At 72.0% G+C, this 55,895-nt stretch carries 55 protein-coding genes (2 of these 55 only partly in view); 35 read left to right on the forward strand and 20 right to left on the reverse strand.

Features of this window, described 5'->3' with window-relative positions; genetic code table 11:
- Positions 1–379: the start of an RNA polymerase sigma factor gene (locus tag AC5L30_RS01395; RefSeq protein ID WP_494864667.1), read on the reverse strand. The gene continues 545 nt to the left of window position 1, outside the view; the window shows 379 of its 924 coding nt (coding positions 1–379); it begins with the start codon at positions 377–379; its stop codon lies beyond the left edge, outside the window.
- 95 nt (positions 380–474) lie between these two features.
- The gene (locus AC5L30_RS01400; protein WP_494864669.1) at positions 475–597 is read right to left on the reverse strand and encodes a WCX domain-containing protein; all 123 of its coding nucleotides are present in this window, start codon (positions 595–597) and stop codon (positions 475–477) included.
- A 32-nt stretch (positions 598–629) separates the two neighbouring features.
- Here AC5L30_RS01400 and AC5L30_RS01405 point away from each other — a divergent pair, with 32 nt between their 5' ends.
- From AC5L30_RS01405 to AC5L30_RS01415, 3 genes are read left to right on the forward strand one after another with little or no spacing between them, the layout of a single operon-like run.
- Complete coding sequence (locus AC5L30_RS01405; RefSeq protein WP_494864671.1) at positions 630–776, forward strand: hypothetical protein; 147 nt, start codon at positions 630–632, stop codon at positions 774–776.
- Positions 773–1,930 (forward strand): winged helix DNA-binding domain-containing protein, encoded by a 1,158-nt coding sequence (locus tag AC5L30_RS01410; RefSeq protein ID WP_494864673.1) that lies wholly within the window; start codon positions 773–775, stop codon positions 1,928–1,930. Before AC5L30_RS01405 ends, AC5L30_RS01410 begins: the two co-directional genes overlap by 4 nt.
- A gap of 36 nt (positions 1,931–1,966) precedes the next feature.
- The gene (locus tag AC5L30_RS01415; RefSeq protein WP_494864675.1) at positions 1,967–2,731 is read left to right on the forward strand and encodes a YqjF family protein; all 765 of its coding nucleotides are present in this window, start codon (positions 1,967–1,969) and stop codon (positions 2,729–2,731) included.
- Here the strand turns inward: AC5L30_RS01415 and AC5L30_RS01420 are convergent.
- A complete protein-coding gene (locus tag AC5L30_RS01420) occupies positions 2,725–3,702 on the reverse strand; it encodes an aldo/keto reductase (RefSeq protein ID WP_494864677.1) in 978 nt (325 codons plus the stop codon). The genes AC5L30_RS01415 and AC5L30_RS01420 overlap by 7 nt on opposite strands.
- Before the next feature lie 165 nt (positions 3,703–3,867).
- Between AC5L30_RS01420 and AC5L30_RS01425 the strand changes: the two genes are divergently transcribed.
- The 11 genes from AC5L30_RS01425 (at position 3,868) to AC5L30_RS01475 (ending at position 16,649) form a co-directional block, all read left to right on the forward strand.
- On the forward strand, positions 3,868–4,227 hold the full coding sequence (locus AC5L30_RS01425; protein ID WP_494864679.1) for a hypothetical protein: 360 nt from the start codon (positions 3,868–3,870) through the stop codon (positions 4,225–4,227).
- A gap of 31 nt (positions 4,228–4,258) precedes the next feature.
- Entirely contained in the window at positions 4,259–4,819 is a 561-nt protein-coding gene (locus AC5L30_RS01430) for a carboxymuconolactone decarboxylase family protein (protein WP_494864681.1), read from the forward strand.
- A 4-nt stretch (positions 4,820–4,823) separates the two neighbouring features.
- Positions 4,824–5,390: a TetR/AcrR family transcriptional regulator gene (locus tag AC5L30_RS01435; RefSeq protein ID WP_494864682.1), complete on the forward strand. Its 567-nt coding sequence runs from the start codon at positions 4,824–4,826 to the stop codon at positions 5,388–5,390.
- 135 nt (positions 5,391–5,525) lie between these two features.
- Positions 5,526–6,128, forward strand: a complete 603-nt coding sequence (locus AC5L30_RS01440; protein ID WP_494864683.1) for a dihydrofolate reductase family protein — start codon at positions 5,526–5,528, stop codon at positions 6,126–6,128.
- A 172-nt stretch (positions 6,129–6,300) separates the two neighbouring features.
- A complete protein-coding gene (locus tag AC5L30_RS01445) occupies positions 6,301–7,167 on the forward strand; it encodes a hypothetical protein (protein ID WP_494864685.1) in 867 nt (288 codons plus the stop codon).
- 108 nt (positions 7,168–7,275) lie between these two features.
- A complete protein-coding gene (locus AC5L30_RS01450) occupies positions 7,276–8,613 on the forward strand; it encodes a cellulase family glycosylhydrolase (RefSeq protein ID WP_494864687.1) in 1,338 nt (445 codons plus the stop codon).
- Between the two features lie 431 nt (positions 8,614–9,044).
- A complete protein-coding gene (locus AC5L30_RS01455) occupies positions 9,045–11,714 on the forward strand; it encodes a glutamate--cysteine ligase (protein ID WP_494864689.1) in 2,670 nt (889 codons plus the stop codon).
- Between the two features lie 99 nt (positions 11,715–11,813).
- Positions 11,814–13,592, forward strand: a complete 1,779-nt coding sequence (locus AC5L30_RS01460) for an N-acetylglutaminylglutamine amidotransferase (protein ID WP_494864691.1) — start codon at positions 11,814–11,816, stop codon at positions 13,590–13,592.
- Positions 13,593–15,437 (forward strand): S9 family peptidase, encoded by a 1,845-nt coding sequence (locus tag AC5L30_RS01465; RefSeq protein WP_494864693.1) that lies wholly within the window; start codon positions 13,593–13,595, stop codon positions 15,435–15,437. It begins immediately after the preceding gene.
- A gap of 17 nt (positions 15,438–15,454) precedes the next feature.
- Entirely contained in the window at positions 15,455–16,033 is a 579-nt protein-coding gene (locus AC5L30_RS01470; protein ID WP_494864694.1) for a hypothetical protein, read from the forward strand.
- A gap of 61 nt (positions 16,034–16,094) precedes the next feature.
- The gene (locus AC5L30_RS01475; protein ID WP_494864696.1) at positions 16,095–16,649 is read left to right on the forward strand and encodes a dihydrofolate reductase family protein; all 555 of its coding nucleotides are present in this window, start codon (positions 16,095–16,097) and stop codon (positions 16,647–16,649) included.
- Positions 16,650–16,656: 7 nt separating this feature from the next.
- On the opposite strand, the gene AC5L30_RS01480 is transcribed toward AC5L30_RS01475, so the two are convergent.
- On the reverse strand, positions 16,657–19,698 hold the full coding sequence (locus tag AC5L30_RS01480) for an AfsR/SARP family transcriptional regulator (protein WP_494864697.1): 3,042 nt from the start codon (positions 19,696–19,698) through the stop codon (positions 16,657–16,659).
- A 302-nt stretch (positions 19,699–20,000) separates the two neighbouring features.
- Between AC5L30_RS01480 and AC5L30_RS01485 the strand changes: the two genes are divergently transcribed.
- The 3 genes from AC5L30_RS01485 to AC5L30_RS01495 all read left to right on the forward strand — a co-directional run bounded on the left by AC5L30_RS01485 (position 20,001) and on the right by AC5L30_RS01495 (position 23,607).
- A complete protein-coding gene (locus AC5L30_RS01485) occupies positions 20,001–21,875 on the forward strand; it encodes a pectate lyase-like domain-containing protein (protein ID WP_494864699.1) in 1,875 nt (624 codons plus the stop codon).
- Between the two features lie 365 nt (positions 21,876–22,240).
- Positions 22,241–22,387: a hypothetical protein gene (locus tag AC5L30_RS01490; protein WP_494864701.1), complete on the forward strand. Its 147-nt coding sequence runs from the start codon at positions 22,241–22,243 to the stop codon at positions 22,385–22,387.
- Positions 22,387–23,607, forward strand: coding sequence for a YeiH family protein (locus AC5L30_RS01495; RefSeq protein ID WP_494864702.1), 1,221 nt, complete (start codon positions 22,387–22,389; stop codon positions 23,605–23,607). Before AC5L30_RS01490 ends, AC5L30_RS01495 begins: the two co-directional genes overlap by 1 nt.
- Positions 23,608–23,675: 68 nt before the next feature.
- Here AC5L30_RS01495 and AC5L30_RS01500 read toward each other — a convergent pair whose 3' ends face one another.
- Genes AC5L30_RS01500 through AC5L30_RS01510 form a run of 3 tightly spaced genes read right to left on the reverse strand, consistent with a single transcriptional unit; the run spans position 23,676 to position 26,603 of the window.
- Positions 23,676–24,140, reverse strand: coding sequence for a hypothetical protein (locus AC5L30_RS01500; RefSeq protein ID WP_494864704.1), 465 nt, complete (start codon positions 24,138–24,140; stop codon positions 23,676–23,678).
- Positions 24,137–25,300, reverse strand: coding sequence for a glycosyltransferase (locus tag AC5L30_RS01505; RefSeq protein WP_494864706.1), 1,164 nt, complete (start codon positions 25,298–25,300; stop codon positions 24,137–24,139). Before AC5L30_RS01505 ends, AC5L30_RS01500 begins: the two co-directional genes overlap by 4 nt.
- Positions 25,293–26,603, reverse strand: coding sequence for a glycosyltransferase family 2 protein (locus AC5L30_RS01510; RefSeq protein WP_494864708.1), 1,311 nt, complete (start codon positions 26,601–26,603; stop codon positions 25,293–25,295). The genes AC5L30_RS01505 and AC5L30_RS01510 overlap by 8 nt, the downstream gene beginning before the upstream one ends.
- 294 nt (positions 26,604–26,897) lie before the next feature.
- Between AC5L30_RS01510 and AC5L30_RS01515 the strand changes: the two genes are divergently transcribed.
- The 3 genes from AC5L30_RS01515 to AC5L30_RS01525 all read left to right on the forward strand — a co-directional run bounded on the left by AC5L30_RS01515 (position 26,898) and on the right by AC5L30_RS01525 (position 31,666).
- Positions 26,898–27,950, forward strand: coding sequence for a GDP-mannose 4,6-dehydratase (locus AC5L30_RS01515; RefSeq protein ID WP_494864710.1), 1,053 nt, complete (start codon positions 26,898–26,900; stop codon positions 27,948–27,950).
- 124 nt (positions 27,951–28,074) lie between these two features.
- Positions 28,075–30,462 (forward strand): glycoside hydrolase family 99 protein, encoded by a 2,388-nt coding sequence (locus AC5L30_RS01520; RefSeq protein ID WP_494864712.1) that lies wholly within the window; start codon positions 28,075–28,077, stop codon positions 30,460–30,462.
- Between the two features lie 415 nt (positions 30,463–30,877).
- Positions 30,878–31,666, forward strand: coding sequence for an LPXTG cell wall anchor domain-containing protein (locus AC5L30_RS01525; protein ID WP_494864714.1), 789 nt, complete (start codon positions 30,878–30,880; stop codon positions 31,664–31,666).
- Positions 31,667–31,751: 85 nt separating this feature from the next.
- On the opposite strand, the gene AC5L30_RS01530 is transcribed toward AC5L30_RS01525, so the two are convergent.
- The 3 genes from AC5L30_RS01530 to AC5L30_RS01540 are packed head-to-tail and all read right to left on the reverse strand — an operon-like array spanning position 31,752 to position 33,328.
- Positions 31,752–32,666, reverse strand: a complete 915-nt coding sequence (locus AC5L30_RS01530) for a metallophosphoesterase family protein (protein WP_494864716.1) — start codon at positions 32,664–32,666, stop codon at positions 31,752–31,754.
- A 60-nt stretch (positions 32,667–32,726) separates the two neighbouring features.
- Positions 32,727–33,014 (reverse strand): hypothetical protein, encoded by a 288-nt coding sequence (locus AC5L30_RS01535; RefSeq protein ID WP_494864718.1) that lies wholly within the window; start codon positions 33,012–33,014, stop codon positions 32,727–32,729.
- The gene (locus AC5L30_RS01540) at positions 33,008–33,328 is read right to left on the reverse strand and encodes a hypothetical protein (RefSeq protein WP_494864720.1); all 321 of its coding nucleotides are present in this window, start codon (positions 33,326–33,328) and stop codon (positions 33,008–33,010) included. Before AC5L30_RS01540 ends, AC5L30_RS01535 begins: the two co-directional genes overlap by 7 nt.
- Before the next feature lie 168 nt (positions 33,329–33,496).
- Between AC5L30_RS01540 and AC5L30_RS01545 the strand changes: the two genes are divergently transcribed.
- Complete coding sequence (locus AC5L30_RS01545; RefSeq protein WP_494864722.1) at positions 33,497–34,348, forward strand: alpha/beta fold hydrolase; 852 nt, start codon at positions 33,497–33,499, stop codon at positions 34,346–34,348.
- A 91-nt stretch (positions 34,349–34,439) separates the two neighbouring features.
- Here AC5L30_RS01545 and AC5L30_RS01550 read toward each other — a convergent pair whose 3' ends face one another.
- From AC5L30_RS01550 to AC5L30_RS01575, 6 genes are read right to left on the reverse strand one after another with little or no spacing between them, the layout of a single operon-like run.
- Entirely contained in the window at positions 34,440–35,456 is a 1,017-nt protein-coding gene (locus AC5L30_RS01550; RefSeq protein ID WP_494864724.1) for a methyltransferase, read from the reverse strand.
- Positions 35,457–35,499: 43 nt separating this feature from the next.
- On the reverse strand, positions 35,500–36,129 hold the full coding sequence (locus AC5L30_RS01555; protein ID WP_494864726.1) for a hypothetical protein: 630 nt from the start codon (positions 36,127–36,129) through the stop codon (positions 35,500–35,502).
- Positions 36,126–37,532 carry a selenium-binding family protein gene (locus AC5L30_RS01560; RefSeq protein WP_494864728.1) on the reverse strand — a complete coding sequence of 469 codons (1,407 nt, stop codon included), beginning with the start codon at positions 37,530–37,532 and terminating at the stop codon, positions 36,126–36,128. Before AC5L30_RS01560 ends, AC5L30_RS01555 begins: the two co-directional genes overlap by 4 nt.
- A 14-nt stretch (positions 37,533–37,546) precedes the next feature.
- Positions 37,547–38,278, reverse strand: coding sequence for an ABC transporter ATP-binding protein (locus tag AC5L30_RS01565; protein ID WP_494864730.1), 732 nt, complete (start codon positions 38,276–38,278; stop codon positions 37,547–37,549).
- The gene (locus AC5L30_RS01570) at positions 38,251–39,084 is read right to left on the reverse strand and encodes an ABC transporter permease (protein ID WP_494864732.1); all 834 of its coding nucleotides are present in this window, start codon (positions 39,082–39,084) and stop codon (positions 38,251–38,253) included. Before AC5L30_RS01570 ends, AC5L30_RS01565 begins: the two co-directional genes overlap by 28 nt.
- Positions 39,081–40,058: an aliphatic sulfonate ABC transporter substrate-binding protein gene (locus tag AC5L30_RS01575; RefSeq protein ID WP_494864734.1), complete on the reverse strand. Its 978-nt coding sequence runs from the start codon at positions 40,056–40,058 to the stop codon at positions 39,081–39,083. Before AC5L30_RS01575 ends, AC5L30_RS01570 begins: the two co-directional genes overlap by 4 nt.
- A gap of 177 nt (positions 40,059–40,235) precedes the next feature.
- Between AC5L30_RS01575 and AC5L30_RS01580 the strand changes: the two genes are divergently transcribed.
- Positions 40,236–41,411, forward strand: coding sequence for an LLM class flavin-dependent oxidoreductase (locus AC5L30_RS01580; protein WP_494864736.1), 1,176 nt, complete (start codon positions 40,236–40,238; stop codon positions 41,409–41,411).
- A gap of 32 nt (positions 41,412–41,443) precedes the next feature.
- On the opposite strand, the gene AC5L30_RS01585 is transcribed toward AC5L30_RS01580, so the two are convergent.
- Positions 41,444–41,848: a hypothetical protein gene (locus AC5L30_RS01585; protein ID WP_494864738.1), complete on the reverse strand. Its 405-nt coding sequence runs from the start codon at positions 41,846–41,848 to the stop codon at positions 41,444–41,446.
- Positions 41,849–42,166: 318 nt separating this feature from the next.
- Between AC5L30_RS01585 and AC5L30_RS01590 the strand changes: the two genes are divergently transcribed.
- From AC5L30_RS01590 to AC5L30_RS01620, 7 genes are read left to right on the forward strand one after another with little or no spacing between them, the layout of a single operon-like run.
- Positions 42,167–42,469: an urease subunit gamma gene (locus AC5L30_RS01590; protein WP_091398934.1), complete on the forward strand. Its 303-nt coding sequence runs from the start codon at positions 42,167–42,169 to the stop codon at positions 42,467–42,469.
- Complete coding sequence (locus AC5L30_RS01595; protein WP_494864740.1) at positions 42,466–42,813, forward strand: urease subunit beta; 348 nt, start codon at positions 42,466–42,468, stop codon at positions 42,811–42,813. Before AC5L30_RS01590 ends, AC5L30_RS01595 begins: the two co-directional genes overlap by 4 nt.
- Positions 42,810–44,513, forward strand: coding sequence for an urease subunit alpha (locus AC5L30_RS01600; RefSeq protein WP_494864742.1), 1,704 nt, complete (start codon positions 42,810–42,812; stop codon positions 44,511–44,513). Before AC5L30_RS01595 ends, AC5L30_RS01600 begins: the two co-directional genes overlap by 4 nt.
- Positions 44,513–45,280 carry an urease accessory protein UreF gene (locus AC5L30_RS01605; RefSeq protein ID WP_494864743.1) on the forward strand — a complete coding sequence of 256 codons (768 nt, stop codon included), beginning with the start codon at positions 44,513–44,515 and terminating at the stop codon, positions 45,278–45,280. The genes AC5L30_RS01600 and AC5L30_RS01605 overlap by 1 nt, the downstream gene beginning before the upstream one ends.
- A gap of 19 nt (positions 45,281–45,299) precedes the next feature.
- The gene (ureG, locus tag AC5L30_RS01610) at positions 45,300–46,055 is read left to right on the forward strand and encodes an urease accessory protein UreG (protein WP_494864745.1); all 756 of its coding nucleotides are present in this window, start codon (positions 45,300–45,302) and stop codon (positions 46,053–46,055) included.
- A complete protein-coding gene (locus tag AC5L30_RS01615; protein WP_494864746.1) occupies positions 46,055–46,771 on the forward strand; it encodes an urease accessory protein UreD in 717 nt (238 codons plus the stop codon). Before ureG ends, AC5L30_RS01615 begins: the two co-directional genes overlap by 1 nt.
- An 8-nt stretch (positions 46,772–46,779) precedes the next feature.
- Positions 46,780–46,980: a hypothetical protein gene (locus tag AC5L30_RS01620; RefSeq protein ID WP_494864747.1), complete on the forward strand. Its 201-nt coding sequence runs from the start codon at positions 46,780–46,782 to the stop codon at positions 46,978–46,980.
- Between the two features lie 218 nt (positions 46,981–47,198).
- Here the strand turns inward: AC5L30_RS01620 and AC5L30_RS01625 are convergent, their stop codons facing one another.
- The gene (locus AC5L30_RS01625; protein WP_494864748.1) at positions 47,199–47,777 is read right to left on the reverse strand and encodes a MarR family winged helix-turn-helix transcriptional regulator; all 579 of its coding nucleotides are present in this window, start codon (positions 47,775–47,777) and stop codon (positions 47,199–47,201) included.
- Between the two features lie 96 nt (positions 47,778–47,873).
- Between AC5L30_RS01625 and AC5L30_RS01630 the strand changes: the two genes are divergently transcribed.
- From AC5L30_RS01630 to urtE, 6 genes are all read left to right on the forward strand, one after another.
- The gene (locus AC5L30_RS01630; RefSeq protein ID WP_494864750.1) at positions 47,874–48,956 is read left to right on the forward strand and encodes a substrate-binding domain-containing protein; all 1,083 of its coding nucleotides are present in this window, start codon (positions 47,874–47,876) and stop codon (positions 48,954–48,956) included.
- 422 nt (positions 48,957–49,378) lie between these two features.
- Positions 49,379–50,623: an urea ABC transporter substrate-binding protein gene (urtA, locus tag AC5L30_RS01635; protein WP_494864751.1), complete on the forward strand. Its 1,245-nt coding sequence runs from the start codon at positions 49,379–49,381 to the stop codon at positions 50,621–50,623.
- A 73-nt stretch (positions 50,624–50,696) separates the two neighbouring features.
- Positions 50,697–51,584, forward strand: coding sequence for an urea ABC transporter permease subunit UrtB (gene urtB / locus AC5L30_RS01640; RefSeq protein ID WP_494864752.1), 888 nt, complete (start codon positions 50,697–50,699; stop codon positions 51,582–51,584).
- On the forward strand, positions 51,581–52,768 hold the full coding sequence (gene urtC, locus AC5L30_RS01645; protein WP_494864754.1) for an urea ABC transporter permease subunit UrtC: 1,188 nt from the start codon (positions 51,581–51,583) through the stop codon (positions 52,766–52,768). The genes urtB and urtC overlap by 4 nt, the downstream gene beginning before the upstream one ends.
- Positions 52,765–53,541 (forward strand): urea ABC transporter ATP-binding protein UrtD, encoded by a 777-nt coding sequence (urtD, locus tag AC5L30_RS01650; protein WP_494864756.1) that lies wholly within the window; start codon positions 52,765–52,767, stop codon positions 53,539–53,541. Before urtC ends, urtD begins: the two co-directional genes overlap by 4 nt.
- A complete protein-coding gene (gene urtE / locus AC5L30_RS01655) occupies positions 53,541–54,233 on the forward strand; it encodes an urea ABC transporter ATP-binding subunit UrtE (RefSeq protein WP_112625517.1) in 693 nt (230 codons plus the stop codon). Before urtD ends, urtE begins: the two co-directional genes overlap by 1 nt.
- A gap of 15 nt (positions 54,234–54,248) precedes the next feature.
- On the opposite strand, the gene AC5L30_RS01660 is transcribed toward urtE, so the two are convergent.
- Together AC5L30_RS01660 and AC5L30_RS01665 are read right to left on the reverse strand one after the other, a co-directional pair.
- Positions 54,249–55,124 carry an alpha/beta fold hydrolase gene (locus AC5L30_RS01660; protein ID WP_494864758.1) on the reverse strand — a complete coding sequence of 292 codons (876 nt, stop codon included), beginning with the start codon at positions 55,122–55,124 and terminating at the stop codon, positions 54,249–54,251.
- A 91-nt stretch (positions 55,125–55,215) separates the two neighbouring features.
- Positions 55,216–55,895, reverse strand: the 3' portion of a protein-coding gene (locus AC5L30_RS01665) for a LacI family DNA-binding transcriptional regulator (protein ID WP_494864760.1). The gene runs 379 nt beyond the window's last position; the window shows 680 of its 1,059 coding nt (coding positions 380–1,059); its start codon lies beyond the right edge, outside the window; the stop codon is at positions 55,216–55,218.

Below are 55,895 nucleotides of genomic sequence, written 5' to 3' on the forward strand. Positions count from 1 at the left end.
GCCCGAGGGAGTGCCACACCCAGTCGCGCATCGCAGCCCGGTCCAGCGCCTCCTCCGGGGTGGGTGTGTCGGCGGGGCGGGTGAACCACTCCGGTTCGGCGACCGGGACGGCTCTGGGCCCGCGCAACGCCATCCGGCTGTTGTTGCGGACGATGGCCCGCAACCAGGGGCCGACGGCGTTCGGGTCACGGACCTCGCCGATGCGACGCAGGGCGACGACCATCGTGTCCTGCACCGCGTCCTCGGCGTCCGGCCCGTAGCCGAGGACGCTCAACGCGACGGCCCGCATCCCGGCCTCGTGTTGGGCCAGCAGCGCCCCCAGCGCGGCCGCGTCGCCCGCCTGTGCGAGCACGACCAACTCCGCGTCGCTCTGCGTCACGTCCAGTACCTCCCCGAAACACCTGTTCTGAACGCTTGTGCTCCATCAAGCGTACGGCGGGCCGGCGGGCCGACACCCCGGGCCGGTCGACCGTCCTACCCTGCGGATGCGCTGGCGGCCCGGGTGGCCCGGGTGCCGCGCTGTCGCAGGTGCGCGATCAACTCGGGCGGCGCGCGTACCTCCACGTCACAACCGAGGGTCAGCAGGAGCCACGCCAAACCTGTCTCACCTGGGCCGTAGCGTTCGCGGCATGACGCCCTATCGCATCGACCTCTCGCAGTCGCCGGCGGCCGGGTCGCGACCGGCCGGCTGTGGGTCGCGCAGCCACTTCGTGGCGATGGGCGAGCCGCTGGCGCACGCGGCGGACATCCGCGCGTTCTTCGCGGACCTGCGATGACCGAGCTGAGCTGGGCGCAGGTGTCCGCCCGACGTCTTGCGCGGCACCGGCTCTGCCCGTCGGCGGCGGACGCGGCACCGGACGCCGGAGGTGTCGCCGACGTGGTGTCGGCGATCTGCGGCGCGCACGCCCAGATCGCGTCAGCCGCCGAGCTGTCCGTCGGGCTGCGGGTGCCGGGCGCGACCCGCGCCCTGGTGCGCCGGGCACTGTGGACGGACCGCACCGTGGTCAAAATCCGTGGGCCACGCGGGACCGTGCACCTGCTCGCGGCGGCGGACCTGCCGATGTGGGTGGGCGCGTCGACCGCGTTGCCGGTGCCGTCGTGGGAGCGGAGTGCGGTCCTGCTGACGCCCCGGCAGACCGAGCAGGTCCTCGCGGCCATCGCCGACGCGGTTGCCGAGGCCGACCTGACCACCGCCGAGCTGACCGAGGAGATCGTCGCCCGCACCGGCCCGTGGGCGGGTGACCTGGTCATGGAGGCGTTCCAGGACAGATGGCCCCGGTGGGTCGCCGCGATGACCGCCGCCACCCGGAGCGGAGTGATCTGCTTCGGCCCGAATCGCGGTCGGGCCTCCACGTACACCAGCCCGACCCGGTGGCTGCCCGACTTCGCGCCGATGCCCGGTCCCGCCGCCCTGGCCGCCCTCGCCCGCGCTTACCTGTACGCGTACGGGCCGGCCACCCCGGCACAGTTCGCCCGGTGGCTGGCGGTGCCCCCGGGGTGGGCGACGTCGCTGTTCGACTCGCTGGACCTGACCGAGGTGACGGTGGAGGGCGCCCGGGCCTGGGTGGCCGCCGACGACATCGAGTTCCCCGACGATCGGCCGTCCGGGTTGCGGCTGCTGCCCTACTTCGACGCGTACGCGGTCGGCTGCCACCCCCGCGAGCGGGTGTTCCCCGGAGCTGCCGCGGAGCGGGCGCTCGCCGGTGGCCAGGCCGGCAACTATCCGGTGCTGCTGGTGGACGGGCTGGTCGCCGGGGTGTGGCATCAACGCCGTTCCGGCCGCTCGATCCACGTCACCGTCGAGCCGTTGCGAACGCTCGGTGCCGCGAAGCAGCGGGCGCTGGCGGAGGAGGTCGAACGGGTCGGCGAGATCCTGGAGGGCAAGGCTTCGCTGACCGTCGGCACCGTCAGTGTCGGTCCGCACGCCTGAGCCGCGCCGGCCCACCGCCTGGGCCAGGATGAGAGCGTGCACCCCGAACCGGTCGACCACGCGCCCCGGCAGGCGTTCCCCTGGGCGGTCCTGCGCCAGCGCTGGGAGGACCTCACCTTCCTGCACTGGGCCGTCGCCCCGGAGGTGGTCGCGCCGTTGCTGCCCGCCGGCACTCGCCCGGACACGCTGCAGGGGGTCAGCTACGTCGGCCTGATCGGTTTCCGAATGGTCGGGCTGGGCTTCGGCCGTGGCCCGGGGGTGCCGTACTTCGGCACCTTCTGGGAGACCAACGTCCGGCTCTACTCCGTCGACGATGCCGGCCGACGCGCGGTCGTGTTCCGGTCGCTCGACGCGTCCCGCCTGCTGCCGGTGCTGGTGGCGCGGGTGACGCTGTGCCTGCCGTACCTCTGGTCGTCAATGCGGATGGATCGCGACGGCGACCGTCGCACCTACCGTTGCCGGCGGCGCTGGCCGGGGCCGGCGGGCACGACGAGCCGGATGGCGGTGCGGGTGGGGGAGCGGATCGTCGACCCGACCCCGCTCGAACACTTCGTCACCGCCCGGTGGGGGCTGCACACCCGGGCGTACGGGCGCACGCTGCACCTGCCGAACTGGCATCCGAGTTGGCCGCTGCACCGGGCCGAGGTGTTGCACCTGGATGACGAGTTGGTCGCCGCCGCCGGGCTGCCGGCGCCGGTCGGGCCGCCGGTGAGCGTGCTCTACTCACCAGGTGTCGGGGTCAGGTTCGGCCCGCCGGTGGCGGCCCGGCCGCGCGGTGCCGGGCCGCCGGGGCCTCAGTAGCGGCCACCCTCGGGGGCGGGCAGCGCGTCCAGGTCGGCCAGGTCCTCGGCGCTGAGCCGCACGTCAGCGGCAGCGCAGTTGTCTGCCAGGTACTTCGGGGTCTTGGTGCCGGGGATCGGGATGACCTGGTCGCCCTGGGCGATCACCCACGCGAGGGCGACCTGCGCGGGGCTGAGGCCCGCCCGGTCGGCGATCTCCCGGACCCGGGCGACGATGGCGAGGTTGGCGCGCAGCGCGTCCTGTTGGAAGCGCGGCAGGCCGCGCCGGAAGTCGTCGGCGGGCAGGTCGTCGAACGAGGTGAACCGGCCGGCGAGGAAACCGCGACCGAGCGGGGAGAACGGCAGGAAGGCGATGCCCTGCTCGGCACAGTGCGGCAACACCTCGGCCAACGGGTCGCGCGTCCACAGTGACAGCTCGGACTGCACCGACGCCACCGGGTGCACCGCCTGGGCCCGCGCGATCTGCGCGACCGTCACCTCGGACAGCCCGAGCTGCCGGGCCTTGCCGGCCGCCACGACCTCGGCCATCGCACCCCAGGACTCCTCGATGGGCACCTCCGGGTCGACCCGGTGCAGCTGGTAGAGGTCGACGTGGTCGGTGCCGAGCCGGCGCAGGCTCTCGTCGATCGCCGCGCGGATGTGCTCCGGGCGGCCGTTGTTGCCGATCTTCGGTGAGTTGCCCGGGCCGCCGGTGGCGGAGGTGGCCACCAGGCCGACCTTTGTGGCCAGTACGGCCCGCTCCCGGTGACCGCCGGCCAGCGCCCGCCCGATCAGCTCCTCGTTGGTGTACGGCCCGTACACGTCCGACGTGTCGATCAGCGTCGCGCCCAGGTCCAGTGCCTGTCGGATGACGGAGATCGACGTGTCGTCGTCGCGCGGGCCGGTGATGTCGTAACCGTGGCTCATGCCCATGCAGCCGAGGCCGATGACGCCGACCTCGGGACCGGTGCTGCCCAGCGTGGTGGTTCGCATGCGCCCCACGCTACGACCGGAGCGGCGGACCCGCCGTGGCGGGCACGGCGTTCCCCGGGTGCGTGACGACTCTCACCGGAAGTGGACTCGGGAGTCCGGTACGGTGGGCGCTAAGCGGACCTCCGAGTCCGGATGTGTTTCCGAGAGTGATCCACGAGGAGCCCCATGACTCAGGTACGGATCAGCGACGCCCTGCGTGCGGTGGTCTTCGAGCCGACGCGCGACCTGACCGAGGCGCTCGACGAGTTCTACGCCCCCGACTACACCCACCGCAGCGACGGCGAGACCCTCGATCGGGCCGGATTCGTCGAGATGGTGACCCGGGTACGCGGTCAGATCGTCAGCGGCACCGTGCGGGTCCTCGACGAGCTGCGCGACGGTCTCCGCTACGCCGAACGACACGTCTACGAGATCACCCTGGCCGACGGGTCGACCGCCAGGCGGGAGATCGCCATCTTCGGGGCGTACGCCGAGGACGGCCGCTTCCGGCACCTCAGCGAGACGGGTTTCGACCTGCCCGCCTGATTCACCCCGACGACCAGCACAGGAGAGAGACATGCCCCGACTTGCCGACCCCGACCCGAACGCGATTCCGGCCGACATCCACGACGTCCTGTCCGCCCTGCCGCCCGACCCGATGGTCAAGATGCTGACCCACTCGGTCGGCACGGTGAGCCTCTTCATCCAGCTCGCGAGGGCGCAGTTCACCTCGTTGGAGCTGCCCGCCCGCTCGCGGGAACTGGTCATCCTCACCGTGGCCGAGCACACCGGGTGCGAGTTCGTGGCAGCCCAGCATGGCCCGATGTCCACGGCGGCCGGCGTCGACCAGCGCACCCGCGACATCATCGACAGCGGGGACATCGACAACCCGTACCTCTCCGCGTACGACCGGACGCTCATCCGGTTCGCCGCCGAGGTGGTGCGCTCACCGCGCGTCTCCGACGACCTCTTCGACCAGGTGCGGCACATCCTCAGCGAGCGCGAGATCGTCGAGGTGCTCCAGGTGATCGGCTACTACTGGTCGTTCGGCCGGGTGGCCACGGTGCTCAACGTCGAACTCACCACCGTGTACGGCGACGAGCCGCTGCTGACCGACGAGACCGAGCGGGCAGACTGAGACCATGACCCCGCCGACGCCGAGCGACCCGGATGCTCCTCATCGGCGTCTGGACGCCCGTCGCAACCAGGAGCGGGTCATCGCCGCCGCCCGGGAGCTCTTCAGCGAGCAGGGTCTCCAGGTGACGGTGCCGCAGGTGGCGGAGCGGGCCGGGGTGGGTCGCGCGACGGTGTACCGCAGCTACCCCAGCAAGGAAGACCTGATCGTCGCGGTGGTCCAGCGGCAGTTCCAGGAGCTGGAGCAGCGCACCCGCGCGGCGCTCGACGGCGCCGACGCGTACCAGGAGTGGTGTTCCTTCGTGCCCGACCTGTTCGGACGCCTCGCCCGCGACCGGGTCCTCGCCGACGCGTTCTTCGAGGGCCGGCTGGTGCCTGCCGCGCGCATCCTGGGCCTGATCGGGCAGCTGGTGGCGGCGGCCCGGTCGTCCGGCAAGATCCGCCCGGACGCCGGGGAACTGGACATCCGGGTGATTCTCTGCGGGGCGGTCCGGCAGCTCATCGTGCTCGACGAGCGCGACCCGGCGGTGTGGCGCCGGTACGCCGAGCTGGTGCTCAACGCGCTGCGCCCGTGACGACGACAGCTGACACTGGGAAGAGGTCGGTGGACGTGTCGAGGACGGTCGCGCCGGCTTCGACCATGGGTTGAGGGCCGGGAACACCCGGTCCTCGCCGACGAGCCGACACGGCACGGACCGAGGAGTGGATCGATGACGAAGGTGACGACCGGGGCGACGATGTCGTTGGACGGCTACATCGCGGACGCGTCCCACGGCGGCTTCGAGTACCTCTTCCAGTGGTACGAGAACGGTGACGTCGAGACGCCGACGGCCGACCCCGAGCTGACCTTTCGGACGTCCGCCGCGAGTGCCCGGCATCTGCGGGCTCTCACCGAGCGGACCGGTGCGCTCGTCGTCGGCCGGCGCCTCTTCGACATCACCAGCGGGTGGAGTGGTCGGCATCCGCTGGACGTGCCCGTCGTAGTGGTCACGCACAGCGTGCCGGAGGGCTGGGCACCCGAGAACGACTCCTTCGTCTTCGTCACCGACGGCATCGAGAGCGCCATCGCCCGGGCGAAGGCGATCGCCGGCGACAAGGAGGTCGGTGTCAACGGCGGCACCATCGCCGCCCAGGTTGTCGAGGCCGGCCTGCTCGACGAGGTGCACGTCGACCTCGTCCCGGTCCTGCTCGGTGCCGGCATCCCGCTCTTCGCCGAATTGAAGATCGCGCCACTTCAGCTGGACGGCCCGTTCAGCGTCGTCGAGGGCGACGGTGTCACCCACCTGGCCTACCGGGTGCGCCGAGCAGCCTGATCACCCTGGGGGACCGGCCCCGGTCCGGGTCGGTCCCGGTTGCGCCCGGCGAAGCCGCCCCGCCCTGCGTCCGCTCACGAACGGCTGCCGTCGCCGAGCCTCTAGAATCGATGGCGGTCACTGTCTGCGGTGTCGGTGTCGCGGGTGGCCGGCGCGGAGGGCGGTGCGGGACGTGGGACCAGACGAGCGGGACGGGCTGTTCGAGCAGGCACGGGAGTGGTCGCGCCGGCCGGACACCTGGGCGGACGCCGACCGCCTCTGGGTGCGGGTGATCGACGCCTACCGGCAGGCGGCGCGCGCTCCACTGCAGTCCAGCCGGCACGACCAGCAGCAGTTGGCGCGGGCGCTGCGACGGCGCGGGACGCTGTTGTGCGCGCGCGGTCGGGCCGCCGAGGCGATGGCGCCCGGCGGTGAGGCGGTGGCGATCCTCGAGCGGGTGTACGACGCGGTGGCGGCCGAGGGCGGGAACGTCGCGGCCCCGCCCCGGGACGACGCGCTCGCGGAGCTGATCACCGCGTTGACCGGCCTCGCGGAGGTCGCGTTCGCGGCCGGTCAGCCGGCCACCCGCAGGGAGTTGCTGAGCCGGGCAGTCGCGGTGGGTCTGACAGCCGCCGGGGCCCCGGCGTCGGCTGGGCCCCGCACCCGGCGGGCACTGGGTACGGCGTACCACCATCAGGCGACCGCTCTGCTGCACCGCCACCTCACCCGACCGTCGTCGCTCGACGGCCTCCGGGACGCGGTGCTGGCGGCGTCGCGGGCCTGCGAGCTGCGTCAGGCGCTGCGCGACCCAGCGCGTCCGCTCAGCCTTCGGGAGCTGGCGGACACCTACGGGGTGTACGCGCGGTGCCTGGCCATGGTCGGCGACGTCGAGCGTGCGGGAGTGGTCCTGGCGCTGGGCGGTCGGCTGGTGCAGCTGTTGGGGCCGGCCGCCGAGCAGTCCGCCGAGAACCTCCGGGTGGCCGCCGGGTTGCTGGGCCGGGACGGCGTGCCCACGGGTGGCGTGGCCGGCGCACGTCGGTTCCCCTGGCGGCGGCGCTGATCCCTCCGACCAGTGCCCCCACCTTGCTCCCATCGGAATTGATCGATATTGTGCGCGCAGGCGCCGCCCCGCCTCAGACCACCACCGTCGATCCGAAGCGGGTTCAGCATGCGCACACTGAGACTTGTCACGACTCTGGCCGTCGCCGGCCTGCTCGCCGGTGGGGTGGCCCTGGTCGCCGCCACACCGGCCAGCGCGGCGACCGCCGTGTTCTCCGTGGCGAACAACTGGGGCAATGGCTACCAGGGGCAGGTCACCGTCACCAACGACACCTCCGCACCGATCACCAGCTGGCGGGTCGAGTTCGACCTGCCGTCCTCCTCGACCGTCAGCCAGTCCTGGAACGCGCAACAGACGAGCTCGGGCAGCCACTACACCTTCGCCAACGTGTCCTGGAACGGCACCCTCGCCGCCGGTGCCTCCACCTCATTCGGCTTCCTCGTCAACGGCACTGGCACCCCGGTCAACTGCACCGTGAACGGCGCGTCCTGCGCGGGCGGCCCGCCCCCGACCACGCCGCCGCCCACCACCCCGCCCCCGACCACCGGCACGCCGGTCGAACGGCACGGGCAGCTTCGGGTGTGCGGCACGACGATGTGCGACAAGTCCGGCGCCCGGGTGCAGCTGCGGGGCATCAGCAGCATGTGGCTCAACTGGGAGACCGCCCCGTACGCCGAGAACCTCTCCGCGCTGACCTGGATGCGGGACAACTGGAACCTCCAGGTGATCCGCGCGGCCATGGGTGTGGAGCCGGCGGGGGCGTACCTCAGCGACCCGGCCAAGGCGCGCGCGCAGGTGGAGACCATCATCAACAACGCGGTCACCGCCGGGGTGTACGTGATCGTCGACTGGCACGCGCACGAGGCGCAGAACAACCAGTCCCAGGCGGTGGCGTTCTTCGGTGACCTGGCCCGCCGGTACGGCAACCTGCCCAACGTCATCTGGGAGCCCTACAACGAGCCGCTCCAGGTCAGCTGGACCAACGTCATCAAGCCGTACCACCAGGCGGTGGTGTCCGCGATCCGTGCCGCCGACCCGGACAACATCATCGTGCTCGGCACCCCGACCTGGTCACAGGACGTGGACGTCGCGGCGGCCAGCCCGGTCACCGGCACCAACCTGATGTACACGCTGCACTTCTACTCCTGCACGCACGGGGCGTCGCTGCGCGCCAAGGGTGACGCGGCGATCCGCGCGGGTCTGGCGCTGTTCGTCACGGAGTGGGGCGCCAGTAACGCCGATGGTGGCCTCGACGGCCGGGCCTGCCTGCCGGAGGCGCAGTCCTGGATCGACTGGATGAAGGCGAACGGCATCTCCTGGACGGCCTGGAAGCTCGACGTCGGCACCGACACCACCAACTTGCTCAGCCCGGGAGCGCCGGTGACCGGCGGGTGGACCAACTACCTGCACGGCCACGCGCCGTTCGTGGTGACGAACATGAGGTGACCCCGGCCGCTCCATGATGGCCAGACACCGATGTCGGGGTATCCGGGCCGGCGGGATACCCCGACATCGCCGATTCCGTGTCGATCACGGTCGCCGTGGCCCCGGCCCCGGCCTCGGCCCCGGCCGTGGCCGTGGCCGTGGCGGTCGCGTCGGCGGGCGATATACCTGTCAGTCATATTCATACCTCTGAGGTATATCGCTCTCCACCGGTCCGACCCCGAGCGTCGTGCCCAGCCCGGTGCGCCGAGCGACCTGGTCGACAGCAGCGCGGTCGGCCCTCGGCCGCGACCCCACCCGCTGGCCGATCACCGTCGCTGAGCAGTCCGGACAGAACGGGCGCGTCACCTTAACGCGCCGGAAACACCCTCGGTACCAACCCTGGGAACGCTCGTCGGACAGTCGAGAGCACCGACACGCGAACCGGGGTGACCATGGCCGACAACACCACGAACGCGCCGACGTACGACGGGCCGGTGGGCCGGTCCGGCGACGGCCGGACGCTGCCCACCCCTCGCCCGAACGCGGTCCTGTCGCTGGACGACGGCGACCCGGCGGACCTGGCCACCATCGGCGTGGAGGAGGAGTTCCACGTCGTCGACCTGCACACGCGGGAGTTGGTGCCCCGCGCCGGGGAGTTGCTCGACCGGTTGCCGGCGGCCTCGTTCACCGCCGAGCTGCACCGCAGCGTGGTGGAGACCAACACCGCGGTCTGCCGCACCCTGGACGAGATTCGCGCCGAGCTGACCCGGCTGCGTCAGGCGGCGGTCCAGGTGGCCGACCGGGCCGGGCTGGGCATCGTGGCGGCCGGTACGGTGCCGCTGCGCGCCGACGGCGACCCCAGCGTCACACCCACCTCCCGGTACCGGCGGATGCTCGACGAGTACCAGCTGCTCGCCCGGGAACAGTTGATCTGCGGAGCGCAGGTGCACGTCGGCGTCTCCGACCGGGACCTGGCGGTGGCGGTCACCCGTCGGGTCCAGCCGTGGCTGCCGGTGTTGCTCGCGCTCTCCACCAGTTCGCCGTACTGGATGGGCCAGGACAGCGGTTACGCCAGCGTCCGGTCGCTGGTCTGGCAGCGCTGGCCCACCGCGGGCGACCCGGGCGAGGTGAGCAGCGCGGCGGACCATGAGGCGCTGGTCGCCGAGCTGATCTCCTCCGAGACCATCACCGACCCCGCCATGATCTACTTCGATGTCCGGCCGTCGGCGCACGTGCCCACCGTGGAACTGCGGATCACCGACGCCAACGCCGACGTGGAGACCATCGTCCTGCTCACCGGCCTGTTCCGGGCGCTCGTCCGGCGGGAGGTCGCCGCCCTGCGCGCCGGGGTGGAGCGGACGGCCGTACGACCACCGGTGCTGCGTGCCGCCGTGTGGCGGGCGGCTCGCTCCGGGCTGGAGGGTGACCTGCTCGACCTGCCCCGGTCGGCCCGACCGGTGCCCGCGGCCGAGGCGGTCCACCGCCTGGTGACCGACCTGCGCCTACAGTTGACGGCGACCGGGGACTGGGAGCAGGTCAGCGAGCTGACCCGGTACGCGCTGGAACGCGGCAGCTCCGCCGCGCGACAGCGGCGGGCGTACCAGCGACGGGGCCGGTTGGCCGACGTGGTCGACCTGCTGCTCGACGAGACCCGGGGCCGGGTCCGCGCGCCGCTGCCGGGCGCGCCCACACCGCCAGCGCTGCCCACGTACGCCGACGCCGGCGACGAGGTGTTCGGACCGGCCGGACCGCAGCCGGCGTACGCCCCGATGCTCGCGGCCCTGCGCCAGCTCGGCGCCGGCGCCCTGCGCCAACGCGAGCACGACCGGGACGAGGAGCAGCGGGCCCGGGGGGTGACGTTCAGCGTGGCCGGCGAGGCGAGCACCCGGCTCTTCCCGGTCGACCTGGTGCCCCGGGTGGTGCCCGCCGCCGACTGGCGGACGCTGCGCACCGGCCTGGTGCAGCGCGCCCGCGCCCTCGACGCGTTCCTGCGCGACGTCTACGCCGACCGGACCGTGGTGGCCGACGGCGTGGTGCCGGCGTGGGTGGTGGAGTCCTCGCCCGGACTGCGCCCGACCGGGGCGCTGATGGGCCGGCGAGGCACCCGCGCCCAGGTGTCCGGCACCGACCTCGTCCGGGACCCGGACGGCGGCTGGTACGTGCTGGAGGACAACCTGCGGGTGCCCTCCGGGCTCGGCTACGCGGTGCAGAACCGGCGGCTGACCCAGGCGGTGCTGCCGGAGCTGCCGGTGCCGGAGGATCTGCTGCCCGCCGACGAGACACCGGCGATGCTGTACCGGGCGTTGGTCGCCGCCGCGCCCGCCGCGGCCGACGACCCCGCCGTGGTGGTGCTCAGCAGCGGCCCCGGTGACCCGGCGTGGTTCGAGCATCGGCTGCTCGCCGACGAGATGGGGGTTCCGCTCACCGAGACCAGCGACCTGCTGGTGGAGGAGGGCCGGGTCCGGCTGGTCCGCGAGGGCTGCCGCCGCGAGGTCGACGTGATCTACCTGCGGATGGACGAGGAGGCGCTGCTGCACGCGCCGGGCGCCGACGGGGTGCCGCTGGGGTGGCCGCTGCTCGCCGCGGTGCACGCCGGGCGGCTCACGCTGGCCAACGCGCTGGGCAACGGTGTCGGTGACGACAAGGCGCTGTACGCGTACGTGCCCCGGCTGATCGAGTACTACCTGGGCGAGAAGCCGCTGCTGGGAGACGTGCCGACGTACCTGTGTGGGCTGCCCGAGCAGCGGGCCGAGGTGCTGGGGCGGCTCGACGAACTGGTGCTCAAGCCGGTCGACGGGTACGGCGGTGACCGGGTGGTGATCGGCCCCCGGGCCGAGGCGGAGGAACTCGACGCCGTCCGGGAGCAGATCCTCGCGGCCCCGCACCGGTGGATCGCCCAGGAGATGATCGCGCTGACCACCCACCCGGTCTTCGACGGCACGGCGCTGGCTCCCCGCCACGTCGACCTGCGGGCCTTCGTCTTCCTCGGTGACACCGCCGAGGTGGCGCCGGTGGCGCTGACCCGGGTGGCGCCGGCCGGCAGCATGATCGTCAATTCGTCGCGCGGCGGTGGGTCGAAGGACACCTGGCTGCTCGGTGGAGCCGACGAACCGTCGGTGTAACCGACGCTTGACCCACCCGTCATCGGGACGCAACCCGGTCCGCCAAGCCTGGACCGGTCAGCGGCCCCCAGCGGATCCAGCCGATGAGAGGTGCGTGCCATGTGCGGTATCGGAGGCGAGTTCCGCCTCGACGGAGCAGCACCGGACCTGGCCGCCGTCGAGCGGATGCTCCCCGACCTGGCGCCCCGAGGCCCGGACGGCGAGGGCCGGTGGCAGCGGGGGCCGGTCGCCCTGGTGCACCGCCGGCTGCGCATCATCGACCTGTCCGACGCGGGCGCCCAGCCGATGGTCGACCCCGAACTGGGCCTGGCCATGGTCTTCAACGGCTGCATCTACAACTACCGGGAGCTGCGCGACGAGCTGAGCACCGCGGGCTACTCCTTCCGGTCCACCTCGGACACCGAGGTGATCCTCAAGGCGTACCACCGGTGGGGGACGGCCTGCGTCGAGCGGCTCTACGGGATGTTCGCGTTCGCCCTGGTCGAGCTCGCCACGAACACCCTGGTGCTGGCCCGGGACCGGCTCGGCATCAAACCGCTCTACCTGGCTGAGGGGCCGGGCCGGGTGCGCTTCGCCTCGACCCTGCCGGCGTTGCTCGCCGCCGGTGACGTGGACACCGACCTCGACCCAGTGGCGCTGCACCACTACATGAGCTTCCACTCGGTGGTGCCGCCGCCGCGCACGATCCTCGCCGGGATCCGCAAGCTGCCGCCGGCCACCGTGCGGGTGATCACCGCGGACGGCCGGAGCACCGACACCACGTACTGGCGGCCCGAGTACAACCGGGCCGCGGCCCCCGCCATGTCCGCCGACGAGTGGCAGGAACGGCTCATGGCGGCGTTGCGCACCGCCGTACGACGGCGGATGGTCGCCGACGTGCCGGTCGGCGTGCTGCTCTCCGGCGGTCTCGACTCCAGCCTGATCGTCGCCCTGCTGGCCGAGCAGGGCCAGACCGGCCTGGCCACCTTCAGCATCGGCTTCGAGGCGGCGGCGGGGGAGAGCGGCGACGAGTTCCACTACTCCGACCTGATGGCCCGCCACTTCGGCACCGACCACCAGCAGATCCGCATCGGCGCGGAGCGGTTCGTCCCCGCCGTGCACCAGGCCATCGCGGCGATGAGCGAGCCGATGGTCAGCCACGACTGCGTCGCTTTCCACCTGCTCTCCGAGGAGGTCTCGCAGCGGATCACGGTGGTGCAGTCCGGGCAGGGCGCCGACGAGATCCTCGCCGGCTACGACTGGTACCCGCCGATGGCCAACGTGGCCCGCGCGGACGCCGTCGAGGCGTACGCCCGGGTGTTCTTCGATCGTCGCCACGACGCGCTGGGCGGGCACCTGGCGCCCGAGTGGATGCTCGACCACGACGCCAGCCTGGAGTTCGTCGCCGCGCACTTCGGCGCGCCCGGCGCGGACACCGCGTTGGACGCGGCGCTGCGGCTGGACAGCCTGGTGATGCTGGTCGACGACCCGGTCAAGCGGGTCGACAACATGACGATGGCCTGGGGGCTGGAGGCCCGGGTGCCGTTCCTCGACCACGAGGTGGTCGAGCTGGCCGCCGCCTGCCCACCCGGCCTGAAGCTGGCGCAGGGCGGCAAGGGTGTGCTGAAGGCGGCGAGCCGGGGCATCGTCCCGGACGAGGTGATCGACCGGCCGAAGGGCTACTTCCCGGTGCCCGCCATCCGGCACCTCTCCGGCCCGCTGCTCGACGACGTGCGGGACGCGCTGACCGCCCGACCGGCGCGCGAGCGGGGGCTGTTCCGCAAGGACTACCTGGAGGAGTTGCTGGACGCGCCGAACGCCCGGCGGACCACGCTGGGCTCCAACGCGCTCTGGCAGCTCGGGCTGCTGGAGCTCTGGTTGCAGCGGATCGGGGTTTAGATGAGCGTACGGATTGAGCCGCCGCGCACCACCCGGCGGGCCCGACCCGCGAGCCACCGGCCGGCGTCGCCGCCGGTGCCCACCAGCGAGGACTTCGCCCCCGCGCCGTCCCCCGACGGCCGCCGGGTGGCGTTCCTCTCCGACCGGGCTGGCACGCCCGCCGTGTGGGTCTGCGAGGTCGACGCGGGTGCGCCCGTCGCGTTGCCGGTCGGCGACGAGCCGGTCCTCGCGCTGAACTGGTCCCCGGACGGGCAGTGGCTGGCCTGTGTCGTCGCCCCCGGCGGCGCGCCCCGCACCGAGCTGTGGGTGCTGCGCCCGGACGGCACGCGACGCCACCAGGTCGCCGGGTTCGGCCGTCGTAGCGCCGCGTTGGCCGGCTGGTTGCCGCACGGCGCGCTGATGGCGGTCACCGAGACCGACGAGCAGGGGCAGGCGCTGCTGGTCGACGCGGCCACCGGGCACCGGCGGGTGCTCGCCCAGGGCGACCTGCTCACCCTCCTGGACGTGACCCCGGACGCCGGGGTGGCGCTGCTGCGTCGCGGCCCGCGCAACGCCCGCTGGCTGGAACTGCTCGACGTGGCCACCGGCGAGCGGCGGCGGCTGTTGCCGGACACCGGGCGGGGCAGCACCGACCAGGGTTGGTTCGGTCCGGACGGCACGAGCGTGCTGGCCCGCACCGACGCGTACTCCGAACTCGCCGCCCTGGTACGGGTCGACCTGACCCGACCGGAGCAGCCGCCGACCCGGCTCGCCGGGCGACCGGACGCCGAGCTGGAACACGTCACGCCCAGCGCGGACGGGCAGCGCGGTGCGCTGCTGTGGAACACCTACGGCGGGCGCAGCGAGCTGAGCCTGCTCGACTTCACCAGCGGGGTGCAGCGGGCCGTCACCGCCCCCGGCGAGGTGCTCGGCGACGCCGCCTTCGCCGCCGACGGCGGCCTGCTCTGCCTCACCGCGCAAGGGCCGGTGCAGCCCCGGGAGGTGTGGCTGGTCGACCCGTCGACCGGGGCGCCGCGCCCGCTGCGGCCGGACACCGCCCCGCGTACCGACGACGCCGGTGTCGCGCCGCAACTTCTCGACCTGCGCGCCCGCGACGGTCTGCCGCTCTCCGGCTGGCTCTACCGCCCGGCCGGGCCGGGCCCCTGGCCGACCGCGATCAGCCTGCACGGTGGCCCGGAGGCGCAGGAACGTCCCACCTACAACCCGCTGTTCCAGGCCCTCGTGGCGCAGGGCGTCGCGGTCTTCGCGCCCAACGTCCGTGGCTCGTCCGGGTTCGGCCGCTCGTTCGTCGCCGCCGACAACCTCGCCGGCCGCTACGGCGCTATCGCCGACGTGGCGGCCTGCGCCGACTTCCTCGTCGACGCCGGCGTCGCCCGACCCGGTCAGCTCGGCTGCCTGGGCCGCTCCTACGGCGGTTACCTGGTCCTCGCGGTGCTGGTGAACTTCCCCGGGCTGTTCGCCGCCGGGGTCGCCGAGTGCGGCATCTCCGACTTCCGGACCTTCTTCGCCGGCACCGAGCCGTGGATCGCCGCCGCCGCCGTCAGCAAGTACGGCGACCCGCAGCGGGACGCCGACCTGCTACGCGACCTCTCCCCGCTGACCCACATCGACCGGCTGGACGTGCCGGTGCTGCTGATCCACGGCGCCAACGACACCAACGTGCCGGCGGGCGAGTCGGCGCAGGTCGCCCAGGCCCTCGCCACCCGGGGCGTGCCGCACGGGCACCTGGTGCTCACCGGGGAGGGGCACGACTTCCTGGCGCGGGCCAACGCCGAGGCGGCCCGTACGGCCACCACCGGCTGGCTGACCCGGCACCTCGCCGCCACCGCGACCGTCGTCGGCTGAGGCGTTATCCTGCGCCGGTGGAGGTCGCGGCGCAGGGCGAGCGGTTGGCCGCGGACCTGGCTCGCTGGCTGGCCGAGGTGACCTTCGTCGACCTGGACACCGACGAGGTCACCGCGCGGGTGATCGACTCGGTGGTGCGGTGGGCTGAGGCGCAGGGCTGGCGGGTCTACCGGCGCGCGCCCAGCGTGCTGCCGTTGCCGCCGCCGCTGGAGCAGCGGCACTCGGTGCTCGACGTGGCGTGCGCCCGTCCCGACGGTCCGCCCGTCGTGGTGGAGGTCGACCACACCGATCGGGCCCGTACGGTGCAGAAGTTGCGCGCGGAGGCGGACGCCGGGCGGATCCCGATCTGGGTGCGCTGGGGCGTCGGGCGTTTCACCGCGCCGCCACCGCCGGTGCGGATGGTGACCGTGGAGGTGACCCGCCGGGCCGGGCCGGCCGGGCGCGGGCGTCTGCACAGCCGCGGCGGTGACCGCCCCGCCCCGGCCCACTCGACCGGCGGCGGCACGGTGACCCCGCAGGCGCTGCCGATCCCGCTGACCGACCCGGCGCCGGGCCCGGCCGAGGCCGCGGGTAAGGACACCGAAAGAGAATCGTAAGCGGGCTCCGGCAGAGTTCTGGGTGTCACCGGAGAGCACGACCGACAACCAGGAGATCCCGATGCGCAAGCTCGTCAACTCGACCTACATCACCCTCGACGGCGTCATCGAGAACCCGATGTGGACCGCACCGTACTTCGACGAGGAGGCCGCCAGCTTCGCCGGTGCGCAGACCGAGGAGGCCGACGCGATGCTGATGGGCCGGGCCACCTACGACGGCATGTCCGCCGCCTGGCCGAACATGGACGAGAGCGACCCCACCACGGGCGCCGCGTACTTCAACAACGTCAAGAAGTACGTCGCCTCGACCACCCTGACCAACCCCACCTGGAACAACACCGAGGTGCTCCAGGGCGATCTGGTCGAGGCGGTCACCGCGCTCAAGGCCCAGGAGGGCAAGGACATCATCCAGTACGGCTTCGGCTCGGTCACCGCCCAGCTGATCCGGGCCGGGCTGGTGGACGAGGTCCGGTTCTGGATCCACCCGGTGCTGGAGGGCGGCCCCAGCCTCAGCGCGCCGCTGACCGACGTCAAGGGGTCGTTCGACCTGGTCGACACCCGGGTGCACAAGAGCGGCGTGATCATCGCGTCGTACCGGCCGAAGACGACGGCCTGACCAGGGATCAGAGCTGAGCCCGGGCCTCGCTCGGGCTCAGCTGCGCGCCCTCGGCGAGCAACGCGTCGAAGCGCTCCGGCCCGAGCTCGGCCCGCAGTCGTGCGGTCACCCGGTCGGTGTCGTCGCGTTCGGCCGGCGCGGCGGGGGACTGCGCGGCGAGCCGAGCGGCGGCCGCGGCGCCCAGCAGCCGGGCGGCGACCTCGGGGGAGCGCACCGCCGCCGCCATCCCCTCCAGAGGGCCGACCGCGTCCCGCATCGTCGCCATCGCCTCGGCGACCTCGTACGCCTCGATGTGCAGGGCCAACGCGGCGTCCGGGTCGCCGCCCAACTCGACCGCGTAGCCCAGCTCCACCAGGATCATCGGCAGGTACAGCGCGGATTGGCTCTCTGCCCGGCCCAGGTCGGCGAGGTGGGCGAGGTGGGTGACGGCCAGGTCGAGCTTGCCGTCACGGCGGGCGGCCAACCCGAGGCTCATCTCCGCGAAGATCAGCGCGCCGGGCGAGCCCTGCTCCACCGCCAGGTCATACGCGCGTTCGGCCAGCTCGCGACCCTGGGCGTAGTCGCGGGTCTGCACGGCGAGCCAGGCCAGCCAGGACAGCTCGGCGCAGACCTGCGGCCAGAGCGCCAACTCCTCGGCCCAGCGCAGCCCTTCCCGGTGCAGCGCGGCGGCGCGCTCGTGCTCGCCGCGCATGTCGGCCAGCCCACCCACCCACTCGGTCGCTCGGAGCCGACCCCACCGGTCACCGAGGCCGGCGAAGAGCGCGGCGCTGCGGGTCGCGGTGCGCTCCAGGGTGGCCTGGTCACCGTTGGCGTGCGCGATGTGGGCCAGGGAGGTGAGCACCGCGGCCTCGGTCCACGAGTCGGCGGCGGTGGTGGGCAGCAGCTCCGACGCCAGGGCGAGGTCGCCGTGCTCGATCACCGCGTTGGCCGCGAACCAGGCGGCGTGGCTGTCCGGGTCGGCGGCCACCGCGGCGCGCACCTCGTCCGGTGCGATCGCCTCACCCTGCGACAGGGCGAAGCCCACCCGCCAGGGGGCCGCGCGGGCCTCCTGCTCCGGGTCGCCGGGCGCGGCCAGGGCTCGCCGTGCCTCGGTGAGCCGGCCGCGCAGAAGCCAGTACCAGCTCAGCGCGACCGCCAGGCGCAGCCCGCCACCGTGCGCCAGCGCCGACCGCAGGTTCGCCAGCTCGGCGTCGAGCAGCGCCAGCCAGCGTCGCTGGTCGGCCCCGCGCAGCCCGGGGTCGGCGCGTTCGGCCAGCTCGGTGTAGTAGGCGGCGTGCCGCGCGCGTACGTCGTCGGCGTCGGTCAGGCGCTCCAGGCAGAACGCGGCCACCGATTCGAGCAGCCGGTAGCGGGGGGCCGTACCCGAGTCGTCGAGCACCACCAGCGACCGGTCCACCAGCCGGGCAAGGGCGTCCAGGTCGGTCCGGCAGACGTGTTCGGCGGCCTCCGGGGTGCAGCCGTCCGGGAACACCGCCAGTCGGGCGAGCACCGCGCGGTCGGTCTCGTCGAGGAGGTCCCAGCTCCAGCCGATCACGGCGGTCAGTGTCCGCTGCCGGGGTGGCACGTCCCGCTGCGCGGTGGTGAGCAGCCGGAACCGGTCGTCGAGCCGGTCCACCACCCCGCGTACGCCCAGCGCGCGGACCCGGGTCGCGGCCAGCTCCAACGCCAGCGGCAGACCGTCGAGGCGGCGGCACAGCTGGGCCACCGCGGCGGCGGTCTGCCCGTCGAGGCGGAAACCGCGCTGCTGGGCGGCGGCGCGGGCGGCGAACAACTGGGCCGCCGCCGAGCGTCGGACCGCGTCCAGGTCACCGTCGTCCGGCACGGGCAGTGGGGGTACCTCCCAGAGCAGCTCACCGGTCAGCCCGAGGGGCTCTCTGCTGGTGGCCAGCACGCTCACCCCGGGCACGTCGCGCAGCAGCCGGGCGACCAGTTCGGCGACCGGCTCGATGACGTGTTCGCAGTTGTCCAGCACGAGCAGCAACTGCCGGTGCCGCAGGGCCGTGACCACCCGGTCGGCGGGGGACAGGGTCGGGCCGGCGGCCTCGTGGGCGCCCAGAGCGCCGAGCACCTGTTCGGCGACGCGCCCGTCACCGGCCGGGAGCGGGGCCAGCTCGACCAGTCGGACGCCGTCCGAACAGGACGCCGCGCGGGCCGTCTCGGTGGCCAGCCGGGTCTTGCCGACGCCACCCGGCCCGACCAGCGTGACCAGCCGCTGCCGGGGCAGCAGCGACCGTAGCTCGGCCAGCGCCTCGGCCCGCCCGATCAACTCGTCGAGCTGGGCCGGCAGGTTGTTCCGGATGATCGCCGCCTTCGGCGGGGCGTTCAGGCCGGCGTCCTGTTCGAGGATTCTGCGGTGTAGGGCGACCAGCTCGGGGCCGGGGTCGAGGCCCAGGTCCTCGGCGAGTCGGGTCCGCAGGTCGGCGTAGCTCTCCAGCGCCTCGGACTGGCGGCCGGCCGCGTACAACGCGCGTAGCTGCACCGCCCGCAGGCCCTCGCGCAGCGGATGCTTGGCGACCAGCTTGGCCAGGTCCGCGGCCACCAGGTCGTGCTCACCCCGGGCCAGTCGGGCCTGCGCCAGTCGCTCCTGTACGACAAGGCGCTGCTCGGCGAGTCGGGCCGCCTCGGCCCGTACGAACTCGGCGTCGGCCACGTCGGCGTACGCTTCGCCGCGCCACAACGCGAGCGCCTCGGTCAGCCGCTCGACGTCGGCGCAGCGGGCCAGCTCGTCGAAGCGGCCGGCGTCGATCGCGTCGACCCGCAGCAGGTAGCCCGGTGGCCGGGACTCGACCAGCTCGCGGGCGCCCGGCTCGGCATCGTTGAGCGCCTTGCGCAGCTGCGACACCCGCACCTGAAGGGCGCCGGCCGGGTTGGCGGGGGCGTCGTCACCCCACAGGTCGTCGATGAGACGGTCCGCCGAGACCACCTGGTTGCGGTTGGCCAACAGGTCGGTCAGCAACGCCCGCACCTTGGTGCCGGGCACCACCACCGGCTCGCCGGCGTCCGTGGTCACGGCGAGCGGCCCGAGCACCCCGAACTGCACGGCGGTCATCCTAGTACCGGCAACGTGACCCAACGCGCACCGTGCGGGCATGGCTGGCCCGCGCGGACCAACTCCGCGATCTTGCGCGAACTGAGGTGAGATAAAGGCGTGAAAGCCGCAGGACGGCCACACACAGTGCAAGATCGCGGGGAGGGTGGCGGTCCTGGTCGTGGCGTGTGGCCGAATTAACGGGTAGAAACATCTCAACCCCTTCCGGTCCGGCCCAACCTCCGGCGGCAAGGGTCAGAGAGCGCTCTCACCGCCCCCAGCTGCGCCGGATGTACGCCCGGCCAGCGGAGAGGACGAACCACATGACAACCCCGTCCCGAGACGTGCGCCGGAGATCCGGTCGTACCCTCCTGCTCGCTCTGGCGTTGGCCACCGCCACCACGATGACCAGCACGGCGGCCGTCGCCGGCCGCCCGACGCACGGCGCACCCGACTTCGGCCCGAACGTGACGATCTTCGACCCGTCCATGCCGGTCGGTGAGATTCAGCAGACCCTCGACGCGGCGCACGCCCGGCAGGTCGACAACGAGATGGGCACCGAGCGGCACGCCTACCTGTTCAAGCCGGGCAGGTACGGCACGGCCGCGCAGCCGTTGCAGGCCAAGGTCGGCTACTACACCGAGGTGTCCGGCCTGGGCGCCTCGCCCACCGACGTCACGATCGACGGCAAGCTGGAGGTCTACAACCGCTGCCTGGCCGACGGCGGCACCGGCAACTGCCTCGCGCTGGTCAACTTCTGGCGCACCCTGTCCAACCTCTCGCTCACCATCAACGCGGCCGGTCAGGACGACTGCCGGTCGTCGGCGAACTTCTGGGCGGTCTCCCAGGCGGTCTCGATGCGCCGGCTGAACATCGGCGGCGGTGGTCTGTCGCTGATGGACTACTGCACCGCCGGCCCGCAGTACGCCAGCGGCGGGTTCATCGCCGACTCACGGCTGCCGGCCACGACGAACGGCTCGCAGCAGCAGTGGCTGACCCGCAACAGCGAGGTCGGCAGCTGGTCCAACGCGGTGTGGAACCAGGTGTTCGCGGGGGTCGAGGGCGCGCCGGACGACGCCACGTTCCCCGACCCGCCGTACACCACCCTGGAGACCACGCCGCTCAGTCGGGAGAAGCCCTACCTCTTCGTCGACGGCAAGGGTCGTTACCAGGTGCGGGTGCCCGCCGCGCAGCGCGACAGCAGGGGCGTCTCCTGGGCCGACGGTATGACGCCGGGGCGGACCATCGGGATCGGCGACTTCTTCATCGCCAAGCCGTCCGACTCGGTGCGGGTCATCAACAGCCAGTTGGCGCGCGGCAAGCACCTGCTGCTCACGCCCGGCACGTACGACATCGCGCGCAGCATCGAGGTCCGGCGTCCGAACACCGTGGTGCTCGGCATCGGGCACGCCACGCTCACCGCCGTGAACGGAGCGATCCCGTTGGACGTGGCCGGTGTTCCCGGGGTGATCGTCGCCGGTGTCACGATCGACGCCGGCCTGGTCGAGTCGCCGGTCCTGCTGCGGGTCGGACGCCAGCACGGCCGCGACGTGAGCAGCCCGCACAACCCGACCACGCTCTCCGACGTGTACTTCCGGGTCGGTGGCCCGCACATCGGGCGGACGAACACCGCGCTGGAGGTCAACAGCGACAACGTGCTCATCGACCACACCTGGGTGTGGCGCGGCGATCACGGCGTCGAGGGCTTCACCGAGGGCGTCAACGGCGACACCGATCGCTGGCGCACCAACACCGGTCGCTACGGCGCCGTCATCAACGGCGACCATGTGACCGCGACCGGCCTCTTCGTCGAGCACTTCCAGCGCCACAACACGGTCTGGAACGGCGAGCACGGCACCACGATCCTCTACCAAAACGAGCTGCCGTACGACCCGCCGACGCAGGCCGACTGGATGAACGGCGCGGTCGAGGGCTGGGCCGGGTACAAGGTCGGTGACCGGGTGCGTCACCACACGCTGTACGGCGGCGGGGTGTACGTCTTCAACCAGAACAACCCGTCGATCCACACCGAGAACGGCTTCGAGGTGCCGAACCGGCCGGGGGTGCGGCTGCACCACATCATGACCGTCAACCTCAGCGCCGGCACGATCGACCACGTCGTCAACGGCGTCGGGGACGCGGCCGACATGACCAAGATCGGTGCTCCGGTCTACCTGAGCCAGTACCCGAACCCGTAGCGGGGATCGGGCGTACCGACGGGGCCGGAGCCGGCAATGGCTCCGGCCCCGTCGTGCGTGGCGCGGCGAGAATTCGCGTCGACGGTCTTGAATTCCTACTGACTCGGTAGGAAAATAGGCGAATGCCGGTTGGTCCGTTCCTCACCTCGCGTCGGGTCGTCGACCTGATGCGGACCGCCAGCCAGCTCTGTCCGGGCGCACCCGGCGCCGCCTGAGCGCCGCAGCACCACACTCCTCCTCCGGCCGCACTGCCGGCTCACGCGTCGACCCGGGACCCGTGCGTACCGGCGCGGCTCCGCACGTCCGTCACCGCACATCCGACCGATCCGGCATCGCCGGACCGGTTCCCAACCATGGAGTACGCCATGACAGCTGACCAGCCACCGCCCACCCCACCGACGGCCGGGGAGTCCCGGCTCGCGTTCAACGAGGACTGGGTGGCGACCATCCTCGGCCTGGCCCTGCTCGCCCTGGTCCTGCTCGGTGCCATCCCCGCCGGGTTGGTGCCCTGATGACCGCCGACGCGACCCGTACCGGCACAGAGCCCGGCACGGCCAACGCCACCCGGGTCGACGACGCGCCCGCCCACGACGTGGTCGAGCCCAGCAGTTCGTCGAGCACCGCCGACCCCGCCGAGCCGACCACGGTGGCGCGGGACGGGACGTTCTGGGCCTGGACGGTGCTCGGCCTGCTGATCGTGGTCGGTCTCGCCGCGCTCACCCGCTACCTGGAGCAGAACGTCCCGGCCTGGGCCGAGGGCACCGCCGTCGCGGACATCGGCGCGGCGATCGAGTATCCGGTCTACGCGATCCTGCTCGGCCTGCTCGGCAACGTCGCGGTCACCCTGCTCGGATGGCGGGACCGGATCGTCGCCGCGTTCCGGACCGAGTTCTTCATCAAGACCGGTCTGGTGCTGCTCGGGGCGTCGATCAACCTGGCCGTCATCGCCAGCGCCGCCGGCCCGGCGATCGCCCAGGCGATCCTGCTGATCAGCGGGGTCTTCGTGTTCACCTGGTGGTTGGCCGGCAGGTTCGGCCTCGACGACAAGCTGCGGGCGCTGCTCGCGTCGGCGGTGTCGATCTGCGGGGTCAGCGCGGCGATCGCCGCCGCCGGCGCGGTGCGGGCGCGCCGCGAGCAGCTGGCCTACACGGCGAGTCTGGTGATCGTCTTCGCGCTGCCGTCCATCTTCGTCCTGCCCTGGTTGGCCGACGTGATCGGGCTCTCCGACGCGGTGGCCGGCGCCTGGATCGGCGGCAACATCGACACCACCGCAGCGGTCACCGCCGCGGGAGCGCTCGCCGGTGAGGAGGCGCTCCAGATCGCCAGCATCGTCAAGGTCACCCAGAACGCCCTGATGGGCGTGGTCGCGGTCGCGCTCACCGCGTACTTCACCCTGCGGGTGGAACGACGGCCCGGCGCGGCCCGACCGGGTGTCGGTGAGCTGTGGGCGCGGTTCCCCAAGTTCGTCCTCGGCTTCATCGCGGCCTCGGTCATCGCCACCTGGTACCTCGATGCGGCTGGCGCGGACGGCAAGGCGACCATCGCCGTCGTCAACGACCTGCGCGTCTGGTTCCTGATCCTGGCCTTCGTCAGCATCGGCCTGGAGGTCCGGGTCGCGTCGCTGCAGGAGGCAGGTTGGCGACCGGTGGTGGTGTTCGCCAGTGCCACCGTGTTCAACCTGGCGTTGGCGCTCGGCCTGGCGTCCCTGCTGTTCCGCAACTTCTGGGCCTGAGTCGGGCGGTCGTCCGCACCCGCGCGGACGTTTGGGGCCGGAGCCATGCTGGCTCCGGCCCATCACCGTCAGCGGGGTGGTGTCGTCGAGGTGGTCGGCGCGCGGTGCGACCGAACCGGTCGGGCTTGGGCTGGCGGCGCGGCCCGCGCGTCGATGCCGTGCGCACCCGCTGCCGGTCTTGAGCCCGATGGAAGGCCGTTGGCGAGCACGGTGGCGTGGACGGCGCCGCGGGGTCGTCTCGATCCCAGCCAATGGCGCACGACCAACGCGGCGCCGCCAGCGGACAGCAGCAGCACCTCCACCGCGATGTAGCGACGCACGTCACCGCCGCTGAGCAGGGAGCCGACCACCGCGCCGCCGATGATGCCGACCGGCAGCACGGCCCAGGGCCAGAGTAGGAACGCACCCGCACACAGCACGCCGATGGCGGCAGCCAGCCCGACCGGCCCGGGTAGCAGGGTGACCACGGTCAGCACTCCGCCCAGCCCGGTGCCGGCGAGCAGCACACTGGGCGCGACGATTGGCGCTCTCATCGCGGCAACCCCACCAACAGGGAGCGCAGCTGCGCACCTCGTGCCGACCAACTGTTGCGGGTGGCGACCTCCCGGCGTCGGGCGGATTCGTCTGGTGCGCTGGCGCGGTCCAGCGCGTCGGCCAGCGCCGCGCCGAAGCTCGGCGGGTCGGCGGCGAAGGCGATGGTGTCGGCCAGCGCCCGCAGCGCCGGCAGTGGCGTCGCGACGACAGGCTTGCCGAGGGCCAGGTACTCGTAGCACTTCTGCGGGTGCAGGTAGTCGGCCAACCCGCCCACCCGGTGGGGGATGATGGTGACGTCGCAGGCCCGCAGGATGCCCGGGACGTCCGCGAAGCGGACCGCGTCGACCAGCTGCACATTGGACAGGCCCGCGAGCGGGGCGCGGCCGCCCCGGGTCGACGGGCCGATCAGGACGAACGTCCACTCGGGGTGTGCGCGCGCCACCGCGGCGACCAGGTCCGCGTCGAAGGCCCGGGTGTCGATCGCGCCGCTGTAGCCGATCAGTGGTCGGCGCAGGCTGAGCAACCAGGGCGCGACCGGGCCGTCCGGCGAGAAGCAATCCGGGTCGCATCCGTTGGCCAGCACCACCGGTGCCGGGTCGCAGGCGGGCATCCGGTCGGGTAGCGCGGTGGAGGAGGCGAGGACGAGGTCGGCGGCGCCGACGGCGGAGCGCAGCGCGCGGCGCAGATGCCGCCGGTTCCAGGGTCGGGTGAACGTCCAGTCCAGGTCGGTGGCGTCGTAGACGACGGCAGACGCGTCCAGCCGGGCGGCGACCGGCGCGGCCAGGTCCTCGTCCAGCCACAGCAGTCGTACCGACGCCGCCTGCCGCCGGAACCACCGGCGCAGCAGGCTCGCAGCCAGCCAGCGGTTGACCCGGTTGACCGGAGGCAGGTGCCGACCGAACGGCAGCAGCGCCGGTGCGGCGCACTGCCACAGACCGTCGGCCACCTGCCGGATCTGGACGCGCCAGCGGGGGAGGTGCCCGGCCGGGTCGACGAAGAGCACCCGATGGTCGACGGTCAGCTCGCGGGCCAGCGCGTGCTGCCGGTGGGCGCCGTTCGCCCACGGCGTGCCGCTGAAGATGACCACCCAGTCGCGGTCCTCGGCGGGCGGCACGACCGCCGCGGCCGCCGGTTGCAGAGTGGTTGTGTGCTCAGCCACGGCCCGACCGTTCCATCGGCCGTGGCGCGCCGGCTGGCAGCAACTCGTCCTCGCCGAGGCGGCCGAGCACCGGGCGGGCGCGCTCGTCGTCGAGTCGCAGCAGGCGGGCGCCGGCGTGCCGATCCAGCCAGCCCCGCAGCGCACCGGCCGCGATCCGCCGGTTGATCCAGTTGACAAGCGGCACCGAGTCGCCCAGCGGCAGTGCGGTCGGTGCGACGGCGTGCCAGGCCGCCGAGCCGATCGGGGTCACCTTGCACCGCCAGCGCGGCCGGCGTCCCGGCGGGTCGACGAAGAGCAACCGTTGCCCGGGCGCCAACTGTCCCAGCACCGTCGCATGCCCGTCGACAGACCATCGGGTCCGGCTGAACAGCACCACCCAGTCGCGGGTGTCACCGTCGGGCAGCGGACCGACGTCGCCGCGCAGCGCGGCGAGTAGGTCGCCCAGGCCCAGCTGTACGGATCGACCGAAGAGTCGCTTGACCAGGTGGTCGGCGAGCAGCGCGGCCCGGAACACCGGCAACCGGTACCGGGGCTGGGTCATCCGCAGATACCCGACCAGGCTGCCCAGCAGGTGTCGAAAGCGGATGGTCGGCCCGAGCAGCCGGGAGGACGCGCCACGGCTGTGCGTCACCACCGCGTCCGGAAGCATCCACAGCTCGTGCCCGGCCTGGTCGAGCCGCCGCGCGAGGACTGCGTCGTTCCAGTAGACGGGGAACGTCTCGTCGAAGATGGTCTGCTGTCCGAGCACCTCGCGGCGCAGCAGCATGCAGCTGCCCGAGGCGAGTCGCCGGGGACGGCTGAAGTCCTCGCCCCGCATCTGGAACCGGTGCAGTGCCTGGCGGAACCCGGGCAGTCGACGCAGCGCGGTCACCAGGGCGATGGTGGCGGTGAAGCTGGGCTGTTGGACGTAGTGCTGCTGGAAGGTGCCGTCCGGGTTGAGGTAGAGCGGGCTGACCCCTGCGATGTCCGGCCGCTCCCGCAGATGGTCGACCATCCGGGACAGCGCGCCCGGGTGGAACCGGATGTCGCTGTTGAGCAGCAGGATCAGCTGCCCATCCGCCCGGCGGTACGCCTGGTTCACGGCGGCGGCGAGCCCGGTGTTGTGCTTGTTGCGGATCAGTCGGACCCGGGGTTGGTCGGCGAGCAGGCCGGCCGAGCCGTCGGACGAGCCGTTGTCGACGGCCACCACCTCGTAGTCCAGCTCGGGGTCGGCGGTCGACGCCAGCGACTCCAGGCACTGTCGGGTCTGCTCGCGGGTGTTCCAGCTGACCAGCAGTACCGACAGCAGCGGAGCGCTTATCACGCCACCCCCCGGTTGTCGCGGCGGCGGACCCGCAGTCTCTCTCAACACGCCGTCCTCCCTCTCCGTCCGGTGCTCCCAGGGCATGCCGGTGGACACCCCCGGGAAGAAGATACTAGCGATAAGGGTTGAACAGTGATGAATAGGTGAAATGGGAATATATGTATTAAAACTCGCATATCTACGTAAGGCATTCGGGCTTATCGTCCGTTTAGCGCTCTTTGCTGAGCTACGGTCGTGTGCGGCCGTCTGGTTGCCGCAGCGGGCCGACCGTTCCGTCGTTCGAAGGAGTCCGACATGGAGCTGCCCGTTACCGCCGTCGTTGTCGACCCGCCGACGGACCTGATTCCCGGGCGCGTGCTGGTGACCGGGGGCGCCGGCTTCATCGGCAGTCACGTGGTCGCCCGGCTGATGCTGATGGGCAGTCAGGTCCGGGTGCTCGACAACTTCTCCACCGGGCGGATCGAGAACCTGGCCGACGCCGCGTACGGCGGACTGACCGAGGCGGACGTGGTGTCGGGTGACATCCGTACGCCGGAGGGCGTCGAGGTCATCCACCAGTGGCAGCCGGACGTGGTGGTGCATCTCGCCGCACAGCCGAGCGTTCCCGCGGCCCGCCGCTCACCCCTGTACGACGCCGACGTGAACGTGTTCGGCACCGTCAACGTGCTGGAAGCCTGCGCCCGCGGCGGCGTACGGCTGGTCATCAACGCGTCCAGCAGCGCCATCTTCGGCAGCGTCGCCGCCCACGAGTTGCCGGTCCGCGAGGACCATCCGATCGCCCCGGTGAGCCCGTACGGCGTCAGCAAGGCCGCCGGTGTGCACTACCTCGACTGGTACGGGCGTCAGCACGGCCTGGCGTACACCTCGATGGTTTTCGGGAATGTCTACGGGCCCCGGCAGGAGGGCAGCGACTGCGGCGTGGTGTCCCTGATGGCCGATGCGCTGCTCGGGGGCCGGCAGGTGGTGATCTACGACGACGGTACGCAGACCCGGGATTTCATCCACGTCAGCGACGTCGCCGAGGCGGTCGCCGTCGCCTGCCACCACCCCGGAGTGGGGATGGTCAACATCGCCTCGGGTCGGCAGACCAGCGTCAACGAGGTGTACGACACGGTCCGGGAGGCGTCCGGCGTCGGCAACGCGGCCCGTTACGAGCCGCTGCCCTGGCCCGGCGAGGTGCGCAACATGGCACTGGACACCAGGAAGGCCCGCGAGCTGCTCGGCTGGTACCCCAAGATCGGCTTCACCGAGGGCGTACGGATGACGGTGCGCGACGCCCGCCGTCGTCAGGCCGGCAGCCAGATCCTGTCCCCGGTGCGGGCGCTGGAGCGGGCCATCAGCCACTGACGACCCAGCGCGTAATTCCCGTCATCTGATCGGGATTTTCATCGATCAGTCTAACTCTTGCGGGTCGGCATCCACTGCTGCCACGATGGCCGTCAATGCCTTCCGTCCCGAAGGAGTGGTCGTCATGGCGGTCTCCCGCCGCAGGTTCGTCACATCGGTGCTGGCCGGGTCCGCCCTCGCCACCGCCTCCACCACCGAGCTGCTCACCAGCATGTCCAGCCCCGCGCACGCCGCCAGCCCTCCGGGGGACGTGGTCGGCAAGGTGACGGTCGGCTACCAGGGCTGGTTCAGCGCCCCGGGCGACGGGGCGCCGATCGGCGGATGGTGGCACTGGGGCCGCGACCGGTTCCAGCCGCCCTCACCCGCCAACACCACCATCGTGTCCTGGCCGGACATGCGCGAGTACACGCGCAGCTATCCCACCGCGTACCCCAACCTGGGCAACGGCCAGCCGGCCACCCTCTTCTCCTCCTACGACCAGCAGACGGTGGACACCCACTTTCGCTGGATGCAGGAGAACGGCTGCGACACCGCCGCGCTGCAACGGTTCAACCCGATGGGCGACGAGGGCCCGACCCGCGACGCGATGACCCAGAAGGTCCGCTCCGCCGCCGAACGGCACAACCGCAAGTTCTACATCATGTACGACGTCACCGACTGGCTGACCTTCCAATCGGAGATCAAGACCGACTGGACGACGAAGATGGCCGCGCACACCGCGTCCTCCGCGTACGCCCGGCAGAACGGCAAACCGGTCGTCTGCATCTGGGGATTCGGCTTCAGCGAGCCCAGCCGACCCTTCACCCCCGGGCCCTGCCTGGAGGTCATCAACTGGTTCAAGGCGCAGGGCTGCTACGTCATCGGTGGCGTGCCCACCTGGTGGCGGCAGGGCATCGAGGACTCCCGCCCCGGCTTCCTCGACGTCTACCACGCGTTCCACGCGATCTCGCCGTGGATGGTCTACCGGGCCAGGACTGTCGAAGAGCTCGACTCGTACTACAACAACGTCAACGTCGGCGACATGGCCGACTGTGCGGCGCGCGGTATCGACTACCTGCCCTGCGTGATGCCCGGCGACCTCGCCGGGGGCCACCGCAAACACGGCGACTTCTACTGGCGGCACATCTACAACATGGTCCGACTCGGCTCCCAGGGCCTGTACGTGTCCATGTTCGACGAGTACAACGAGGGCAACCAGATCGCCAAGACGTCCGAAACGCAGGCCACCACCCCGGCCGGCGCGAACATCCGCGCCCTGGACGAGGACGGTGTCGCCTGCTCCGCCGACTATTACCTGCGGATCACCGCCGACGGCGGCCGGATGCTCAAGGGGCAACTCGCGCTCACCCCCGTCCGTCCCACCCCACCGATGGTCGGCACCCCGCCACCGGTCACCGGAAACCTGGCCGCCGGCCGACCCACCTCGGCCAGCAGCCAGAACGGCCCGTTCCCGGCGTCGAACGCGGTGGACTCCGACACCGGCAGCTACTGGGAGAGCGGCGGAGGCTCCTTCCCGCACTGGTGGCAGGTCGACCTCGGCGCCAGCCACCAGGTCAACAAGCTCGTGCTGCGGCTGCCCGCAGGCTGGGGCGCGCGCACCCAGACCATCACCGTGCAGGGCAGCGTCAACGGCAGTACCTTCGCCACCATCGCCGCGGCCTCCGCGTTCACCTTCGACCCGGCGACCGGCAACACCGTCACCCGCACGCTGACGACCACCACGGCCCGCTACGTCCGCCTCAGCATCGGCGGCAACACCGGCTGGCCGGCCGCCCAACTCGCCCAGGTCGAGGTGTACGCCGGGACCACCGTCCCGGACAACCCGCCGACCGCGCCGAGCGGCCTCACGGTCACCGGCAAGACGTCGACAAGTGTGTCGCTGGCCTGGACGGCCTCCACCGACGACACGGGGGTCACCGGTTACCAGGTACGCCAGGGCGGCACTGTGGTCGCCACCGTCACGGGAACCACGGCGACAGTGAGCGGACTCAGCCCGTCCACCGCGTACACCTTCACCGTCACGGCGCGCGACGCGGCCGGCAACACCTCCGGCGCGTCCTCGGCGGTCACCGTCACCACGGACGCCGCGGCCAACGCGGACCTCGCCCGGGGGCGGTCCACCACGGCCAGCAGCCACGTCCAGAGCTACGCCTCCGGCAACGTGGTCGACGGTGACGCGAACAGCTACTGGGAGAGCGCCAACAGCGCGTTCCCGCAGTGGGTCCAGGTCGATCTGGGTTCCTCGCGCACGGTCGGGCGGGTGGTGCTGAAGCTGCCGCCGTCGTCGGCGTGGGGGAGTCGGACACAGACCCTCTCGGTGCTGGGCAGCACCGATGGGGGGAGCTTCGGCACGCTGGTCGGAACGGCGGGGCGGACCTTCAACCCGGCCACGGGTAATCAGGTGACGCTCACGTTCACCGCCGCGCAGGCGCGCTACGTGCGGATCTCCGTCACCGGCAACACCGGCTGGCCGGCCGGACAACTGTCGACCCTGGAGGTGTACGCCAGCTGACCGAAGTGTCGGGCGGCCACCGGGCGAGGAGCGGTGGCCGTCCGCCCCCGCGAGCAGCACACCTTTCAGACCAGACGTCCGGCCAGATTGAAACCTGCCGTCGCCCCCGCGTCACTCCTCAATCGGGCACAGGGGCAGGTGGCGCAAGGTCGTGAGCAGCCCACATCTTGTCCGAATTATCCATACTTACGTGTAATGGCCGATAAGGTCAGGCTGCCTTCTCGACGGTCGGGAAGGGTGAATGAGCAGAGGCGAAAACGTGAGACTAACCCGGCGAATTTCTGCCACCGGAGCGATGGCGATCGCCGTCGGTGCGGTAGCACTGTCCAGCGCAGCCCCGGCGCTCGCCGCGCCCGGCGACGCCAGCGCCCGTGGCGTCGTGGTCGACCTGTCCGCAGCCGTGGCCGGCGTTCCGGTGATCACGGCCGACGTGGTCATCGGCAGCGCGACCGCACCCGCCGGCGGCGGAACGGACACCGACACGGCTTTGGCGATCACCATCCCAGGCGCCCTGGGCGTGACAGCCTCGGGCACAGTGGTCGAGGTAAGTGCCACCCGGGGCGAGACGGCATCATCGGCCAACGCCGAGATCGCTGACCTGGCTCTGGCCGTCCTCGGCACGCCCGTAATCGACGCCGAGGTGATCACCGCGGCGGTCAACTGCCCGCAGACCGGCGCGCAGACAGCGGACACCACCTTCACGGGGCTTGAACTGTTCGGCGAGCCGGTAACCCTGGTGCCGAACACCCCCGGCGTCAGTGCAACCGCAGCAGTCACGGTCCCGGGCCTGGTTGGCGCTGCGTTGAACGCGACGCTCACCAACGTCGAAACCGTGACTGAAGACGGTGCTGTCGCCATCGCCGTGCAGGCGACCCTACGGTTGACAGGCACCGTTGTCGGCGGGCCACTGCTGGACATCCCCGTCGGTACCGTCATCCTCGCCGAGGCGCGCTGCGAGCGTCCGCTTGGCCCCTCGCCGACCCCGACGCCGACGCAGCCCACGCCATCGCCGACCCAGCCGACTGCGCCTCCCACGGATGGCCCGACCCAGCCTCCGACGGTCAGCCCCAGCCCGGTCCTTCCCGTGACCGGCGAGGACACGACCCAGCTGTGGTGGCTGTTCGGCATCGGCACCGCGATGGTGACCCTCGGTGGCGCCGCCTCGCTGATCATGCGGCGGCGCCGCACGTCACCGATCGCGTGACGTCAGTCCTCTGAACTAAGTCACCGTGAGGGGTTTCCGGCCACAGGCCGGAAACCCCTCACTGCTTGACCTGGGATGCAGGCGGTCAACATTGGTCAACCTCTGGCGCTGCCGGTCCACCGTCGACGGCCTGGCGACGGCATGATCTTGCTACCGACCGCAGGTCGTCCGCCGGGTGGATGGTGCGCACCGGGTCGGGCACCGGCCCTCGGGGCTGCCACTCGCGGGGGTAGCCGAGGGAAACCTCCTCGAAACGCACCCCGTCATGGAATGTGGCGCGGGGGATGTGCAGGTGCCCGTAGACCACTGTGGCGGCGTCGAAGCGCAGGTGCCAGTCGCTGGTGCGGACGGTGCCGCACCACTGGGCGAACAGCGGGTACCGCAGGATGTCGGTGGGTTCCCGCACCAGCGGGTAGTGGTTGACCAGCACCGTCGGCAGCGCTGGGTCGCGCTCGGCCAGCCGGCGTTCGGTCTCGGCGACCCGGGCCGCGCACCACGCCTCCCGGCTCGGGTACGGGTCGGGGTGCAGCAGCGCCTCGTCGGTGCACACCACCCCGGCCGCGTACGCCAGGTCCAGTGACTCCTGCTGGGTGCGTGCCTCCGGCACCCGGAACGTGTAGTCGTAGAGCACGAAGAGAGGGGTGATGGTGGCCGGGCCGCCGTCGCCGTCCCACACCGGGTACGGGTCCTCCGGGGTGACCACCCCCAGCCGCCGGCACATCCGGACCAGCTCGCGGTAGCGCTCCTCACCGCGCAGCGTGACCGGGTCCCGCGGCGGCGTCCACAGCTCGTGGTTGCCGGGCGCCCAGATGACCCGCGCGAACCGACTGCTCAGTAGCCCGAGCGCCCACTCGATGTCGGCGAACCGGTCGGCGACGTCCCCGGCGACGAGCAGCCAGTCGCCGTCGTTGTCGGGGTGCAGCTCCTGCACGAACGCGCGGTTCTGCGGGTGCCCGACGTGCAGGTCGCTGACAGCCCGTAGTCGGGGCGGAAGGCTCACGCTCCGAGGCTAGGCGGTCGCGGCCCGATCAGGACACCCCTGACCCGCCAGCGGGCACGGTCAGCAGAACCAGCCGTCCTGCACCCAGCCGCGCCGGTTGATGTGCCCGTAGGCGAAGCCGTAGACGTAGCCGCCGCTGCGGGGGCCCTCGACCAGGAACGTCTGACCCTGGTAGAGGGTGCCCATCCAGGCGCCGACGGGCTGGGTGCGGACGAACAGGTCGCTCGCACACACCGTCTCCCGCTCCCCGATCGTGCCGTTGGCGGCCTGCGCGGGGGACGGTAGGGCCACGGTGGCGGCGACGATCCCGGCGACCAGGCCGGCGAGGGCGCGACGTCTGATCACCATGAGTCGTACCCGCCGATGCACTCGGCGCGCAGGTAGCCCCAGTCGTTCGGGCCGAAGTCGAAGGAGGCCGCCCACCCGTTGTAGACCGGGTGCGCCCCGGGGGTGTGACCGATCTTGTTGCCGTAGACCAGGGTGCGCTTGAGGCCGGTGGGCCCGCTGGCCGAGTCGTAGTTGGCGTAGAAGCTGGCGCTCTGGCAGACCACGATGGCGTGCCTCGGCACCACCGGGTCGGCGTGGGCCGGCGTGGCGCCCAGCGCGACCGTGGCCGCTCCGATGGCCAACGCGGCGGCCCTCACCCGCTTTCGTCGAGGCATGCCCACCTCCCGTACGCCGAAACTTTTCTACCGGCGACCCTACCGATGGGGTTGATAAATGTCGATGGGGAGGCGGGCGTGCGAGGTGCCTCGGTGGCCCGCATATCCGGCGACCCGACGGGAAAGCGCGGGGCGTCCGACAGCCCGAGACCGGAGCAGGAGACAAACATGCCTTTCATCACCGTGGGGACGGAAAACTCCGCGCCCATCGATCTGTACTACGAGGATCACGGTTCCGGTAAGCCGGTGGTGCTGATCCACGGCTTCCCGTTCAACGGCGCGACCTGGGAGAAGGTGACCACCCAGCTGCTCAACGCCGGATACCGGACGATTACCTACGATCGGCGCGGTTACGGCAACTCCGCCCAGCCGACGTTCGGGTACGACTACAACACGTTCGCGGCGGACCTGGACGTGCTGATGACCGAGCTGAACCTGAGCGACGTGACCCTGGTCGGTCACTCGATGGGCACCGGCGAGGTCATTCGCTACCTGGGCAACTATGGCTCCCAGCGAGTGAGCCGGGCCGTGGTGCTCAGCCCGCTGCAGCCGATGCTGGCCAAGGCGAGCGACAACCCGGAGGGCGTCGACCGGAGCCTGTTCAAGGGCTTCCAGGACGCCATCATCAAGGACCGGTTCGCCTACCTGACGTCGTTCTGTGACGCGTTCTTCAACCCGGATCAGAACATGGGCAAGCGGGTCAGCGAGGAGGCGTACCGGGCGCACTGGCAGATCGGCGCGACGGCGTCCGCCAAGGGCACCCATGACAGTGTGGACGCCTGGCAGGAGGACTTCCGCCCGGACCTGCCGAAGGTCGACATTCCGGTGTTGATCGTGCAGGGTGACCAGGACCGGGTGCTGCCGTATCCGGTGACCGGTCAGCGGCTCGGGCCGATGATGCCGACCGGCCAGCTCGTCACGCTCAAGGGCGCGCCGCACGGTATCCCGTGGACCCACCCCGACGAGGTCAACAAGGCGATCATGGACTTCATGAAGCAGCCGGCCAAGGCTCGCGCCTGATCCGTCCCGGTAGCCGATCGGACGCCAGCGCCAGCACGGCGCTGCGACACCCGGCCCACGGTTCGCACCGGGGCCGGGTGTCGTCCGGCGCTCAGGCCCGGCGGGCCACCACCGCGCCGTTGGCGCCCGGCGCGTCGAACGGCACGGTCCGCACGTCGACGAAGCCGGCGTCGGTAAGCCAGGCCGCGTACTCGGCGCCCGAGTAGTTCCGGCCGCCCTCGGTCTCGACCAGCATGTTCATCCCCATCAGGGCCGCCTCCGGCGGCCCGGTGCGTTCGTCGTTGAGCAGCAGTTCACAGACGACGATCGCCCCGCCGGGTGGCAACGCCGCGTGGCACCGGGCCAGCAACGCCCGGTTCGTCGGCTCGTCCCAGTCGTGCAGGATCATGCTGAGCAGGATCACGTCGTGACCGTCCGGCAGCGCCGGGTCGGCGAGGAAGTCGCCGCCCACCTCGTCGATCCGCCCGGTCAGGCCGGCCTCCGCGATCCGCTCCCGGGCCCGCACGCAGACATGCGGCAGATCCAGGACCGTCGCCCGCAGCTCGGGCAGACGGCGGCAGAACTCGATCGGGAACGCGCCCGCCCCGCCGCCGACGTCGAGCAGCCGGCGGTGCGCCGAGAAGTCGTACGCGTCGGCCAACGCGCTGGCGGTGAAGCTGGACGTGGAGAACATCGCGTCCCAGAACTGCGCCAGCATCTCCGGGTCGGCGGTGTCGAACATCGACTGTTGGGCCTCCGGGTCCCAGGTCAACGGCCGATCCGTGCGCAGGGCCTCGCCGATGCGGTGCCAGGGCAGGTAGGTGCGCAGGTCCGAGTAGCGGACCTGCGCGCCGAAGTAGTACGGGCGACCCTCGACCAGGAACTGCTCGGCCAACTCGGAGTTGCGGTAACCGTCGCCGGCCTTCTCCAACAAGCCGAGCGACGCGCTGGCGGCCAGCAACAGGTCCGCGGGTCGTTCGGGCAGCCCGAACTCGGCGGCGGCCTGCTCGACGGTCATCGTCCGCCCGCCGGCCAACCGGGTGAACAGGCCGAGTTCGACGCCGACCGCGAGGGTCTTGAACCCCCACACACCGGCCACCAGGCGCATGAGGGGAGTCGGGGTGATCATGCCGACATGGGATCACAGATCTACCCCCTCCACTATGGGCGGTTCACGCCCGCAGCAACGTCACCAACCCCGCGGCCACCAGCACCCCGGCCCAGAGCCGGTCCACGTTGAACCAGGCCCGACGCAGCACGCCGACCCCGAGCACCTGGTAGACCAGCAGCGCCACGGCCAGGGCGACGCCGAGCATGGCCACGGTGTGCACCCCGGCCGCCGCGAGGCCGGAGAGCGCACCCACCGGCGCGGCCGCCAGGTGCCCGGAGTGACCCCCGGGCACCGGCTCGGCCACCAGCACCGGCAACAGCATCAGACCCGCGCCGTGCGCCGACGACATCAGGAACGACCAGGCGGCGAGCTGTGCCGCCGACAGCCGCATCCCCGCCCAGCGGAAGTGCCGCTCGGAGAGCAGCCGCCACAGCCCGAAGGCGACCAGCAGCACACCGCCGACCACCGCGAGGACGCTGCTCGTCGTCACCGACCGGGTCGCGGCGACCAACGCGGCGACGATCGCCACCGAGGCGAGGTGCCCGGCCGCGATCGGCGGCAGGGCGCGCAGCAACGCCAGCCGGCTGCGCTCCTGTAGGCCCCGGGCCACCGCGAACAGCCAACCCATCGCCGGATTCAGACCATGGAACGCGCCGAGCGCGGCGAGCGTCGCCAGGGTGGTGACGGTCACGGATAGCAGTACGAGTCGGAGGAGGCGTCCCCGCCCTGCAACCGGGTCTGGTGCACCCGCAGGCCCCGGAACTCCTCCCCGTGCGGAAAGAACCGCTCGTCCGGGGTGAGCCCACCGGCGTCCACGTCGACGTCGAGCTTGGCCAGCCAGGCGCCCACCCCGTCGGGGTAGAACTGGTCGTCCCACGAGCCGTAGAGCGAGTTGCTGACGTAGACCCGCCGGCCGTCGCGGCTGACCTCCACCATCTGCGGGCCACCGGCCAACGCCTCGTCCGGCGCGGACGGGTGCGCGGTCCGACGGACGATCCCGCCGAGGTGCACCGAACCCGTCTGCACCGGGTGCAGCGGGTCGCTGACGTCGTACTGGCGCAGCTCCCCGGTGCCCCAGCAGGAGACGTAGAGGAACCGGTCGTCGACCGACAGGTCGATGTCGGTCACCAGCGGCGGCACCGCACCGAACGGCTTGAGCAGGTCGGGCAGGTCCGCCGGGTCGGCCGGCTCGGCCGGGATGTCGATCACCTTGGTGACCGCCCAGGCGTCCCCGTCGCGGTGCCACAGCCAGATCGAGGCGGACAGGTCCTCGACGCTGATTACCACCCCGACGAACCCGTACGACTTCGTCGGGTCGTGTGCCGGCCGCAGCTCCAGCGGCATCTGGTACTGGTCGCCGAGGTCGACCCGTTGCACGTGCCGGCGTTTCGCCAGGTCCCAGAAGTGGATGGCGTGCCCGTAGCGTCGGCCCAGCAGCAACTCACCGATGATGCCGTCCTCGATCATCGACGGCGTGCCCCACTCGCTGGTGACCAGCACGTCCTGGGTCAGGTGCCACCACACGTCGTACGCCAGGAACTGCGGGCCCCGGTCGGCCTCCCACGCCCCGCGTACCTCGAACGTGGTGTGGTCGAGGATGGCGATGCCACCCGGGCCCTCCGCGCCGTCCGCGCCACCGAGGGCGGAGAGGTAGATGCCGTCCGGGCCACAGTGCACGGTGTGCGGCCGCGAGTAGCCGGCCCGCTTCGCCAGCTCCTCCGCTCCGATCACCTTGACCAGCTGCGGCTGGCGTGGGTCGGGCTGGGTGTCGAGCACGTGGATGCGGGACGACCGCAGGCCGGGCACGATCAGGTAGCGCCGCTCGACGTGCGGGTGCGGGGCGGTCGGGCAGAGCGCGCTGCTGCACGCGTTCCAGCCGAAGTGGTGCAGCTCGTCACCGAGGTACGGCAGGTCGGTCCAGCCGACGACCCGGCCGTAGTCGGGGGAGTCGGGGTCGGTGTCCAGCACCACGATGGCGTCCGGACGGCTGGCCGTCCGGTCGAAGGCCGCCACGTAGGCGAGCTTCTCCGCCGGCGCGGTCACCGCCTCCCGGGGCGAGGGGTAGAACGTGGGGTCGGGGGTCCAGCGGGTCATCACAGCTCCGCTCGTCAGGTGGTGGGAACGCCGAGTCGGTCGAGCAGGTGGCGGCGCAGCGCGCCGAAGGCCGGGTCGTCCGGCGTACGGGTGGGGCCGAGGTCGACGGCGAGTTCCGCGGCGATGCGGCCCTCGTCGAGGAGCAGGATCCGGTCGGCGAGCAGCAGCGCCTCCTCCACGTCGTGCGTGACCAGCAGGGCGGCGAAGCCGTGCTCGGCGCGCAGCCGCCGCAGCAGGATCTGCATCCGCAGTCGGGTCAGCGCGTCCAGGGCGCCGAACGGCTCGTCGAGCAGCAGCAGGTCCGGTTCGCGGACCAGGGCCCGCGCCACGGCCACCCGCTGCGCCTGCCCACCGGACAACTCGGCCGGCCAGGCGCGATGCCGCTCGGCGAGCCCGACCTCGGCCAGCGCCCGGCGGATCCGCCCCGGGCCGTCCGCGCCGGACAGCCCGAGCCCCACGTTCTCCGCCACGCGTTTCCAGGGCAGCAACCGGTGCTCCTGAAAGACCACGGCGGCGGTGCCGTGCACGACGCTCGTCCCGCTGGCCTCACCGTCCAACCCGGCGAGAATCCGCAGCAGCGTGCTCTTGCCGGAACCGCTGCCACCCAGCAGGGCCACCACCTCGCCGCGGGCGATGGTCAGGTCGACCCCGGCCAGCACGACCGTCGGCCCGAACGCCCGGCGCACCGCGTGGGCGGTCAGCACCGGCTCGGCGCCGTTCAGGTGGCCCGCAGTCCGCGACGCCATGTCAACATCCTCCTCTCCAGGACGCGCAACGCAAGGTCGGATATCAGCCCGAGCAGGGCGTAGACGAGCAGGCCGAGCACCACCACGTCGGTCTGGCTGAACTCCCGCGCCTCCATCATCAGGAAGCCGATCCCGGTCTGGGCGTTGACCTGCTCGCCGACGACCAGGCTGAGCCAGGCCGCCCCGATCGCCAGCCGCAGGCCGAGGAAGAGGGACGGCAGCGCCCCGGGCAGCACCACGTGGCGCAGTCGGGCGGCCTGCCCCAGACCACAGGTACGGGCCGCCTCCACCAGCCGCTCGTCGATGTCCCGGATGCCGGCGTAGGTGTTGAAGTAGATAGGGAAGAACGCGCCCAGAGCCACCAGGCTGATCTTGAGTGATTCGCCGATGCCGACCCAGATGATCAGCAACGGGACCAGCCCGAGGTGCGGCAGCATCCGGGCCATCTGCACCGGCGGGTCGACCAGGTCGTCACCGAGGCGCAGCAGCCCGGCCACGGTGCCCAGGGCCAGGGCCAGCAGACCGCCGATCAGTAGGCCCGCCCCGGCCCGGGTGAGGGAATCCAGTAGGTGGATGCCGAGTGTTCCGTCCCGGCTCAAACGCCAGCCGGTGGCCAGCACGTCGCTGGGCGCGGGCAGCTTCTCGGCCGCCAGCAGCCCGGTCCGTGCGGCCAACTCCCAGCCCAGCACCAGCACCAGCGGGCTCACCACCCGCCGCCAGCGCCGGGCCGGCCGCTGACGACGGGGTACGACCGGCGCCGCCGCCGTGACCTCGTCGGGCGCCTCGATGAGCGTCGTACGACTCACTGGAACACCTCGTTGAACCGACCGTCGACCCGGGATCGGAGGTCGACCGGCCCCGGGATGAGTTCCAACGCGATGAAGCCGTCGGTGATCGCCTGAAGCTCGTCGCCGATCGCCGGGGTGACCGGGGCGAGGGGTCTGGCGCTGCGGGCCAGGGCGCGGCTGGTGACGTCCTGCGGGATCTTCAGCTCCGGCGCGAGGGTGCTGGCTCGCTCCTCCGGGTGGGCGATGCCCCAGTCGGTCACCTCCCGGTAGCGCTGGAGGAACGCCCGGATCTCGTCCGACCGCTTGTCGACCGCCTGCGGCGCGGCCAGGACGTACTCGCGGTTGCTGGCCAGGCCGGTCGCGTCGGCGAGCACCTGGACCCCCGGTTGCTCGGCCAGGGCGAAGTACGGATCCCAGATCACCCAGGCGTCGATCTGGCCACCGTCGAACGCGGGCCGCCCCTCGGCGGGCTTGAGGTACTTGACCTGGATGTCCTTCAGGGTCATGTTGTTCGCCTCCAGCAGCCGGACCAGCAGCCAGTGCACGTTGGACCCCTTGTTGAGGGCCACCGTCCTGCCCCGGAGATCGGCGAAGCTGCGGTAGCCCCGGTCGGCCTTGACCAGCACGGCCTCACCCTGCGGAATCGGCGCCGAGGTGCCGATGATGGAGAACGGGATCTTCCCGGCGGCGGCGAAGACGGGCGGCGCCTCGCCGACCTGTCCGATGTCGATGGAGCCGGCCTTGAGCGCCTCGGTGAGCGCCGGGCCGCTCTCGAACAGCGACCACTCCACATCCGGTGCGGCGCCGCGGGCCTTGACCAGGCTCAGCCCACCGAAGCGCTGGTAGCCGATCCGGAGCTTGCCCTTGGTGCCGCCCGCATCGGCGGGCCCGCCACACGCGCTCACCGCCACCGTGGCGAGCAGCGCCACGGTGGTGAGCGCGGCCGTCAGGAGGCGGCGATGCGGGGGGCGGCGCGTCAACGGGGTGTGCATGGCGGCTCCTCGGGTCGGGGCAGGCGGACAGCGGCGCATCGACAGGTGTCGGCGCCGGAAGTAGCCTACTAACCCGATAGGTTTTATGGGTAGGCTGTCGTCGGGATCGTCCCACCCCTCAGGAGGTACCCGCCTCGCCGCGTGCGCCGACCGCCCCCGCTGGAGGAAAGAGCCCCGATGACCCTCACCTTCCACTGGTTCCTGCCCACCAACGGCGACAGCCGGGACATCGTCGGCGGCGGACACGGCGTGCCGACCGGTGCCGCCGGAGGCGCCCGCCCGGCCAGCGTGGCGTACCTCGGGCAGATCGCCCGCAGCGCCGAGCAACTCGGCTTCGTCGGCGCGCTCACCCCCACCGGCGCCTGGTGCGAGGACGCCTGGCTCAGCACCGCGATGCTCACCGAGGTGACCGAGCGACTCAAGTTCCTGGTCGCCTTCCGGCCCGGGCTGCTGGCCCCCACGCTCGCCGCCCAGATGGCCTCGACCTTCCAGCGGCTGTCCCAGGGCCGGCTGCTGCTCAACGTGGTCACCGGCGGCGAGTCACAGGAGCAGCGGGCCTACGGCGACTTCCTGGACAAGGACGCCCGGTACGCGCGCGCCGACGAGTTCCTGCACGTGGTACGCGCGCTGTGGCGCGGCGAGACCGTCGACCACGACGGCACCCACGTCCGCGTCGAACAGGCGCGACTGCACCGGCTGCCCGACCCGGTGCCGCCGGTCTACTTCGGTGGGTCCTCCGCCGCCGCTTTGCCGGTGGCGGTGCGGCACAGCGACGTCTACCTCACCTGGGGCGAGCCGCCGGCCCTGGTCGCCGACAAACTGGAGCGGGTCCGGGCGCTGGCCGCCCGCGCCGGGCGGGAGCTGCGCTTCGGCGTCCGGCTGCACGTCATCGTGCGGGACACCGCCGAGCATGCCTGGGCGCAGGCCCAGCGCCTGCTCGACGGGGTCTCCGAGACCGACATCCGGGCTGTGCAGGAGGGGCTGCGCCGCAGCGAGTCCGAGGGGCAGCGTCGGATGCTCGACCTGCACGGTGGTTCCCGCGACGGCCTGGAGGTCGCCCCCAACCTGTGGGCGGGGGTCGGGCTGGTCCGTGGCGGGGCCGGCACCGCGCTGGTGGGCAGCCACGCCGAGGTCGCCGACCGGATCGCGGAATACCACGCGCTCGGCATCGACGAGTTCATCCTCTCCGGCTACCCGCACCTGGAGGAGGCGTACTGGTTCGGTGAGGGCGTGCTGCCGATCCTGCGCGACCGAGGGCTGTGGCGACACCCCGACGGCCCGCGGGGCACGGCGGACCACGTCGACGTCCCGTTCGCCGGTGCGCCCGCGCCGCAGCCCGCCGGGGCCCGCTGACCGGGCCCGCCCGGCCCCGACAGCCGCCGCGGTCAGGCGGGTCGGCCGGCCATCCGTCGGCCGATCCGCCGCCCGGCGAGGCTCACCAGGGTGCTGCCGACCGCCATCCCGACCAGCACCAGAATTCCCCCGACCGCCCACAACCCGCTGTCGTCGGTCGACGCGGCCCGCCAGGACCAGACCGCCGTGAACGCCACCGTCATCACCGGCGCCACCAGCCACGGGCTGAGCCGCGTCCCGGCGAGTGCGGCCAGCACCACGAGCGTCACCACGCAGCCGATCACCTGCCACGGCTCGTACGGGCCGCTGCTCGCACCGGTCTGCGCGTCGACCGTGTACCGGGTGTCCCAGCCCAGCCAGAGGATCCACGCCCCGACCGTGGCCGCCGCCAGGAACAGAGCACCGAGCAGTGCGCGCGTACCCCTCGTCGCCGTCATCCGGCGATCATCCCCTGCGTCTCCCCGAACCGGAATAAGCACCGGTACCCACCGGCCGGGACAACCCCGTCGAGACTGTTGCCTCGGCCGGTGGCGATCCTCTACGGTCTGCTCAGCGGTGGGCGGTGCGGTCCGCATCCGACCCGACACCGCCGGTTGCCCGTCGTGCGGGCCGGGATGGTGGAGTCCCGGATCGCCCCGTCGGCGGTGACCCGGCGGTCGTGTGACTCCCAGCTCGTCCCCGGGTCCTGCTGCCCGGGGCGGCTCCGCGTGGAGCCGATGGCGAGCCGGAGCACGCCGACCCACCGGGAGAGCCCCGTGTTCCTCAGCCCGCACGAACAGGACCGCCTGCTCGTCCACGTCGCGGCCGACGTCGCCCGCGCCCGCCGCGAACGCGGCCTGCGCCTCAACTACCCCGAAGCCGTCGCGGTGATCACCGCGTTCCTCCTCGAAGGCGCCCGCGACGGGCGGTCGGTGGTCGACCTGATGTCGGCCGGCCGGACGGTGCTCGGCCGCGACGACGTCCAGGACGGCATCCCCGAGCTGCTGAGGGAGGTGCAGGTGGAGGCGACGTTCCCGGACGGCACCAAGCTGGTGACGGTGCACCACCCGATCCCGTGATCCCCGGGGAGATCCTGCCGGCGGCGGACCCGGTCGAGATCAACGTGGGTCGTCCGGTGACCACTCTGCTCGTGGTCAACACCGCCGACCGCCCGGTCCAGGTCGGCTCGCACTACCACTTCGCCGAGGCCAACCCGGCGCTGTCGTTCGACCGGGGCGCGGCCTGGGGGCAACGGCTCGCCGTTCCGGCGGGCACCTCCGTCCGGTTCGAGCCGGGCATCAGCCGCAGCATCGACCTCGTACCGCTCGGCGGCGCACGGATCGTGCCGGGTCTGCGCGGAGAGTGCGCGGGACCGTTGGACCCGTCACCGCACACGGTCACGGCCGACGGGTCGCCGCGGTGAGCGCCGTGCGGCGGGACCGCTACATCGACCTGTACGGGCCGACGACCGGTGACCGGATCCGGCTGGCCGACACCAACCTGCTGATCGAGGTGGAGACCGACCACTGCGTGGGCGGCGACGAGGCGGTCTTCGGCGGCGGGAAGGTGATCCGCGAATCGATGGGGCAGGCCCGTGCCACCCGCGCCGAGGGGGCACTGGACACCGTCATCACCGGCGCGGTGGTGCTCGACCACTGGGGCGTGGTGAAGGCCGACGTGGGGCTGCGCGACGGACGCATCGTGGCGCTCGGCCGGGCCGGCAACCCGGACACCATGCCCGGTGTCCACCCTGACCTGGTCATCGGCCCGTCGACCGAGGTGATCGCCGGCAACGGGCGGATCCTCACCGCCGGCGCGGTCGACACCCACGTGCACTTCATCTGCCCGCAGATCGTCACCGAGGCGCTGGCCAGCGGCATCACCACGATGGTCGGCGGCGGCACCGGGCCGGCCGAGGGGACCCGCGCGACCACGGTCACCCCGAACGCCTGGCACTTGGCCCGGATGCACGAGGCGCTGGACACCATGCCGGTCAACGTGCTGCTGCTCGGTAAGGGCAACACCGTCTCCAGCGAGGCGCTGTGGGAACAGTTGCGGGCCGGTGCGGGCGGTTTCAAGCTGCACGAGGACTGGGGCACCACGCCTGCGGCGATCGACGCCTGCCTGCGGGTGGCGGACGCGTCCGGGGTCCAGGTGTCGATCCACACCGACACGCTCAACGAGGCCGGGTTCGTCGCCGACACCCTGCGGGCGATCGGTGGGCGGGCCATCCACTCGTACCACACCGAGGGGGCCGGTGGCGGGCACGCGCCGGACATCGTCACCGTGGCCAGCGAACCGAACGTGTTGCCGTCGTCGACCAACCCGACCCGGCCGTACACCGCCAACACCCTGGCCGAGCACCTGGACATGTTGATGGTCTGCCACCACCTCAACCCCTCCGTGCCGGAGGACCTGGCGTTCGCCGAGAGCCGGATCCGACCGTCCACGATGGCCGCCGAGGACCTGCTGCACGACCTCGGCGCCATCTCGATCATCGGTTCCGACGCGCAGGCGATGGGCCGGGTCGGCGAGGTGATCATGCGGACCTGGCAGAGCGCCCACGTGATGAAGGACCGGGTCGGCGCGCTGCCGGGTGACGGGGCCGCCGATAACCACCGGGCCCGGCGGTACGTGGCGAAGTACACCATCTGCGCGGCGATGGCCAACGGGCTGGAACGGGAGATCGGCTCGGTCGAGCCGGGCAAGCTCGCCGACCTGGTGCTCTGGGACCCGGCGTTCTTCGGCGTCCGGCCGCACCTGGTGATCAAGGGCGGCATGATCGCGTACGCCCAGATGGGTGACGCCAACGCCTCGATCCCGACACCGCAGCCGATGCTGCCGAGGCCGATGTTCGGGGCGTACGGCGCGGCGGCGGCGGCCATCAGCCTGGCCTTCGTGGCCCCGGCGGCCCTGGACGCCGGACTCCGCCTGGACGTGCGACGTCGGGTGGTGCCGGTGAGCGACGTGCGGTCGCGGGGCAAGGCCGACCTGCCGGAGAACAACGCGATGCCGCGCATCGAGGTGGACCCGGACACCTTCACCGTGCGCATCGACGGGCAGGTGGTGGAGCCGGACCCGGTGACCCGTCTGCCGATGGCCCAGCGGTACTTCCTGTTCTGATGGCGACGCCGAGCCTGCTGTTGCTGTTGGCCGACGGGCGCTTCCCGGCCGGGGCGCACGCGCACTCCGGTGGTCTGGAGGCGGCCGTCGCCGCCGGCCGGGTCACCGACCTGGCCTCGTTGGAGGCGTTCCTGGTCGGACGGTTGGCCACCGCCGGTCTGGTCGGCGCGGCGTTCGCGGCGGCCGCGCACCGGGCGGCGGTGCCCGCGACCATCGGCCCGACCCGGTCCGCCCGACGGTCGGACGCGTCGGCCGAGTCCGCTGCTCCGTCGGACGCGCCGGCTGGGTCCGCCGCTCGGTCGAGGGCGCTGGCTCGGCTCGACGCGGAGCTGGACGCGCGGACCGCCGCCCCGGCGTTGCGGATGGTCTCGCGCCGACAGGGCCGGGCGCTGCTGCGTGCCGGCCGGACCATCTGGCCGGACGCCCCGTTCGCCGACCTGCCCGCGACGCGCGGTGGCGCACACCAACCGCTGGTGCTCGGGCTGCTCTGCGCCGCGGCCGGGTTGTCCCGCGTCGAGACCGCCACGATCGCCGCGTACGGGACGCTGACCGGGGCGGCCAGCGCCGGCGTACGTCTGCTCGGCCTCGACCCGTACCAGGTCCAGGCCGTGCTGGTCGGCCTGGCCGACGCCTGCGACGGCACGGCCGCCGACGCGGCGCGGGCCGCCGACGATCCCCCGGAGCGGCTGCCGGCCGCCGCCGCTCCACTCGCCGACATCCATGCCGAAAACCATGCCACCTGGGAGGTGCGTCTCTTTGCGTCCTGACACCGTTGTGCCGAGCGCTGTGCCCGCCGTCGAACCGACCATGCCACCGCCGGCCACCCCACCCCACGACGAGACCATCCCGCACACCCATCCGGAGCCGGGGGTGGACCCCCATCCGCCGCTGGCGCGCGCCGGCCGTGCCCTGCGGATCGGCATCGGCGGCCCGGTCGGGTCCGGCAAGACGGCCCTGGTGGCCGCGCTCTGCCGTGCCTTCGCCGACGAGTTGCGGCTTGGCGTGGTGACCAACGACATCTACACGACCGAGGACGCCGACTTCCTCCGCCGGGCCGGAGTGCTGGACCCGGCCCGGATCCGCGCGGTGGAGACCGGTTGCTGCCCGCACACCGCGATCCGCGACGACATCGGCGCCAATCTGGACGCTGTTGACGAACTGGCCGAGGCGATCGGCCCGCTGGACCTGGTCCTCGTGGAGAGCGGTGGGGACAACCTGACCGCGACCTTCAGCCGAGGGCTGGTCGACCGGCAGATTTTCGTGGTCGACGTGGCGGGCGGGGACAAGGTGCCCCGCAAGGGCGGCCCAGGGGTCACCGCCGCCGACCTTCTCGTGATCAACAAGACCGACCTGGCGCCGATGGTGGGTGCCGACCTCGCCGTCATGGACCGTGACGCGCGGGCCCGGCGCGGCGACCTTCCGACCCTCTTCCTGTCCATCGTGGGGGATCCCACCGCATCGTCGGTCGCGGCCTGGATCCGGCACGAGTTGGCCCACCACGCCGCCGTGCACCCGCTCGCCGTGCCGGTCGGTCCGGCCTGATGCGAGCGCGCGCCCGGCTGGTCGCCCAGGCCGACGGTCGGGGCGGCACGGCCCTGGTCGAGCTGCACGGCGAAACGCCGTTGCTGTTGCGCCAGACCCCGACCGACGGCGGTGTCGCCACGGTGCACCTCGTCGGTGGGGCGGCCGGACCGCTCGCCGGGGACGATCTGCGCCTGGAGATCGAGGTGGGCCCGGGTGCGGCGGTCCGGGTGCACAGCGTCGCCGCGTCGATCGCCTTGCCCGGTCGGGCGGGTGCCGTCTCCCGGATGGTGGTGCGGGCGGTGGTCCACGAAGGTGCCACGCTGCACTGGCTTCCGGAACAGTTGGTCGCCGCAGCCGGCTGCGCGCACCTCGCCGAGTCCCGGATCGAGCTGGCCGCCGGTGCACACCTGCGGTGGCGCGACGAGCTGATCTGCGGCCGGTACGGCGAGGCGCCCGGCGGTGCCGTCGTGCACACCCAGGTCGACTACGCGGGTCGACCACTGTTGCGCCAGTCCCTTGCGGTGGGACCGCAGGCGCCGGGCTGGGCCGGCCCGGCGGTGCTCGACGGCGCCCCGGCCGCCGGGTCGCTGCTGGTGGTCGACCCGTCGCAACCCGCCGAGCCTCCGGCAGTCGATGGCAGCGTCGCCCGGCTGCCGTTGGCCGGCGGTCCGGCGACCCTGTGGACCGCCACCGCTCCCGACGCGCACACCTTGCGCGTCCACCTCACGGCCTAGCAGCACCGGTGCTGGTCACCGCGACGCCGGTCTTCGCGGTGCCGGTCTCGGCGGTGCTGGTCACCGCAGTGCTGGTCGCGGCGGTGCTGGCCACGGGCCGTGTCGGCTGCTCCGCGGTGTTGGCCGTGCCGCTGGTGTCGGTTGCCGTGGTGGTGTCGTTGCCGCAGGTCGATGGTTTCCGCGGTGTCCACTGGCTCTGGGGTTGCTGACCACGCGGTGCGGTCCGCCGGGCGGCGCTCTCGCTCATAAGCGATATACCTGTGAATCATATCTATACCTCACAGCTATATCGCTCTCCGGGGAACGTTCTCTGGAGCAGCCCGGGCACATGCCGGTCCAGCCCCACCCCACGCACTGGTAGACCAGCCCGTCCCGCGTCTTTCAGCGAGGCGATCGCCGCGCAGTCGCTGCGCGCTGCTGAGGAGAGTCAGCGGTGAGGGCCACCGGTGGCGCCGGCATCGACGCGATCGTCGCGGCGGGCGGCGTCGTGGCGGCTGGCGCGATCGTCGCGGCGGGCAGGGTCAAGGCGGCCGATCAGGTCGTCGAGCTGACTCACCAGGTCGGTGGCCGGTGGCCCACCCGGCTGGCTGCTCTCCGCGGTGCCCGGCTCGGCGATGCCCAGCTCGGCGATGCCTAGCTCGGCGATGCCTAGCTCGGCGATGCTGGCGCGGACCCGCTCGTCCAGGCGGGCGTGCTCGCGGCGGCCCCGGGCGGTCAGGTACGCCCGAATTCGTCGGCGGTCGACCGGATCGATCCGGCGGAAGACGAGGTTGCGGTCGACGAGCTGGTCGACCAGCTTGGTGAGGGTGCCCGGTGGAAGCGACGCCTCGGCGGACACCTCGCTCATTGGATGGCCCTGGCCGTCGGCGAGCAGGCAGAGCACCCGCCACGCCTCGATGCTCAGCGCGTCGTCGGCCAGTATGGCGCCCAGCCGGCGGGAGAGCAGCCGTTCGGCGCGGGTGAGCGAGCGCAGCAGGTCGGCTGGCGCCCCGGGCACGTCTGACATGAAACTCCCTGGTCCGGTGGCCCTGTCATGGTAGCGAGTCGTCCCGGTCAGTGGTGAGCGCTGGTCTTCCGTCGTGGGCCGGGCAATCATGTGCTCATGTCCGCGCCGGCACCGCCGTGGCTGACCGTCGACCGTGCCGTGGTCAGCATCGCGCTGGTCTACCCGATGCGCGGACCGGCCGGCATGTTCGGCCCCACCTGCGAGCTCTGCGCGCAGCTCGCGGTGGAGGAGATCAATCGGTGCGGTGGGGTGCTCGGCCGGGAGGTGCGGCTGGTGCCGGTCGACGGTGGCGCACCGCCGGCCGAGGTGGCCGCGGAGGTCGAGGCGTTGGTGTCGGTGGGGGCCGTGCAGGGGGTGACGGGGTGGCACATCTCCTCGGTCCGCCAGGCGTTGGCGCCCCGCGTCGCGCACCGGGTGCCGTACGTCTACACCGCACTCTACGAGGGCGGTGAACGCACCGAAGGGGTCTTCCTGACCAGCGAGACGCCGGATGCCCAACTGTGGCCCGCGATGCGGCTGCTCGCCGGGGAGCAGGGCGTGCGTCGCTGGTTCGTGGTGGGCAACGACTATGTGTGGCCGCGCCGTACGTCGCAGGCGGCCCAGCGGTACGCGCTGCGCGGCGGTGGACAGGTGGTGGGCCGGCACTTCCTGCCGTTGGACGCGCACGACTTCACCGAGGTGATGCGCCGCATCGAGCACAGTGACGCGGACGCGGTGTTGATGCTGCTGGTCGGTGCCGACGCGGTGCGGTTCAACCGCGCGTTCGCCCGATCCGGCCTGGACCAGCGCTGCCTGCGGCTGAGCACCCTGATGGACGAGAACATGCTGCTGGCCAGCGGTGCCGGCGCGACCCGGCGGTTGTACAGCACGGCGGGCTTCTTCGCCGGGCTGGTGACCCAGGAGAACCTCGACTTCCACGGCGAGTTCGCCCGGCGCTTCGGGGTGGAGGCGCCGCCGCTGGGCAGCCTGGGGGAGTCCTGTTACGAGGGTGTCATGCTGCTCGCCGCGCTGATCGGTCAGGCCCGCACCCTCGACGTACGGGCCATCGAGACGGCCGCCGACACGGTCGCCTACCACGGGCCGCGTGGGCGGTTGCGGCTGCGTCAGCGGCACGTGCGTCAGCGCATCTACCTGGCCGAGGCCGACGGGCTCGACTTCACCGTGCTCGCCCAGCTCTGAACCCCGGGGCCGATGGTCGACCCGCCGGCCTCTTGACAGCGCCACCCGATCCCGTCCTAAGATGCTTCCTGCGTGAAGTATCTGGCCACGGGGTCGGATCTCGCCATTGTGTGCCCACCGTCGACGGATTCGTCCGCCGACCATTGTGGTGGCACTTATTCTGCGTCTTTCCGAACGGCCGGCACCGTTTCCTCCCCAACGGTGTCGGCCGTTTTTCGTGCGCGCCTCGACGGCCCCTCGGAAACAGTCAATTAAGGACTGGGAAACACCCGCGCAATCATGCCGGTCGACGCTTTCCCTGCCCATATCCGATCCGGTGCCCTGGGCGGCGTCCACCCGTCGACCTCGGCATCGTCCACGTCAGCTCCATCGGACCGCACCGACCGTCCTTTCACCACTTGAGTGCACCGCAGGGAGAGTAGATGTCATTATTCCGGGGCCGCCGCATCCTGGCGGGTGCCATGACCCTGGTCGCCGCGGCCGCGATGACCGCGTGCGGCAGCAAGACCACCGACGAGGGTGGCGCGACCGGCGTCACCGCCGACGTCTCCGGCGACACCGTCAAGGTGGGCCTGCTCAACTCGCTCTCCGGGACCATGGCGATCAGCGAGGTCACCGTCCGCGACGCCATCATGCTCGCCGTCGAGGAGATCAACGCGGCCGGCGGTGTGCTCGGCAAGAAGATCCAGCCGGTCGGTGAGGACGGAGCCTCGGACTGGCCCACCTTCGCCGAGAAGGCCGAGAAGCTCATCTCCGAGGACCGGGTGGCCGCCGTCTTCGGCTGTTGGACGTCAGCCAGCCGCAAGGCGGTCAAGCCGGTGTTCGAGAAGAACAAGGCGTTGCTGTTCTACCCCGTGCAGTACGAGGGTCTGGAGCAGTCGCCCTACATCTTCTACACCGGAGCGACGACCAACCAGCAGATCGTTCCCGGGCTCGACTACCTCAAGTCCCAGGGCGCGAAGTCGGTCTATCTGGTCGGTAGTGACTACGTCTTTCCCCGGACCGCCAACAAAATCATCAAGGCGTACGCGACCGCGAACGGGATGACCGTGTTGGGTGAGGATTACGCGCCGCTGGGCTCCACCGAGTTCGGCACCATCGTCAACAAGGTCAAATCCTCCGGCGCGGACGCGGTGTTCAACACGCTCAACGGTGACAGCAACGTGGCCTTCTTCAAGGAATACAAGTCGGCGGGCCTGACCGCCGCCGCCATGCCGGTGGTGTCGGTGTCGATCGCCGAGGAAGAGGTCAAGGGCATCGGCACCCAGTACCTGGAGGGCCAACTGACGGCCTGGAACTACTACCAGACCACCCCGGGCGCGGCCAACTCGAAGTTCGTGGCCGCGTACAAGGCGAAGTACGGCGCGGACAAGCCGACCAGCGATCCGATGGAAGCTGCCTACGTCGGCGTCCACCTGTGGAAGGCGATGGTCGAGAAGGCCGGCGCCTTCGACGTGGAGAAGGTCCGCGCCGCCGCGGACGGGATCACCTTCGACGCGCCGGAGGGTCTGGTCACCGTCGACGGCAAGACCCAGCACATCGCCAAGACCGCCCGGATCGGCAAGATCGGCGCGGACGGTCTGATCACCGAGGTGTGGAACTCCGGCAAGCCGGTCGCGCCGGACCCGTTCCTCAAGACCTACCCGTGGGCGAGCGGCCTGAGCTGACGATGCCGGCCCGGGCGGATCGCGTTGCCGCGCTCCGCCCGGGCCACCCGACCAGCAGTTCGGAGTACCCACCGTGACAGTCCTCTTCGGTCAACTCTTCACGGGCATCAGCATCGGCGCGGTGCTGCTGCTCATCGCGCTCGGCCTCGCGCTGACCTTCGGCCAGATGAACGTGATCAACATGGCGCACGGTGAGTTCATCATGGCCGGCGCGTACACCACCTACGTGCTGCAACAGAGCATCACCGGCGCCGGCCTGTCGCTGGCGGTCGCGCTGCCGGTGGCGTTCGTGGTCGCCGGCACCATGGGTGTCCTGCTGGAGGTGCTGCTCATCCGCCGGCTCTACGCCCGGCCACTGGACACCCTGCTGGTCACCTGGGGTGTGTCGTTGATCTTGCAGCAACTGGCCCGGGACATCTTCGGCAGCCCGAACGTGCAGACCCGCGCGCCCGAGCTGCTCACCGGCAACGTGGCGCTGCCCGGTGGGCTGACCATCGCCAACAACCGGCTGTTCATCCTCACCCTGGCGCTGGCCGCCGTCGCGGCGCTCACCCTGGCGCTGCGGCTCACCCCGCTCGGGCGTCGTATCCGCGCGGTGGTGCAGAACCGCGACCTCGCCGCCGTGTCTGGCGTCGCCACCTCCCGGGTCGACCGGACGACCTTCTTCCTCGGCTCCGGCCTGGCCGGGCTCGCCGGGGTGGCCCTCACCCTGCTCGGCCCGATCGGCCCGACCATGGGCACCAACCTGATCATCGACGCCTTCCTGGTCGTCGTGGTCGGCGGGATCGGCCAGCTCAAGGGCAGTGTGATCGTCGCCTTCGCCCTCGGCGTGCTCCAGGCCACCGGGGAGTACCTGACCACCCTCAGCGTCGCCAAGGTGATCGTGTTCGTGGCGATCGTCGCGTTCCTCCAGTGGCGGCCACAGGGCCTGTTCACCCTGCGGACCAGGAGCCTCGCATGACCGCCGTCACCCCCGCGCCGCCCAGCACCGCCGTCGATCCGGCGGCTGTCGACGTCGTACCACCGGGCCGCCCGGCCGGCCGCTCGCGGCTGCGGACCCTGGCCGGCTTCGCCTTCGGCGCGGCGCTGCTGTTCGCCGTCGCCCCGCTGGTGCTGTCGGACTTTCGGCTGGCGTTGCTTGCCAAGTACCTCTGCGTCGCCATGGTCGCGGTCGGCATCGGGATCGCCTGGGGTCGGGGCGGGATGCTCACCCTGGGCCAGGGCGTCTTCTTCGGCCTCGGCGGCTACGCGATGGCCATGCACCTCAAGCTCGCCGACGCGGGCCCGGGTGGGATGCCCGACTTCATGCAGCTGTACGGGCAACTCGACGAGCTGCCGCTGTGGTGGCGGCCGTTCGCCAGCCCGTGGTTCGCGCTGCCCGCCACGGTGCTGCTGCCGATGGCGGTCGCCTTCGGGCTCGGCTCGCTGGTCTTCCGCCGTCGGGTCCGCGGCGCGTACTTCGCCATCCTCAGTCAGGCGCTCGCCGCCGCCATGGTGATCCTGCTGATCGGTCAGCAGGGCACCACGGGCGGCACCAACGGGCTCACCGACATCAAGGGCTTCTTCGGCTACGACCTGGACGACCCGGTCAACCAGCGGATGGTGTACTTCATCATCGCCGGGACGCTGCTGGCGTTGCTCGCGTTGGCCCGCCAGCTCATCCACAGCCGCTACGGCGAGCTGCTGGTGGCGGTGCGCGACGGTGAGGAGCGGGTCCGCTTCCTGGGCTACGACCCGGCGTCGGTGAAGCTGGTGGCGTACGTGGTCGCGGCGGGCATGGCCGGGCTGGCCGGTGCGCTGTTCGTGCCGGCGGTGGGCATCATCTCGCCCGCGCTGATCGGCATCGTCCCGTCGATCGAGTTCGTCATCGGCGTCGCGGTGGGCGGCCGGGCGACCCTGCTCGGGCCGGTGCTCGGCGCGGTGGCGGTGGCCTGGGCGCGTACCGCTCTCTCCGAGCGTTTCCCGGGCACCTGGACGTACCTGCAAGGGTTGCTCTTCGTGGTCGTGGTGGCGTTCCTTCCCGGCGGCCTGGCGTCGCTGTGGGCGTTGGCCCGCCGCCGCGACGTCGGCGAGCGGTCGCCGCGCCGTGGGTGGTTGTCGCTGGGCCGACGACGGGTCGAGCGGACGGAGGTGCCGGCGGCATGAGCGGCGAGCGGTTGGACGGGTTGTCCGTCCGTGACGTACGGGTCAGCTTCGACGGTTTCACCGCCGTCGACGGCGTCTCGCTGGAGGTGCCCGCCGGCGACATCCGGTTCCTGATCGGGCCGAACGGCGCCGGCAAGACCACCCTGGTCGACGCGATCACTGGCCTGGTCCGGGCCACCGGCTCGGTCCGGTTCGGTGACGAGGAACTGCTCGGCCGGCCGGTGCACCGGATCAGCCGGCTCGGCATCGGCCGGACCTTCCAGACCTCGACGGTCTTCGAGGAGCTGTCGGTGTTGCAGAACCTCGACATCGCGGCGGGCGCCCGGCGCAGCTGGGCGACCCTGGCCCGCCGCCGCCGGGGCGTCCCCGACGAGATCGCCGCCGCACTGGAGACCATCGGTCTGGCCGAGCGGTCCGCGCACCTCGCCGGGACGCTCGCGCACGGTCAGAAGCAGTGGCTGGAGATCGGCATGCTGCTGGTGCAGGACGCGCGGCTGCTGCTGCTGGACGAACCGGTCGCCGGGATGAGCCACGAGGAACGCGACGCCACCGGCGCCCTGTTGGAGACGGTGAGCCGGGACCGCACGGTCGTTGTGATCGAGCACGACATGGATTTCCTGCGTCGGTTCGCGCGCAGCGTCACCGTGCTGCACGCCGGCCGGGTGCTCAGCGAGGGCACGGTGGCGCAGGTTCAGGCGGACCCGCGGGTGCAGGAGGTCTACCTTGGCCACCCGGTCGACGCCGGGTCGGCCCGCACCCCTCAGGAGGCATGATGTTGACGCTGCGCGGGGTGCACGCCGGATACGGGCGTTCGCGGGTGCTGCACGGAGTTGATCTCGCGGTCCCGCCCGACGGGGTGGCCGCCGTACTCGGGCACAACGGCGCCGGCAAGAGCACCCTGCTGCGGGTCGCGGCCGGGCTGCTGCGTCCGAGCGCCGGCACCGTCGAGCTGGACGGTGAGGACGTCACCCGCGCCGGGCCGCACGAGCGGGTGGCGCGGGGGATGGCGTACGTCCCGCAGGGCCAGCAGTGCTTTCCGCACCTGACCGCGGCGGAGAACCTGCGGCTGGTCGCCGACGGCCGGCGCGACGGGGCGGTGGCCACCGCGGAGGTGCTGGACCTGTTTCCGGCGCTGCGCCCGCTGCTGCGGCGTCGGGCCGGGCTGCTCTCCGGCGGTCAGCGCCAGCAGTTGGCCATCGCCCGGGCCCTGATCACCCGGCCGCGACTGCTGATGCTCGACGAGCCGACCGAGGGCATCCAGCCGTCGGTGGTCGCGGAGATCCAGGAGCGGATCGTCGAGCTGACCCGGCAGTCCGGGTTCAGTGTGCTCCTCGTCGAGCAGCACCTGGGCTTCGCGCTGCGGGTGGCGGACCGTTACCACGTGCTGGAGTCCGGCCGGGTCACCTCGCACGGCGACGGGGGTGTCACAGCGGAGCGGGAGGTCCGGGCGGCCCTGGCGGTCTGATCGGCGCGCCCGCGATCAGGGCTGGACGCGGTCGAGGAAGTCACGGACCAGCCGGACGACCTCGTCGAGGTTTGTCTCGAGCAGCCAGTGCCCGCCGTCGAGCAGGTGCAGCTCGGCGTCGGGCAGGTCCCGCAGGTACGCGCGGGCCGCCCCCTCCGGCATGTAGCCGTCGTGCGGTCCCCACACGATCAGTGTGGGCGGCCGGTGGGTACGCAGGTACTCCTGCTGGCGGGGGAACCAGGCGACGGTGCTGCCCTGGTCGGCGAGGAGGCGCAGCCAGGCGTCACGCCGCCGGGGTTCCGTGACCAGCGCACCCGAGAGCCGCCACAGGTCGGGGCTGACCCGGTCGGTCAGCCGGTCCGGCAGCTCGCCCAGAAACTCACTCCGGAAGCCCTCCTCGTCGATCGCGGCCGCCAACTCGTCCCGGCCCTCGTCGGTCGGGTCACGCCAGAACCGCTTCAGCGGCTCGTACTTGGGCCCGTGCTGGTCGGGGTAGATGTCGCCGTTCTGAATGACGAGGCCGGCGACCCGCTGCGGCGCGGCCATCGCCAGCCGCAACCCGAACTGGCTGCCGTAGTCCTGGAGGTAGATCACGTATCGGGTGAGCCCCAGTGCGTCGACGAAACGTTGGAGCAGGGCGGCGTGGGCGTCGAAGGTGTACGCGAACCGGCTGGGGTCGGGCAGGTCGCTGTAGCCGAAGCCGGGGTAGTCGGGTGCGATGGCGCGCCAGCGATCGGCCAGCGCGGGCAGCAGGTGGCGAAACTGGAACGACGACGACGGGTACCCGTGTGGCAGCAGCACGACGGGCGCGTCGGCGGGACCGGCTTCGCGATAGAAGATCGTGATGCCGTCGACCTCGACCGTCCGGTGCTGTACAGCGATGTCGGCCATGACCTCTCCTGACGCGTCAGGCACGGTGTGCGTGGGCTCCCTCGACCGTGCCAGAAGTCGAGCCGTCGTGCCGCCGCATCGCCGTTGCCGGTCAGGTCCTCGGCGCCGGCCCGGTCGAGTCGCGGACGACCAGCAGGTGCCCGGTGGGACGGCGGCGGGGGCGGGTCGTGCGCGGCTTGAGCGCGAGGGTGAGTGCCGTGCGGCCCATCTCGGTCATCGGCAGGCGGATGGTGGTGAGGCTGGGTGCGAGGTCGGCCGCCACGGAGACGTCGTCGAAGCCGACCACGGACATCCGCGCGGGCACCGGCACGCGACGGGACCGCAGCGTCGACAGCACACCCATGGCCATCGCGTCGTTGAGCGCGATGATCGCGGTCGTCTCCGGATGCTCGTTGAGGATCTGTTCGGCGGCGGCGCGCCCCCCACCGCGGGTGAAGTCGCTGTGCACGACGACGAGGTCGGCGGGGGACCGCCCGCGCTGGCGCAGCGCCGACGAGACCCCGGCCAGCCGGTCGGCGACCGTGGTGAGGCTGGCGCTGCCCGCGGCGACCGCGATGCGCCGGTGGCCGAGATCCATCAGGTGCTGGGCGAGCGCGTGGCCGCCGGCCTCGTTGTCCGGCAGGACGGCGTCGACGCCGAGCGCGTGCCGTCCGATGGCCGCGGCCCGTCCGCCGTGGTCCTGGAACGCGGCCAGCTCGGCGCGGGCCGCGCTCTCCATCCGTGGGTCGTCGTAGCCGGAGCCGCCGATCAGGACGATGCCGACCCGCTGGG

This window comes from Micromonospora sp. BQ32 (assembly GCF_059358895.1).

Bases quoted from the DNA above. Each gene is read 5' to 3' on its own strand.
- AC5L30_RS01565 (WP_494864730.1), bottom strand. From the start codon at position 38,278: ATGGCGTCGCGGACTGCGGGCCACCTGAACGGCGCCGAGCCGGTGCTG.
- AC5L30_RS01520 (WP_494864712.1), top strand. From the start codon at position 28,075: ATGGCGGTCTCCCGCCGCAGGTTCGTCACATCGGTGCTGGCCGGGTCC.
- AC5L30_RS01410 (WP_494864673.1), top strand. From the start codon at position 773: ATGACCGAGCTGAGCTGGGCGCAGGTGTCCGCCCGACGTCTTGCGCGG.
- AC5L30_RS01550 (WP_494864724.1), bottom strand. From the start codon at position 35,456: ATGATCACCCCGACTCCCCTCATGCGCCTGGTGGCCGGTGTGTGGGGG.
- AC5L30_RS01605 (WP_494864743.1), top strand. From the start codon at position 44,513: ATGGCGACGCCGAGCCTGCTGTTGCTGTTGGCCGACGGGCGCTTCCCG.
- AC5L30_RS01405 (WP_494864671.1), top strand. From the start codon at position 630: ATGACGCCCTATCGCATCGACCTCTCGCAGTCGCCGGCGGCCGGGTCG.
- urtD (WP_494864756.1), top strand. From the start codon at position 52,765: ATGAGCGGCGAGCGGTTGGACGGGTTGTCCGTCCGTGACGTACGGGTC.
- AC5L30_RS01430 (WP_494864681.1), top strand. From the start codon at position 4,259: ATGCCCCGACTTGCCGACCCCGACCCGAACGCGATTCCGGCCGACATC.
- urtA (WP_494864751.1), top strand. From the start codon at position 49,379: ATGTCATTATTCCGGGGCCGCCGCATCCTGGCGGGTGCCATGACCCTG.
- AC5L30_RS01490 (WP_494864701.1), top strand. From the start codon at position 22,241: ATGACAGCTGACCAGCCACCGCCCACCCCACCGACGGCCGGGGAGTCC.
- AC5L30_RS01630 (WP_494864750.1), top strand. From the start codon at position 47,874: ATGTCCGCGCCGGCACCGCCGTGGCTGACCGTCGACCGTGCCGTGGTC.
- AC5L30_RS01460 (WP_494864691.1), top strand. From the start codon at position 11,814: ATGTGCGGTATCGGAGGCGAGTTCCGCCTCGACGGAGCAGCACCGGAC.
- AC5L30_RS01535 (WP_494864718.1), bottom strand. From the start codon at position 33,014: ATGGTGATCAGACGTCGCGCCCTCGCCGGCCTGGTCGCCGGGATCGTC.
- AC5L30_RS01480 (WP_494864697.1), bottom strand. From the start codon at position 19,698: ATGACCGCCGTGCAGTTCGGGGTGCTCGGGCCGCTCGCCGTGACCACG.
- urtE (WP_112625517.1), top strand. From the start codon at position 53,541: ATGTTGACGCTGCGCGGGGTGCACGCCGGATACGGGCGTTCGCGGGTG.
- AC5L30_RS01500 (WP_494864704.1), bottom strand. From the start codon at position 24,140: ATGAGAGCGCCAATCGTCGCGCCCAGTGTGCTGCTCGCCGGCACCGGG.
- AC5L30_RS01615 (WP_494864746.1), top strand. From the start codon at position 46,055: ATGCGAGCGCGCGCCCGGCTGGTCGCCCAGGCCGACGGTCGGGGCGGC.
- AC5L30_RS01625 (WP_494864748.1), bottom strand. From the start codon at position 47,777: ATGTCAGACGTGCCCGGGGCGCCAGCCGACCTGCTGCGCTCGCTCACC.
- AC5L30_RS01435 (WP_494864682.1), top strand. From the start codon at position 4,824: ATGACCCCGCCGACGCCGAGCGACCCGGATGCTCCTCATCGGCGTCTG.
- AC5L30_RS01420 (WP_494864677.1), bottom strand. From the start codon at position 3,702: ATGCGAACCACCACGCTGGGCAGCACCGGTCCCGAGGTCGGCGTCATC.
- urtC (WP_494864754.1), top strand. From the start codon at position 51,581: ATGACCGCCGTCACCCCCGCGCCGCCCAGCACCGCCGTCGATCCGGCG.
- AC5L30_RS01515 (WP_494864710.1), top strand. From the start codon at position 26,898: ATGGAGCTGCCCGTTACCGCCGTCGTTGTCGACCCGCCGACGGACCTG.
- AC5L30_RS01475 (WP_494864696.1), top strand. From the start codon at position 16,095: ATGCGCAAGCTCGTCAACTCGACCTACATCACCCTCGACGGCGTCATC.
- AC5L30_RS01585 (WP_494864738.1), bottom strand. From the start codon at position 41,848: ATGACGGCGACGAGGGGTACGCGCGCACTGCTCGGTGCTCTGTTCCTG.
- AC5L30_RS01425 (WP_494864679.1), top strand. From the start codon at position 3,868: ATGACTCAGGTACGGATCAGCGACGCCCTGCGTGCGGTGGTCTTCGAG.
- AC5L30_RS01580 (WP_494864736.1), top strand. From the start codon at position 40,236: ATGACCCTCACCTTCCACTGGTTCCTGCCCACCAACGGCGACAGCCGG.
- AC5L30_RS01465 (WP_494864693.1), top strand. From the start codon at position 13,593: ATGAGCGTACGGATTGAGCCGCCGCGCACCACCCGGCGGGCCCGACCC.
- AC5L30_RS01455 (WP_494864689.1), top strand. From the start codon at position 9,045: ATGGCCGACAACACCACGAACGCGCCGACGTACGACGGGCCGGTGGGC.
- AC5L30_RS01545 (WP_494864722.1), top strand. From the start codon at position 33,497: ATGCCTTTCATCACCGTGGGGACGGAAAACTCCGCGCCCATCGATCTG.
- AC5L30_RS01575 (WP_494864734.1), bottom strand. From the start codon at position 40,058: ATGCACACCCCGTTGACGCGCCGCCCCCCGCATCGCCGCCTCCTGACG.
- AC5L30_RS01440 (WP_494864683.1), top strand. From the start codon at position 5,526: ATGACGAAGGTGACGACCGGGGCGACGATGTCGTTGGACGGCTACATC.
- AC5L30_RS01450 (WP_494864687.1), top strand. From the start codon at position 7,276: ATGCGCACACTGAGACTTGTCACGACTCTGGCCGTCGCCGGCCTGCTC.
- AC5L30_RS01560 (WP_494864728.1), bottom strand. From the start codon at position 37,532: ATGACCCGCTGGACCCCCGACCCCACGTTCTACCCCTCGCCCCGGGAG.
- AC5L30_RS01540 (WP_494864720.1), bottom strand. From the start codon at position 33,328: ATGCCTCGACGAAAGCGGGTGAGGGCCGCCGCGTTGGCCATCGGAGCG.
- AC5L30_RS01485 (WP_494864699.1), top strand. From the start codon at position 20,001: ATGACAACCCCGTCCCGAGACGTGCGCCGGAGATCCGGTCGTACCCTC.
- AC5L30_RS01495 (WP_494864702.1), top strand. From the start codon at position 22,387: ATGACCGCCGACGCGACCCGTACCGGCACAGAGCCCGGCACGGCCAAC.
- AC5L30_RS01660 (WP_494864758.1), bottom strand. From the start codon at position 55,124: ATGGCCGACATCGCTGTACAGCACCGGACGGTCGAGGTCGACGGCATC.